This window comes from Pandoraea iniqua (assembly GCF_902459685.1).
GTDB lineage: Bacteria > Pseudomonadota > Gammaproteobacteria > Burkholderiales > Burkholderiaceae > Pandoraea > Pandoraea iniqua.
This window is the reverse complement of sequence record NZ_CABPSF010000001.1, coordinates 800,611-858,281: the sequence shown is the minus strand read 5'-3', so window position 1 is coordinate 858,281 and position 57,671 is coordinate 800,611. Positions and strand designations below refer to the sequence as shown.

Annotated in this window: 50 protein-coding genes (2 of these 50 only partly in view); 29 read left to right on the top strand and 21 right to left on the bottom strand. The window is 62.8% G+C overall.

Annotation, left to right across the window (positions count from 1 at the left end):
- Nucleotides 1–492 carry the 5' portion of a GlxA family transcriptional regulator gene (locus PIN31009_RS03810; RefSeq protein ID WP_150789345.1) on the bottom strand. It extends 474 nt beyond the left edge of the window, so 492 of the gene's 966 nt are visible here — the first part of the coding sequence; it begins with the start codon at nt 490–492; the stop codon falls past the left edge of the window.
- Nucleotides 493–621: 129 nt separating this feature from the next.
- Between PIN31009_RS03810 and PIN31009_RS03805 the strand changes: the two genes are divergently transcribed.
- On the top strand, nt 622–1,563 hold the full coding sequence (locus PIN31009_RS03805; protein WP_150789344.1) for a PLP-dependent cysteine synthase family protein: 942 nt from the start codon (nt 622–624) through the stop codon (nt 1,561–1,563).
- Between the two features lie 21 nt (nt 1,564–1,584).
- Here the strand turns inward: PIN31009_RS03805 and PIN31009_RS03800 are convergent, their stop codons facing one another.
- Nucleotides 1,585–2,556, bottom strand: coding sequence for a bifunctional helix-turn-helix transcriptional regulator/GNAT family N-acetyltransferase (locus PIN31009_RS03800; RefSeq protein ID WP_150789343.1), 972 nt, complete (start codon nt 2,554–2,556; stop codon nt 1,585–1,587).
- Nucleotides 2,557–2,794: 238 nt separating this feature from the next.
- Here PIN31009_RS03800 and PIN31009_RS03795 point away from each other — a divergent pair, with 238 nt between their 5' ends.
- Together PIN31009_RS03795 and PIN31009_RS03790 are read left to right on the top strand one after the other, a co-directional pair.
- Nucleotides 2,795–3,499 (top strand): response regulator, encoded by a 705-nt coding sequence (locus tag PIN31009_RS03795; protein WP_150683052.1) that lies wholly within the window; start codon nt 2,795–2,797, stop codon nt 3,497–3,499.
- A gap of 119 nt (nt 3,500–3,618) precedes the next feature.
- Nucleotides 3,619–4,734, top strand: a complete 1,116-nt coding sequence (locus PIN31009_RS03790; protein WP_150789342.1) for an ATP-binding protein — start codon at nt 3,619–3,621, stop codon at nt 4,732–4,734.
- Between the two features lie 27 nt (nt 4,735–4,761).
- Here the strand turns inward: PIN31009_RS03790 and PIN31009_RS03785 are convergent, their stop codons facing one another.
- Complete coding sequence (locus PIN31009_RS03785) at nt 4,762–5,556, bottom strand: SDR family NAD(P)-dependent oxidoreductase (RefSeq protein WP_150789341.1); 795 nt, start codon at nt 5,554–5,556, stop codon at nt 4,762–4,764.
- A 143-nt stretch (nt 5,557–5,699) separates the two neighbouring features.
- Between PIN31009_RS03785 and PIN31009_RS03780 the strand changes: the two genes are divergently transcribed.
- From PIN31009_RS03780 to PIN31009_RS03760, 5 genes are all read left to right on the top strand, one after another.
- Nucleotides 5,700–6,143, top strand: a complete 444-nt coding sequence (locus tag PIN31009_RS03780) for a MarR family winged helix-turn-helix transcriptional regulator (RefSeq protein ID WP_246185490.1) — start codon at nt 5,700–5,702, stop codon at nt 6,141–6,143.
- A 93-nt stretch (nt 6,144–6,236) separates the two neighbouring features.
- Entirely contained in the window at nt 6,237–7,577 is a 1,341-nt protein-coding gene (locus PIN31009_RS03775) for a serine hydrolase domain-containing protein (RefSeq protein WP_425495464.1), read from the top strand.
- A gap of 12 nt (nt 7,578–7,589) precedes the next feature.
- The gene (locus PIN31009_RS03770; RefSeq protein WP_150789339.1) at nt 7,590–8,222 is read left to right on the top strand and encodes a class I SAM-dependent methyltransferase; all 633 of its coding nucleotides are present in this window, start codon (nt 7,590–7,592) and stop codon (nt 8,220–8,222) included.
- A 51-nt stretch (nt 8,223–8,273) separates the two neighbouring features.
- Entirely contained in the window at nt 8,274–9,053 is a 780-nt protein-coding gene (locus PIN31009_RS03765; protein ID WP_150789338.1) for a hypothetical protein, read from the top strand.
- Nucleotides 9,050–10,063 carry a dienelactone hydrolase family protein gene (locus PIN31009_RS03760; protein ID WP_150789337.1) on the top strand — a complete coding sequence of 338 codons (1,014 nt, stop codon included), beginning with the start codon at nt 9,050–9,052 and terminating at the stop codon, nt 10,061–10,063. Before PIN31009_RS03765 ends, PIN31009_RS03760 begins: the two co-directional genes overlap by 4 nt.
- A gap of 34 nt (nt 10,064–10,097) precedes the next feature.
- On the opposite strand, the gene PIN31009_RS03755 is transcribed toward PIN31009_RS03760, so the two are convergent.
- The gene (locus tag PIN31009_RS03755; protein ID WP_150789336.1) at nt 10,098–10,928 is read right to left on the bottom strand and encodes an oxidoreductase; all 831 of its coding nucleotides are present in this window, start codon (nt 10,926–10,928) and stop codon (nt 10,098–10,100) included.
- Nucleotides 10,929–11,022: 94 nt separating this feature from the next.
- On the opposite strand from PIN31009_RS03755, the gene PIN31009_RS03750 reads away from it, so the two are divergent.
- On the top strand, nt 11,023–11,994 hold the full coding sequence (locus PIN31009_RS03750; RefSeq protein ID WP_150789335.1) for an AraC family transcriptional regulator: 972 nt from the start codon (nt 11,023–11,025) through the stop codon (nt 11,992–11,994).
- A 37-nt stretch (nt 11,995–12,031) separates the two neighbouring features.
- Here PIN31009_RS03750 and PIN31009_RS03745 read toward each other — a convergent pair whose 3' ends face one another.
- Nucleotides 12,032–13,873, bottom strand: a complete 1,842-nt coding sequence (locus PIN31009_RS03745) for a hypothetical protein (protein ID WP_150789334.1) — start codon at nt 13,871–13,873, stop codon at nt 12,032–12,034.
- Between the two features lie 69 nt (nt 13,874–13,942).
- Nucleotides 13,943–15,700, bottom strand: coding sequence for a molecular chaperone HscC (locus tag PIN31009_RS03740; protein WP_150789333.1), 1,758 nt, complete (start codon nt 15,698–15,700; stop codon nt 13,943–13,945).
- Nucleotides 15,701–15,862: 162 nt separating this feature from the next.
- Here PIN31009_RS03740 and PIN31009_RS03735 point away from each other — a divergent pair, with 162 nt between their 5' ends.
- From PIN31009_RS03735 to PIN31009_RS03725, 3 genes are read left to right on the top strand one after another with little or no spacing between them, the layout of a single operon-like run.
- Nucleotides 15,863–16,423 (top strand): helix-turn-helix domain-containing protein, encoded by a 561-nt coding sequence (locus PIN31009_RS03735; protein ID WP_150789332.1) that lies wholly within the window; start codon nt 15,863–15,865, stop codon nt 16,421–16,423.
- A complete protein-coding gene (locus PIN31009_RS03730; RefSeq protein WP_150789331.1) occupies nt 16,420–16,830 on the top strand; it encodes a VOC family protein in 411 nt (136 codons plus the stop codon). The genes PIN31009_RS03735 and PIN31009_RS03730 overlap by 4 nt, the downstream gene beginning before the upstream one ends.
- Nucleotides 16,831–16,879: 49 nt before the next feature.
- Nucleotides 16,880–17,440: an LbetaH domain-containing protein gene (locus PIN31009_RS03725; RefSeq protein WP_150789330.1), complete on the top strand. Its 561-nt coding sequence runs from the start codon at nt 16,880–16,882 to the stop codon at nt 17,438–17,440.
- 15 nt (nt 17,441–17,455) lie between these two features.
- Here the strand turns inward: PIN31009_RS03725 and chrA are convergent, their stop codons facing one another.
- The 5 genes from chrA to PIN31009_RS03700 all read right to left on the bottom strand — a co-directional run bounded on the left by chrA (nt 17,456) and on the right by PIN31009_RS03700 (nt 24,174).
- Complete coding sequence (gene chrA / locus PIN31009_RS03720) at nt 17,456–18,691, bottom strand: chromate efflux transporter (protein WP_150789329.1); 1,236 nt, start codon at nt 18,689–18,691, stop codon at nt 17,456–17,458.
- Between the two features lie 143 nt (nt 18,692–18,834).
- Nucleotides 18,835–21,147 (bottom strand): patatin-like phospholipase family protein, encoded by a 2,313-nt coding sequence (locus PIN31009_RS03715; RefSeq protein ID WP_150789328.1) that lies wholly within the window; start codon nt 21,145–21,147, stop codon nt 18,835–18,837.
- A 117-nt stretch (nt 21,148–21,264) separates the two neighbouring features.
- On the bottom strand, nt 21,265–21,975 hold the full coding sequence (locus tag PIN31009_RS03710) for a polysaccharide deacetylase family protein (protein WP_150789633.1): 711 nt from the start codon (nt 21,973–21,975) through the stop codon (nt 21,265–21,267).
- Between the two features lie 27 nt (nt 21,976–22,002).
- Nucleotides 22,003–23,139, bottom strand: a complete 1,137-nt coding sequence (locus PIN31009_RS03705; RefSeq protein ID WP_150789327.1) for a glycosyltransferase family 4 protein — start codon at nt 23,137–23,139, stop codon at nt 22,003–22,005.
- A 156-nt stretch (nt 23,140–23,295) separates the two neighbouring features.
- Nucleotides 23,296–24,174, bottom strand: a complete 879-nt coding sequence (locus tag PIN31009_RS03700) for an endo alpha-1,4 polygalactosaminidase (RefSeq protein ID WP_150789326.1) — start codon at nt 24,172–24,174, stop codon at nt 23,296–23,298.
- A 223-nt stretch (nt 24,175–24,397) separates the two neighbouring features.
- Between PIN31009_RS03700 and PIN31009_RS03695 the strand changes: the two genes are divergently transcribed.
- The 4 genes from PIN31009_RS03695 (at nt 24,398) to PIN31009_RS03680 (ending at nt 27,510) form a co-directional block, all read left to right on the top strand.
- Nucleotides 24,398–24,967, top strand: coding sequence for a TetR/AcrR family transcriptional regulator (locus PIN31009_RS03695; protein WP_150789325.1), 570 nt, complete (start codon nt 24,398–24,400; stop codon nt 24,965–24,967).
- Between the two features lie 128 nt (nt 24,968–25,095).
- The gene (locus PIN31009_RS03690) at nt 25,096–25,941 is read left to right on the top strand and encodes an SDR family NAD(P)-dependent oxidoreductase (RefSeq protein ID WP_150789324.1); all 846 of its coding nucleotides are present in this window, start codon (nt 25,096–25,098) and stop codon (nt 25,939–25,941) included.
- Nucleotides 25,942–25,961: 20 nt separating this feature from the next.
- The gene (locus tag PIN31009_RS03685) at nt 25,962–26,828 is read left to right on the top strand and encodes an SDR family NAD(P)-dependent oxidoreductase (RefSeq protein WP_150789323.1); all 867 of its coding nucleotides are present in this window, start codon (nt 25,962–25,964) and stop codon (nt 26,826–26,828) included.
- 4 nt (nt 26,829–26,832) lie between these two features.
- Nucleotides 26,833–27,510: a Rossmann-fold NAD(P)-binding domain-containing protein gene (locus PIN31009_RS03680; protein WP_150789322.1), complete on the top strand. Its 678-nt coding sequence runs from the start codon at nt 26,833–26,835 to the stop codon at nt 27,508–27,510.
- Nucleotides 27,511–27,579: 69 nt separating this feature from the next.
- On the opposite strand, the gene PIN31009_RS03675 is transcribed toward PIN31009_RS03680, so the two are convergent.
- The 3 genes from PIN31009_RS03675 to cuyB form a co-directional block, all read right to left on the bottom strand.
- Nucleotides 27,580–28,926, bottom strand: coding sequence for a dicarboxylate/amino acid:cation symporter (locus PIN31009_RS03675; RefSeq protein WP_150789321.1), 1,347 nt, complete (start codon nt 28,924–28,926; stop codon nt 27,580–27,582).
- A gap of 187 nt (nt 28,927–29,113) precedes the next feature.
- Nucleotides 29,114–30,145 carry a D-cysteate sulfo-lyase gene (cuyA, locus tag PIN31009_RS03670; RefSeq protein WP_150683031.1) on the bottom strand — a complete coding sequence of 344 codons (1,032 nt, stop codon included), beginning with the start codon at nt 30,143–30,145 and terminating at the stop codon, nt 29,114–29,116.
- Nucleotides 30,146–30,165: 20 nt separating this feature from the next.
- On the bottom strand, nt 30,166–30,903 hold the full coding sequence (gene cuyB / locus PIN31009_RS03665; RefSeq protein WP_150789320.1) for a cysteate racemase: 738 nt from the start codon (nt 30,901–30,903) through the stop codon (nt 30,166–30,168).
- 197 nt (nt 30,904–31,100) lie between these two features.
- Between cuyB and PIN31009_RS03660 the strand changes: the two genes are divergently transcribed.
- On the top strand, nt 31,101–32,060 hold the full coding sequence (locus tag PIN31009_RS03660) for a LysR family transcriptional regulator (protein WP_150789319.1): 960 nt from the start codon (nt 31,101–31,103) through the stop codon (nt 32,058–32,060).
- 114 nt (nt 32,061–32,174) lie between these two features.
- On the opposite strand, the gene PIN31009_RS03655 is transcribed toward PIN31009_RS03660, so the two are convergent.
- Together PIN31009_RS03655 and PIN31009_RS03650 are read right to left on the bottom strand one after the other, a co-directional pair.
- The gene (locus PIN31009_RS03655) at nt 32,175–32,693 is read right to left on the bottom strand and encodes a single-stranded DNA-binding protein (RefSeq protein ID WP_150789318.1); all 519 of its coding nucleotides are present in this window, start codon (nt 32,691–32,693) and stop codon (nt 32,175–32,177) included.
- A 30-nt stretch (nt 32,694–32,723) separates the two neighbouring features.
- Nucleotides 32,724–33,887, bottom strand: a complete 1,164-nt coding sequence (locus PIN31009_RS03650) for an MFS transporter (protein WP_150683028.1) — start codon at nt 33,885–33,887, stop codon at nt 32,724–32,726.
- A gap of 525 nt (nt 33,888–34,412) precedes the next feature.
- On the opposite strand from PIN31009_RS03650, the gene uvrA reads away from it, so the two are divergent.
- The 7 genes from uvrA (at nt 34,413) to PIN31009_RS03615 (ending at nt 43,992) form a co-directional block, all read left to right on the top strand.
- Nucleotides 34,413–37,277 (top strand): excinuclease ABC subunit UvrA, encoded by a 2,865-nt coding sequence (gene uvrA / locus PIN31009_RS03645; protein ID WP_150789317.1) that lies wholly within the window; start codon nt 34,413–34,415, stop codon nt 37,275–37,277.
- A 41-nt stretch (nt 37,278–37,318) separates the two neighbouring features.
- Nucleotides 37,319–38,347 (top strand): AI-2E family transporter, encoded by a 1,029-nt coding sequence (locus PIN31009_RS03640; RefSeq protein WP_087689812.1) that lies wholly within the window; start codon nt 37,319–37,321, stop codon nt 38,345–38,347.
- Nucleotides 38,348–38,653: 306 nt separating this feature from the next.
- A complete protein-coding gene (locus PIN31009_RS03635; RefSeq protein ID WP_174996927.1) occupies nt 38,654–40,651 on the top strand; it encodes an ATP-binding protein in 1,998 nt (665 codons plus the stop codon).
- A gap of 72 nt (nt 40,652–40,723) precedes the next feature.
- Nucleotides 40,724–41,398 carry a helix-turn-helix transcriptional regulator gene (locus tag PIN31009_RS03630; protein WP_150789315.1) on the top strand — a complete coding sequence of 225 codons (675 nt, stop codon included), beginning with the start codon at nt 40,724–40,726 and terminating at the stop codon, nt 41,396–41,398.
- Nucleotides 41,395–42,375, top strand: a complete 981-nt coding sequence (locus PIN31009_RS03625; RefSeq protein WP_150789314.1) for a threo-3-hydroxy-L-aspartate ammonia-lyase — start codon at nt 41,395–41,397, stop codon at nt 42,373–42,375. The genes PIN31009_RS03630 and PIN31009_RS03625 overlap by 4 nt, the downstream gene beginning before the upstream one ends.
- Nucleotides 42,372–42,770 carry a RidA family protein gene (locus tag PIN31009_RS03620; protein WP_058377180.1) on the top strand — a complete coding sequence of 133 codons (399 nt, stop codon included), beginning with the start codon at nt 42,372–42,374 and terminating at the stop codon, nt 42,768–42,770. Before PIN31009_RS03625 ends, PIN31009_RS03620 begins: the two co-directional genes overlap by 4 nt.
- Nucleotides 42,771–42,996: 226 nt before the next feature.
- Nucleotides 42,997–43,992, top strand: coding sequence for a hypothetical protein (locus PIN31009_RS03615; protein WP_150789313.1), 996 nt, complete (start codon nt 42,997–42,999; stop codon nt 43,990–43,992).
- Nucleotides 43,993–44,078: 86 nt separating this feature from the next.
- On the opposite strand, the gene PIN31009_RS03610 is transcribed toward PIN31009_RS03615, so the two are convergent.
- From PIN31009_RS03610 to PIN31009_RS03590, 5 genes are all read right to left on the bottom strand, one after another.
- The gene (locus PIN31009_RS03610; RefSeq protein WP_150789312.1) at nt 44,079–44,627 is read right to left on the bottom strand and encodes a phosphonate degradation HD-domain oxygenase; all 549 of its coding nucleotides are present in this window, start codon (nt 44,625–44,627) and stop codon (nt 44,079–44,081) included.
- Complete coding sequence (locus PIN31009_RS03605; protein ID WP_150683022.1) at nt 44,587–46,389, bottom strand: Na/Pi cotransporter family protein; 1,803 nt, start codon at nt 46,387–46,389, stop codon at nt 44,587–44,589. The genes PIN31009_RS03610 and PIN31009_RS03605 overlap by 41 nt, the downstream gene beginning before the upstream one ends.
- A gap of 327 nt (nt 46,390–46,716) precedes the next feature.
- Nucleotides 46,717–48,171: a phosphonoacetaldehyde dehydrogenase gene (phnY, locus tag PIN31009_RS03600; protein WP_150683021.1), complete on the bottom strand. Its 1,455-nt coding sequence runs from the start codon at nt 48,169–48,171 to the stop codon at nt 46,717–46,719.
- An 81-nt stretch (nt 48,172–48,252) separates the two neighbouring features.
- Nucleotides 48,253–49,506, bottom strand: a complete 1,254-nt coding sequence (gene phnA, locus PIN31009_RS03595; protein WP_150789311.1) for a phosphonoacetate hydrolase — start codon at nt 49,504–49,506, stop codon at nt 48,253–48,255.
- Nucleotides 49,507–49,551: 45 nt separating this feature from the next.
- Complete coding sequence (locus tag PIN31009_RS03590; protein ID WP_058377176.1) at nt 49,552–50,271, bottom strand: phosphonate utilization associated transcriptional regulator; 720 nt, start codon at nt 50,269–50,271, stop codon at nt 49,552–49,554.
- Between the two features lie 356 nt (nt 50,272–50,627).
- Here PIN31009_RS03590 and PIN31009_RS03585 point away from each other — a divergent pair, with 356 nt between their 5' ends.
- From PIN31009_RS03585 to PIN31009_RS03565, 5 genes are all read left to right on the top strand, one after another.
- Nucleotides 50,628–51,656: a putative 2-aminoethylphosphonate ABC transporter substrate-binding protein gene (locus tag PIN31009_RS03585; protein ID WP_425495463.1), complete on the top strand. Its 1,029-nt coding sequence runs from the start codon at nt 50,628–50,630 to the stop codon at nt 51,654–51,656.
- 178 nt (nt 51,657–51,834) lie between these two features.
- Nucleotides 51,835–52,917, top strand: a complete 1,083-nt coding sequence (locus PIN31009_RS03580) for a putative 2-aminoethylphosphonate ABC transporter ATP-binding protein (RefSeq protein WP_150683018.1) — start codon at nt 51,835–51,837, stop codon at nt 52,915–52,917.
- 7 nt (nt 52,918–52,924) lie between these two features.
- On the top strand, nt 52,925–54,754 hold the full coding sequence (locus tag PIN31009_RS03575) for a putative 2-aminoethylphosphonate ABC transporter permease subunit (protein ID WP_150789310.1): 1,830 nt from the start codon (nt 52,925–52,927) through the stop codon (nt 54,752–54,754).
- A 123-nt stretch (nt 54,755–54,877) separates the two neighbouring features.
- A complete protein-coding gene (locus PIN31009_RS03570; protein WP_150789309.1) occupies nt 54,878–56,011 on the top strand; it encodes a 2-aminoethylphosphonate--pyruvate transaminase in 1,134 nt (377 codons plus the stop codon).
- Between the two features lie 451 nt (nt 56,012–56,462).
- Nucleotides 56,463–57,671, top strand: the 5' portion of a protein-coding gene (locus PIN31009_RS03565; RefSeq protein ID WP_150789308.1) for an autotransporter-associated beta strand repeat-containing protein. Its footprint extends 7,551 nt past the window's final position; only the first 1,209 of its 8,760 coding nucleotides appear in the window; it begins with the start codon at nt 56,463–56,465; its stop codon lies off the right edge, out of view.

Here is a 57,671-nt window from a genome sequence, read left to right as displayed (position 1 = left end):
CCGGTCGGATGCCACCAGCATTCTCGAATCGTCGAGATCGACCGCCGGATAGCGCTGACGGAAGAACGGCGCGAGCGACCACGTTGTCGTTGCGGTGCGTTGATTCAGCAAACCGGTTTCCGCGAGCAGGAACGTGCCGATACACGCGGCGGCGATGCCGCAACTCCCCACGTCGTGCCAGCGCCGGATATGCCCGACAGCATCACGCACATCGGTGCGCGCCAACGCTTCGGCCAGCGGGTCGGGTTGCTTGGTGTTGAGCGCCGGCACGACGACCCAGTCCGCCTGATGCAGGGCGTTCGCCGACGCCACCGGCAACGAGAACCCCAGTGCCGTGCGAATGCTTCTGCGCACGCCCACGACGTGGACGTCGAACGGCGGCGTCGGAAAACCCTGCATGGCCGCAAGTTCGTTGGCGGTGGAGAACGTATCCATCAAGACGGTCAGCCCCGTGTCGAACACACCGTCAAGGGCAAGAATGGCAAGTTTCATGTCGCAAATGACTCGAATAATGTCATTCCCGACTATAGTTTGCGTCGCCATCCGGGTCTAGACTTTGTTGTGCAGCGGCCCTGACTGCCGCCCCTGAAAGACACGACACGAGACTAGCGAGTGCCTCCTATGAATGCTTCCCCGACGTCCATCCTCGACACCATCGGCAACACCCCGCTGTTGCCGCTTCGGCACGTCCTGCCCGCCAATGGCGCACGCATCCTGCTGAAGCTCGAAACGCAGAACCCGACCGGCAGCATGAAAGACCGCATGGCGCTGGCGATGATCGAGGCCCCGGAGTCCGATGGGCGCTTGCCGCCCGGCGGCGCCGTCGTGGAATACACCGGTGGCAGTACGGGCGTCTCGCTGGCGCTCATCTGCGCGGTGAAGAAGCACCCGCTGCATATTGTGACGTCCGACGCGTTTTCGAAAGAAAAACTCGATCACATGCGTTTGCTCGGGGCCAGGCTCACGCTGATTCCGAGCGACAACGGCAAGCAAACGGCACGGCTGACGAAGGACATGATTCGCGAAGCCCATCGCATTGCCGACGAAACGGGCGCGTATCTCACGGCCCAGATGGAGAACACCGATCAACTGCACGCGTACACGTTGATGGCCGACGAAATCTGGACGCAGACCGGTGGCCGCATCGATGGCTTCGTGCAGAGCGTGGGCACCGCCGCGTCGTTGCGCGGTATCGCCGAAACGCTGCGTCAGCGCGACCCGAATATCCGCATGGTGGCCGTGGAGCCGGCCGAGTCGGCGGTGCTGTCGGGTGGCCCGTCCGGCGCGCACAAGATCGATGGCATCGGTGCCGGATATGTGGTGCCGCTCTGGCGCGACGATATCGCCAACGACATCGAGCGCGTGACCACCGACGAGGCCAAGGCGATGGCGTTCCGGCTGGCCGCCGAAGAGGGGCTGTTCTGCGGCACGTCCACCGGCGCGAATGTGACGGCAGCGCTACGCCTTGCCGAACGGCTTGGCCCGGGCGCGACCGTCGTCACGATCATGTGCGATACGGGCATGAAGTATCTGAAGACGTTTGCCGAGCACCTCACGCCGTAACGACTCGAGGCGTGGCACGTCTTACTTGCCGCGCGTGCGTGTGAATCGCTGCTCGGTAACCTCGGTGCCCCACTGCGCGCCCGTCGACTCGGAGGCCAGTTCGAAACCGAACGCCTCGTAGAGATGGCGCGCAGCGTCCAGCCCCTTGAACGTCCACAGATAAGTCTCGCGAAAGCGCTCGTCGACGAACTGCATGGCGTGCGACATCAACTGCCGTCCGATGCCGGTGCCGCGCAGCGAGTCGTCGACGATGAACCAACGCAAATGCGCCACACCGGTCGCGAAATCGCCGTCGATGGCGAGCGACGCCAGCGTGCGGCCATTCTCGACGCAAAGCCACATGGCCTTGCCCTCGGCAGGCAACGCCCCGGAAAATTCCGCCAGTTCTGTGGCGACCTTTTTCTCGAAGAACGCGCCGAAGCCCCAGTGTTCCGCGTAAAACCGTGCGTGCAGGCTCGCGATATCGCCGATGCAGCCGGGCACGTAGCCCTGCTTCACCGACGGCCCCTCCGCATGCATGCCCGTAGACTTCGCCACATTGTCGACCGCCAGCGCGTCGGCATACAGCGCCAACGAGCGAATCAACGCCTGCTGATCGGCCGGCACCAGACGCCGCAGCGCATTGGAGACCTGATCGGTCGCAAACCGGTCGATCCGCTTGCGCAGCGCCTGCCCTTCCGGTGTCAGTTGCAGCGCGAATGTGCGCCCGTCGTCCTTCGACGCCACGCGGGTGACGAGCCCGCAAGCTTCCAGCTTGGCCAGTTGACGGCTGGTGTTCGACTTATCGAGCCGCAGCAGACCGCCCAGATCCTTCGCGCTGACGCCCGGGTTTGCGCCAATCTCGATGACCGCATGGACCGCCGAAGGCGCCAGATCGCTGTCGGCCAGCGTCGTGCGCATGAAACCCAGCTCGCGCACCAGCTTGCGCGAAAACTCGCGCAGTTCGAGGATCGTGGCTTCTCGCGAGCCAGCATTCAGGTCGGTGATATCCATGGCACGGGGCGGATTAGTTGCATTGGTTGCGCTTCGCAACAATATAGTTGCATAGTGCAACTTATGCAAGGCGAAAATCTTCCGGATCGCTAGCGCGATGCGGTAATTTGCACCGTCGCGTTTCATGGAGAATTGTCGCGTTTTGTCGACACGCCGTCGCAACGCGCGAGAAGCCACTAAACTGCTGGCCGAAGCTGTCGTCTCTCCCCCCGTCCGTTAGTCCGTTACCATCTCGAAAATGCCCACCCGGATTCTTCTCGTCGAAGACGACGCTCGTCTCTCAGCGCTGGTCGCCGGCTATCTGCAAAAGCATGGGTATCAGGTCGATACCGTGCTCGACGGGGCGCGCGCGGTGCAGGCGATCATCAAACGCCGCCCCGATCTGGTCATCCTCGACGTGAACCTGCCCGGCAAAGACGGCTTTCAGGTTTGCCGCGAGGCGCGCGAGCATTACGACGGCATCGTCATCATGGTGACCGCACGCGACGAGGAATTCGACGAAGTGCTCGGGCTGGAACTCGGCGCCGACGATTACGTGCACAAGCCGGTGCAGCCACGCGTGCTGCTCGCACGCATCAAGGCGCAACTGCGCCGCAACGTGCAACGGCCGTCATCGGCGGCGCAACCGGAATCGATCGTCTTCGGCAAATTCAGAATCGACCGGGGCAATCGCACGGTGACGCTGCCCAACGGCACCACCCCCGACCTGACCTCGGCAGAATTCGACCTGCTGTGGGCGCTGGCACGCTCGGCCGGTCAGGTCGTCACGCGAGACGATCTGGTGCGGCAACTGCGCGGTGTCGAATTCGACGGCGTCGACCGCTCGGTCGATGGTGGCATTTACAAGCTGCGCCGCAAGCTGGGCGACGACACCACACCGCCCCAGCGCATTCTGACCGTGCGCGGCAAGGGCTATCAGCTCAACAAATCGGATTGGGATTGAGCCGTGCGGACGTATGAAAGCGCCCGCTGGCGTTGGGTTGTCTGACACGACACAGCCAGACACTCGAACAAACTCAACGATCCTTGACGACATAACGCAACACCTCGCCGGGACAAACCATGCGTGGCCATCATTTCCAGCCTTATCGCTACTGCCGGCTCCGGTGGCAGCGCTTCCGGCGCTCGTGGACCGACACCCGCGCCGACCGGCGTCCCAGTTGGTCGCGTCTCTACGTGCGCACTTACACCCGCCTGCTGTGGTTGTGCCTGCTCGTGCTCGCGGTGCCCGCCGCGCTCCTGCTGATCAATCTGCCCGGTGAATGGCTTCACGAGCATTTGATGACCGTGCAGTTTCTGCTGCCGTTCGCCGTATCCACACTGGCGTTGCCCGCCATCGTCGCGTATCGCTGGATGCGTCCCGTCTGGGTCGATCTGGTGATGGTGCGCGAGCGTGCCATCGACTTCAGCGGCGGACGGTTTCACACCCGGGCGCGCGAGTCTTATAGCGTGATCATCGGGCCGCTGGCACGCACGCTGAACGCACTTGCCGAGCGCATGGAAAAGTTGATTGCCACGCAACGCGACCTGACCAACGGCATCTCGCACGAACTGCGCACGCCGTTGGCCCGGTTGCGCTTCGCACTGGAAATCTTGCGTGACCCCTCGTCGCCCGCAGATGCGTGCCGGCAAGCGTTGGAGAGCATCGATCAGGATGTGACGGAACTCGACGAACTGATCGACATGAGCCTGACGTTCGCGCGCCTCGAATACAGCTCGCTGCAATCGCACGTCGAAGCGACGTCGGTATCGAACTGGTTCACGGCGCAGGTGCGCGACGCCACCTTGCTCTACGCCGATCGCGAGATCACGCTCGACACCGATTGGGACCCCGCGTTGCAGGTCGTGATGGACAAGCGTCTGATGTCGTACGCGATGCGCAATCTGCTGCGCAATGCCAGCCGCTACGCCACCTCGCGGATTGTCGTGGGGCTGCACTTGCGCCACGGCAACGTGGAAATCTATGTGGAAGATGACGGCCCGGGCATTCCCGAGAGCGAACGCCAGCGAATCTTCGATGCCTTCGTTCGTCTGGACCGTAGAACGGGCGGCTACGGCCTCGGCCTCGCGATCACCGAACAGGTCTTGCGTGCCCACCACGGGCGCGTTGTCGCGACCGACCCGGTCACACTGGGCGGCGCGCGCTTCGAGATGAGCTGGCCGGCGGTGACGCGGTAGTAATCCATTAGTCCATTAGTCCGGTAGTCACGACGCACTAAATCCGCCGTCCGCCGCCAAGACGTGCCCGACGACAAACGACGCCTCGTCCGACGCTAGCCAGACAACTGCCTCGGCGACTTCCTCCGGCTGCCCCATCCGGCGCAACGGCAGGCCAGCGGCAACGGCGGACATGTCGGCGATACCGGACGCCAGCATCATGTCGGTCACGACACGCCCCGGTGCGACGGCGTTGATACGAACGCCGCGAGGCGCACATTCCATCGCCGCCGAACGCATCAGTGAAATCACGGCGGCCTTGGACGCCGAGTAAAGCGCCAGCCCCGGATTCGGATTGCGCATGCCGCTGACCGACGCGTTGATGACGATGCGGCCGCCACCCTGTTCAGCCATGACCGGCACTTGGTATTTGAGACACAGGAAAACCGATCGGACATTGGCGTCGAACACGCGCTCGTAGACCGCCGTGTCCTGCGCTTCGACCGGCGCACGGCGCTCCTGAAAACCCGCATTGTTGAACGCGACATCGAGACGGCCGAACTGGGCAAGCGTGGTCTGGACCAGATTCGCCACGTCTTCCTCGCGCGTCACGTCGGTTGGCACGTACAAGCCTTGTGCGCCCGCCGCGCGGCATTCGGCAGCCACGGCTTCACCCGCCGCCGAACGACGCCCAGCAATCACCACAGCCTCGGCACCTTCACGCGCCATCAGGAGCGCCGTCGCGCGGCCAATGCCGCTGCCGCCTCCGGTGACCAGCCCCACGCGACCCGCCATACGGCCACGGCGCGGCGTCGAATCTTCGGCTTGCGACGATGTTTCCATGGTGCCCCCTGAACGTTGCAACCTCTCACGCGAACCGTGTAGTGCCCGTGACAAAAACAATGGCCGGCGACACGAATTAGTTGTATCGTACAACATTGTTTTCATAAATCAATCGAGAATCAAAAATGCCGGATGTCGACACCTTGCTGATCGATGCCATTCGAGCGGCGTCACGAAAGATGGTGCGAGAGTTGGGTTTCATGCGCACGACGTTGGCCGGCACAGACTATTCGCCGTCAGCCGTTCACGCGATTATGGAAATCGGCGTACGCCACGCCATGACGGCGGCGGAGCTCGCTGAATTCCTCAATCTCGAAAAATCCAGCATCAGCCGGATGGTTCGCAAATTGATCGAAGCTGGGGAATTGAAGGAAACCGTCAGTCGTGGAGATGCGCGTGCCAAGCTGCTGACGTTGACGCCGCGCGGCAAGCGGACATTGGCGTCGATCAACGACTATGGCCGGCAGCAAGTCACCAGCGCGTTGACACAATTGAGCGACGACCAGCAACAAGCCGTGGCCGCGGGTTTGACGGCGTATGCCCGCGCGCTGGAGGCGCATCGGGTTGGCGCCCCCGATAACGCGTGACGGCATTCCCCCGGCAAGTTCTAAAGGGCTTCGGTGGCATACTGACGGACAGATTCGGTGTCCGCTCACTCCTTACCAAAGCTCAACTTGCCGATCAGAACAGAAACGCCATCCCGTCGTGCCATCGCGGCCCTTTTCGGCGCGTCGATACTTTGTGCCGCCGTCGTTGCGCCGGTCGCGCTGGCCGAGACCGCTGCCCCCTTGAGCGCGACCCAGTCCGATCCGCGCACGCTCGGCTGGATGACCGGGTCTCCGCCGCCTGACGACAAGGCCATCCGCTTTACCGATGGCGATTACTTCACGTTCCCCAAGTCGCGCTGGACCGTCTGCCATTTCCGCGAACTCATGCCGACCGTCGGCGTGTCGCGCGGCCCCGGCGCCGCCGTGCCATTGGCCCGGAAGATCGACGCAGGCATCGATGCCGTCACCTTCACACCGATTGGCCGCGACGTGAAAATGAGTTGGCGGCAGGCGTTCGATGCCAACTATACGGACGGCGTCATCGTGCTGCACAAGGGCCGCGTGGTGTATGAACGCTACGCCGGCTGCCTCGATGCCAATGGGCAGCACGGCGCGATGTCGGTGACGAAATCGCTGACCGGCTTGCTCGGCGAAATGCTCGTCGCAGAAGGCGTGATCGACGAGAACGCGCGCGTCGACACCATCGTTCCCGAACTTCGACAAAGCGCCTTTGGCGACGCCACGGTGCGTCAGGTCATGGACATGACGACCGGGCTGCAATACAGCGAGGACTATAGCGACCCCAATGCGGAAGTCTGGCGCCATGCCGACGCGGGAAGCCCCCTGCCCAAACCGCGCGGTTATACCGGGCCAAGAACCTATTGGGAATACCTTCAAACCGTGCGCAAACAGGGCGAGCACGGCACGGCCTTCGCTTACAAGACGGTCAACACCGATGCGCTGGGATGGATCATCGCGCGCAAGACCGGCAAGTCGGTTGCGCAGTTGCTATCCGAACGCATCTGGCAGCGCATGGGCGCAGAACAAGACGCTTATTACACCGTCGACTCGCTTGGCACGCCCTTCGCAGGTGGCGGCTTCAGCGCTGGATTGCGCGACATGGCGCGCATCGGTGAATTGATGCTGGAAGGCGGCACGATCAACGGCAAGCGGCTGGTGCCGAAGCAGGCCATCGATCACATTCGGGCGGGCGGCGACAAGGCCAAATTTTCGAAGGCCGGCTATGACCTGCTCAAGGGCTGGAGCTACAGCGGCATGTGGTGGGTATCGCACAATGCCCACGGCGCGTTCATGGCGCGCGGCGTCCACGGGCAGGCGATCTACGTCGACCCCGCGGCGCAAATGGTGATCGCGCGCTTCAGCTCACATCCGACCGCCAGCAATTCGGCCAACGATCCGACGTCACTGCCCGCGTATCAGGCCGTGGCGGACTACCTGATGACTCACCCGTAACACGCTCACTTCATGACACCCACGCCCCCCAAACTCGACACCATCAGTGCTGGTACGTTGCAGCACTACAACACCAACGCGGAAGACTTCCGCGAGGGCACGCGCGACCACGACGTTTCGCAAAACATGTCGGCGTTGTTGCGTCATATCAATGGCACACAGCCCTTCACGATTCTCGATTTCGGTTGCGGCCCGGGGCGCGATCTCAAGGCGTTCACTGCGATGGGGCATCGCGCGATCGGGCTTGAAGGGGCCGAGCGCTTTGTGGCGATGGCGCGGGAGGACTCGGGCTGCGAAGTCTGGCAGCAGGATTTTCTCCAACTGGATTTGCCCGCATCGCACTTTGACGGCATCTTCGCGAATGCCGTGCTGTTCCATGTGCCGAGTCAGGAATTGCCGCGCGTACTGCGAGAGTTGTACGCGACGCTCAAACCCGGTGGCGTGCTGTTCAGTTCCAATCCGCGAGGGACTAATCAGGAAGGCTGGCACCACGGGCGTTACGGCGCATTCCACGATCTGGAGACGTGGCGCCAGTTTGTCGAGCGTGCCGGCTTTATCGAACTCGAACACTATTACCGCCCCACCGGTCTGCCGCGCGAGCAGCAGCCGTGGCTGGCCAGCGTGTGGCGTAAGCCGGTTGGCTGATGGCGCGGCTGACCACACGTTGAACCTATACTGGGGCACTTGGAGAATTCAATGGCTGATCACGACAAGCTGCATCCGTTACGTCCCTTCCTGAAGAATTGGGTCTGGGAGCATGGTCGAATCGGCACCCGCTATCTCGATTGCACCGATGGCGAAGTCAAGTTCGACGAGGGCAAGAAGTCGCACTTCGCCTCCGAGGCCTACATCTACGTGCCGCTCGACAAGACGGTTGCCGACGATGCCACCGTCGAAGGGCCGCCGATTCAGGAAGCGGGACTTGCAAGGTTTCTGAAAGCAGCACAGTTGGGAAAGCCGGAAGACGCGGGCTCTGCCGCGGAAGTGCAGCGTGCCGTTGCGGATTGCCTCTCGCTGGGACTATTCAGCGCCTATCAAAAAACCGCGCGCGAAGCCTTCGTGCGGTATTCGGGAGAGGCGATGTTCGACGATGAAATCCGTGCGGCCATCGTAGAAGACATTCGTCGCGGCTACTCGGGCATGCGCGAGCAACTGGCGTTATACGACTTCACGGTGCTCTACGGCTTGCCCGCGTCGTTGCTCATCGGTGACGCGCCATTCATCGACTGGCGTCTGGCCATCAGCCCGGGCCTGCCGTTCGTATCGCTGCCACTCGGCCCTCACTGCCTGCTCGTGGGTGCAGCATCGGGACGCAAGAGCAAAACCGCCCCCGTGGTCTGGAAAGCGGCGGCCGCGATGGGTCCGTTGAAAGATCACAATCGCCTCATCGTGGAGCAGGCGAACCTTTGGCTGGTCGCGACAACGGACGACCCGCTCGTCGCCGTGCAGAGTCGCTTTGCGAAGGCCGAGGGATGATTCGTTTCGCCGCCGGGCGCCTTCTCTCGGCGCTCGCCGCCAGTGTGCTGGTGGCGTGCGCATCGACGGGCACCGGCAACTCGGCTGTCACGGCATCGCTGGCCGACGGGCGCAGCGGCGTCATCGCCTTCGCGTCGGTGACGCCCCGCAGTACCGGCGATTTTCTCGCGAACTACACCGGTAACAGCAAAGCCATCATTGAAGGCACGCTGACGCTGCCGGAGAACGCGCCGCCGGTCGTTCCCGCAGTGATCATCCTGCATGGCAGCAGCGGCGTGAATCCCGGGGAACGCGTGTGGGCCGCACGAATGAATGCGTTGGGGTATGCCAGCTTCATCGTGGACAGCTTCACTGGACGCGGCATCCGAAACACCGAGAAGGATCAGACACAGCTTTCGATGGCGGCCGATATTGCCGATGCTTATGCAGCCCTGCGCTTGCTGGCAACCGACCCGCGCATTGATAAGCATCGAATCGCCGTGATGGGATTTTCGCGGGGCGGGTTCGCATCGCTCTATTCCGCGCTCGCGCCGTTTCAACAGATTGCGGCGGATAACGATCTGCGTTTTGCCGCCCATGTGGCGTTCTATCCTTCCTGCGGCATTTCTTACGCATCGGCGCGGCTCGATGGCGCCCCCGTGATGATGCTGGTCGGCGGCAAGGACAACTACACGCCAGCCGCCCCCTGCGTGGCTTACGCGGACACGCTGCGCGCGAAGGGCGCGCAGGTGGTCGTCAAGGAATATCCGAACGCCTATCACGCGTTCGACCGGCCGACATCGATTCGCTCGGTACCGTTGGCGACAAGCGGGCGAGAATGCCGCGGTGTTTATGATCTCGACCGTCGCTCGTTCACGATGACTCACGACGGCCAGTCCCTGACGGGCGCTGCCGCCACAGCGGAGTCGAAACGCTGTCTGACGCGCGGCGTCACGATGGGCGGCGATCCCCAAGGACAGGCAGAGTCGCCGGCTGACGTGGCGGCATTTCTGAAGGCGGCGTTCCGCTGATCTGACCGACGACTCAGACGCACCGGCGTCGCCATCAACCGTCGGTCGACACCGTCAGTGACTCCCACGCGTCGAGCTCTGCTCTCATGGCGGACAATTTGTCCCGCACGAGTTTGAGGGCGTCGCTGCCGAGCAGCAGATGCGCCGGAGGATGTTCTGCTGCGATCGCAGCCAGCATCGCGCGCGCCGCTTTCACGGGATCGCCGAGTTGTTTGCCGTTCTTCTCTTCCCGCGCCGCGCGCACCGGATTGAACACTTCGTCGTAGTCGGCAATCGAGCGCGGCGTGCGCGTCATCGAGCGCCCTGCCCAATCGGTCCGGAATGAGCCGGGCGCCACCGCCGTCACCGCGATGCCGAAGGCCTTGACCTCTTTGCCGAGGCTTTCCGAAATCCCTTCCAGCGCGAATTTGCTGCCGCAGTAATAGGCGATGCCCGGCATCGTGATGTAGCCACCCATCGACGTGATGTTCAGAATGTGGCCCCGTCGGCGCGCGCGCATGAAGGGCAGTACCGCTTTCATCATGGCTACCGCGCCGAAGACATTCACGTCGAACTGACGGCGCATTTCCGACAGCGGCGACTCTTCCAGAACGCCTTCGTGGCCATAGCCCGCGTTGTTCACCAGCACGTCGACCGGCCCCACACTCGCCTCGATCTCCGACACGACGTCGTCGATACGGTCGAAGTCGGTGACGTCCAGTACCCGCCCGGCGGCCGACGGCGAGAGCGATTCGAAATCACGCTTCGCCTCCTCGCTTCTCACGGTCCCCACCACGGTATGTCCGGCCGACAGTGCCTCTTGTGCGAGCGCGCGGCCAAAGCCGCTGCTGACGCCGGTGATAAGCAAAATCTTGTTCGATGCCATGGTTGCCTCTCTCAAACGTTGCATGGAGAATGCATACTAGTCTCGACGCCAGAGGCGATTAAGCCGGATTTCGCTAATATTCTTGCCTAAAACTATGATCAAAAGCATTGCCGACCGGCGGCCTCCGGAAACGGCGCCGTCCACGCGAGCCCACACGGTTGCCTTGCTGCGCACGTTGGCCCCCTCAGAGGGCTACAACCTGACCGCGCTGCCAAGCGTTCGCATCCTGCGCTCAGATCGCGCGCTATCGCGCACGCCGGTGCTGTACGACCCCGGCATCGTGATCGTGTGTCAGGGGCGAAAGCGCGGGTATTTCGGCGATCAGTTGTACGTGTACGACGAGCACCACTATCTCGCCGTCTCGGTGCCCGTGCCTTTCACCATGGAAACCGACGCAACACCCGAGCGGCCGCTGCTCGCGCTGTATCTGCATCTTGATTTTGCGTTGGCGGCCGAGTTGATGGCGCAGATTGAACGCGAGGGCATGACGGCTCACGTCGATGCACCGCAGAGCATGATGTCGACGCCGATGGACGACGCCATGCAAGCGTCGGTGCTGCGCTTTCTCGAGGCCATGTCGCGACCGCTTGACGCCGCGATATTGGGCCCGGGTCTGTTGCGTGAAATCTATTTCCGGGTGCTGACGGGCGCGCAAGGCGGTGCGATGCGAGAGGCGCTGGCGATGCGCGGACAGTTCGGCAAGATCGGCCGATCGCTACAGCGCATTCACGCCGGATATGCCGAACCGCTCGACGTGACACAACTGGCCGACGCCGCGGGCATGAGCGTGCCGAGCTTTCATAGCCACTTCAAGGCGATTACGCAGGTGTCGCCGATGCAGTACGTGAAGTCGACACGTCTGCATCAGGCGAGATTGCTGATGGTGCGTCAGGGCATGAGCGCTGAAGTGGCGAGCCACGCCGTGGGTTACACGAGCGCGTCGCAATTCAGCCGCGAGTTCAAGCGGCTATTCGGCCTGACACCGGCGGCCGAGTCGAGGCGCATGCGTGAAAGCTTTGCTATCCCCGTCCCGTTCGCCGGTGCCGCTTATGTGTCGTCGCACTGATGCTGCACCGATGCCGCGCTGACGTTGTACAGATCGATCAACGCGTCGGCGTCCGGTGCGGAAGCGGGCTCGCCATCCATCGGCGCCAGAGTTCGAGCACCAATGTCGTCGTCGCTAAAATCAACACGCCGAAGACTGCGGCGTAGTACGGGGGCAGTGTTTTCGTCACCACCGCGATGATCGTCACGGGGAATATCCAGAGCAAGTAGACCACCAGCCAATGCGACACGTAGCCGACAAAGAAGATACTGGCTTGCACATTGACGACGACGCACCAGAGCCAGAAGCCGACCATAAGCCACGTGGGCATTGACCATCCCATCATGTAGCCGGCATCGAGACCGATGCAGCCCACAGCGAGAGTGGCCAACAGCGCCCACACAATGGCATTCGGGTGTTTTTCACGCAGCCAGTCCTGAACGACGGGAAATAGCCGAATCGCACCGAAGGCAATCGTCATGCAGTTCACGATGTCGGATGACCCGACCTGTCCCACAAGACCAGCCCAGAAGGCCGTCGTCGCGGACACGTAGAAAGCCATCACCCACACGATATCAATCGGTTTGCGCACGATCAGCGACGCGGACACAAGGACTGCCCAGATCGCGCCAATGTAAGAAAGCACGGTGAGGAGCGTCGAAATCGTACTCCCTCCGATGATCGACAGCACACCCGTGAATGTTGCCAGCCCGTACCATCCGTAGACCACCCACGGCCGGCGTCCGAAGCCAGCCGTCCAGACCTCGGTGACCTTCCGGACACCCTGCTGGACGCGCAGGCCCAACAGATACGTCGCGCCTATGACGAGCGCCACCAGAACGGTGGCCGTCAACAGACACCCCCCGACAACGATAACGAACCCCAAGCCTTCGTGCGCCCGCAGGTACTCGATCAGGGGGTTGCCGGTATCGGTCGCCAGACGAATGCCGCCGAACGTCGCGAGCGCAATCACGATCGCAACGATGTACGCAACCGCGGCTTGCGTCACACGCGGACGGAACACTGCCGCACGCCACGCATCCAGCAACTCGGGCTCGAACGCCATGTCTCGCAGCACACGCAGCTCGCTATCCAGACGAGTCAGCACTTTGCGCATGTCCGTGAGAATGCCGTTATCGATGGGCCTCCAGACGGGCCCGGGCCGCTTGCCGTCGAGCAGTTGTGCCGTCGCCGGCGAGCGGTTACGGCCTTTGACGAACCGCGCAAACTCGTTGTCGGCAGACGTACGCCACAGCGCCTCATTGGCCAGATCGGCACCGAAGCGGCTGGCGGAGCGGAAGTCATCCGCCCACCGGTAATCGTCGGCAAGCACCATGCGAATGGCCGGCGCGCTGTTCGGGTGCGCCGTGAAGCACATGGCGTGATATTCAAATGCGTCGGCGAATTCCAGTTGAACAAACGCCGGCGATAACTTCATCCGTGCCAGCGAGTCGATCACACGCAGATCGTTGCCCGAGGCCAAATCGCCGATCGTGTCACGGTTGTATTGCCATACGTCGTCAGGCAGGCTGCGCAGCCATTCTTGAAAAGCCGTGAAGGCCTGCTGGACGATGTCGGCGGCATCGCTGTTGCCTGCGCTGGAAGCATCTTCCGAGCGTTCCGTGCGTTCGGCGTGAGCGGCATTGCCGACACTTTCGCCGGAGACCGTATGTTCCACGTGCGCTGCAACGGGTGGTTCGTCCTCAATCGGCGCTTGAGCACGCGCCCACGCCAAAGCGGATTCATAACAGGCACGCAGGCGCTGAAAGCCTTCCGCGTCGTCCTCCGGACGCACTTGTTTCAGCCGCACGGCATAGGCACGTCGAATCTGCGCGGCGTCGGTCGTCTGCGCGATCTGCAAGACCCGCCACCACTCGGAGAAAGCGATTGGATGATTCATGTCGTTGATGAGCGTCGAATGGTCACGCGCCGCGCCTCATTGCCGGCGCGACACATCAGCAATGCCGGGCTATTGCCACACGTCGTGATCGATACGGTCGAGGAAGCCGGCGATCTGCGGGCGAAGCTCACGAATGCGCGCCTCGTCCTGCGTCTCGAGCGTCGACTGAAACTGCGTCAGCGCATTGTCGATGGCCGCACGCATATCGCCGCGCGCCTGTAGATACAGCCGCTCACCGCGCGAAATCAGCGCCTGATTCTCCGCCTGATCGCGCGGATGCACCTTGATGCGCGAGAGCGCGGCCAGCCGTTCGCGAATCTCGTCGGCGCTCAGCACGCCGGGGTTCTCTTCGATCACAAGGCGATGGGTCTCGCCTGTAGCGAGTAGCTTGACCTCAACTTCCAGAATGCCGTTGACGTCGTAAGTGAAGCGCACTTCGACCTGACCATTCACACGTGTCGACTGCCTCGGCAACGGGACACGGATCTTACCGAGCAGAATGTTGTGATCCACGTGCCGCGATTCGCCCTGAAACACGCGCAATTCAATTTCGCGCTGACCGTCGCGCAACGGCGCCATCGTCTTCGCGTAGCTCACCGGCACGGTCGTATTGCGCTCGATCAGGGGAATGTAATGACCATACGAGAACTGCCCGGGCTGGACTTCAATGGCACTGTCGATCCCCATCGAGTAGGGCGCGACGTCTGTCATCACGATTTCGGAGAGTGCTGCGTCTCTTGCCTTGAGCCCGCCCTGAACCGCCGCGCCCAGCGCGACGACGGTGTCCGGATCGAGGTCGACATTCGGAAAGCGGCCGAACATCAGGCTGACCAGCCGGCGCACCATCGGCATGCGTGTCGCGCCACCGGCCAACACGATCGCGGCCAGCGCCGACGGGCGAATGCGGGCATCGCGCAGGGCGGTCTCCACCGGGCCCCGCAGGCGTGCAAGCAGGTATTCGCACGACTCCGCGAAAGCTTCCTGCGTCACAGTCCATTGATACGCCGTGCCTTGCCACTCGCACTGCATGGGCACACTGGCGTTGTCCGTCAGGCCGCGTTTGACCCGCTCGGCCTGCGGACGCAATGCGGTAAGCAACGCCTCGGGCCACATCTCCAGCGACTTTTCGTAACGCGCGGGTCGCGCAGCGTTCAGATCGTTAATCAGTCCGCTGGCATCGCCGAACGCGAACAGCAGTGCATCGACAAAATCTTCGCCCCCGAGCAGGTTGTCGCCCGCCGTGGCGCGCACTTCCATCACGCCGTCGAACAACTCCAGCACCGATACGTCGAATGTGCCGCCGCCAAGATCGAATACCAGAAAACTCGTCTCGTTCTTCTCGTGCAAACCGTACGCCAACGCGGCGGCCGTCGGTTCATTGAGCAGCCCCGCCACTTGCAACCCGGCAAGTTCGGCCGCCGCACGGGTGGCCTTGCGTTGCGCGTCGTTGAAGTAAGCGGGCACGGTAATCACCGCCTCAGTGACCGGGTGACCGAGGAACGCCTCGGCATCCGCCTTCAGCGACTTCAGCACGAAGGCCGACAATTCTTCCGGACGGAATGTGCGCGCGCCAAGCGGCGTGGTGCGCGACGTGCCCATATAGCGCTTGAAAACTGACGCGGTGACGCTCGGATGCGACTCCAGCCGGTCACGCGCCGCGGCGCCGACGACGATGCTTTGATCATCTAACAGACTCACACACGACGGTGTAAGCACACTCCCCAATGCGTTGGGGATGAGTTCGGCGCGGCCATCGCGCCAAACCGCAACGAGACTGTTAGTCGTGCCAAGATCGACCCCGATAATGCAGCGTGCTTCTTGATCCATTTTGCTTTTGATTTTTAGAGGACTTCAGTTGGCCGAGAGTATGCCACAGCACTATTGACCGTCTGCCGGGCGAGAGTGTGAGAATGCCGCTCACGTGCGCGGCAAGGCCGGTACGTCCGTTGCGACTAAACTACGCCAACACTCTCTGCGCCCGTAGATCACATGGCCCCTCGCAAAATCGACCGCTCCCGCTCGACTGACGCCTCCGAACCACCGGGCGATGGCGAGCCTTCGCCGGCACCGCAAGCCCAGCAAGACCCCGCGCTCCTGCGCCGTCTGCTGCGGGCCAAAGACCGCATGGATGCCGCGTCGCACGAGGCGTGGCCGGTCGAGCGATTGGCGGCGGTCAGTGGCGCGTCTAAAGCCCATTTCGCCCGTGCCTTCAAACTTGCCTTCGGCCTTCCGCCGCATCGCTACCTGCTGACGCGGCGCATCGAGCAAGCCAATACCCTGCTGCGCGACACCGAACTCAGCATCACCGACATCGCCTACGCGACCGGCTGGGAAAGCCTCGGCACGTTTGGCCGGATCTTTCGCGATATCACGGGCATGAGCCCGGGCGCCATGCGCAAGCAGGCGCAGGCCAATATGCCGCCACTGGAGCGCGTCCCCGCGTGCGTCCTGAAAGCCGCTCAGCGTCCCGATCTCAACATCGCAGTTTTGGAGAAGCGCCGCCAAATTGCCGACGGTACAGTCGGCCCATCAACCAAGGAGGTCTCATGAACCAAGGCATCAGTGTGGTGGGCTTGTACGTCGACGATCAGGACGAGGCGCTGGCGTTCTACGTCGGGAAACTCGGCTTTCGCGTGCACACGGACGTGCGCAACGGCGCTTACCGCTGGCTCACCGTCCAGCATCCGGACCAGCCCTCGTTCCAGCTCGGCTTATTCACCCCCGGGCCGCCCATCCATGACGAAGCGACAGCCCAGACGCTGCGGGCAATGGTCGCCAAGGGTGCCATGCCGCCGCTCGTCCTGCATGTGTCGGACTGCCGCGAGAGCTACACCCGGCTCAAGGCCAGCGGCGTCGAGTTCACGCAGGAACCGGTGGAACGCTATGGCAGCGTCGATGCAGGCTTTCGTGACCCGGCCGGTAATGGCTGGAAAATGATTCAGGCACCGCAAAGCTAAGGCTAAAGCCAAGACCCATCGCAAGCCGCTTTTCCGAGGAATTTGACGAATGCCCGCAGACGACCGCACCAGAATCATCCATGCCAAAACGGCGGAGTCCGCCGCCATGGTGGCAAACGTCAGGCGCGCCATGGCGATCACCGCCAAGCTCAACCGCCTGACGTTCGATGACGCGGATCAGGTGCGCGCGTTGTTCAGCGAACTCATCGGCCGCGACGTCGACGACAACTTTCTGTTGATCCCCCCGTTCTACACGGCGGGGGGCAACGAAACCCGTGTCGGGCGCAATGTCTTCGTCAATCAAAACTGCACGTTCCACGATCTCGGTGGCCTCGACATCGGCGACGACGTGATGATCGGCCCGAACGTGAGCCTCATCACGACGAGCCACCCGCTCGATCCCGCGCAGCGCCGCTCGACCACGATCGGCAAGCCCATCGTGATCGGCAGAGGCGTATGGATCGCCACCGGCGCCATCGTCGTCGGTGGTGTGACCATCGGCGAAAACGCCGTTGTTGCAGCTGGCGCGGTGGTCACCAAGGATGTTCCAGCGAATTCGCTCGTCGGCGGCAATCCGGCTCGGGTAATCCGGTCGATTCACGACGATTGAAACCCTTCGCCCGCGTCAGTGCAACGTCGCTTGGGCGATACCGGCGAGTGCGCAAAACGCAACGACGGCCAGTGGCGGAAACTTCCAGCGCGTGAGAAGGAAAAAGCCGATAACGGCGATGGCAAAGTCGAGTGTCGAATGCACTGCACTGGTCCAGACCGGGGAATACAACGCGCTCGCCAGTAACCCGACAACCGCCGCATTCACGCCGGCAAGAAGTGCCGTCATCGATGGGCGGCCGCGCAGCAATTGCCAGTAAGGGAGTGCTGCGAGAACCAGCAGCAAGCCGGGCAGGAAGATACCGACGGTGGCCAGCAGTGCGCCGGTCCAGTGCGAAGGCGCGCCGGCCAGCATCCAGCCAAGAAACGCCGCGAACGAAAACAACGGGCCGGGAACGGCCTGAGCGGCACCATAGCCTGCCAGAAAATCGTTGGGCGAGATCCAGCCCGTCGCGACGGTTTGTTGTTGCAACAGCGGCAGCACCACGTGCCCGCCGCCAAACACTAACGCCCCTGATCGGTAAAAGGCGTCGAATACCTTGAATGACCGCCCGGCATCGGACCCCGCTAACGCCGGGAGCCCGAACAACAGGGCACAGAAGCAGATCAATGCCACGACGCCTACCGCGCGTGAAACACCAAACACGTGGGGCCGCACCAACGGTCCATGCAAATCTGAAGATGACGCCGTCTTGCAGAACACGAGTCCCAGCACTGCACCCAGTACGATAACGATGAGTTGCGCATAAACGGTCGTCAGCACGCTGAGCACTACCACGGTGATAAGTGCGACGGCAGCACGGCGACGATCCGGGCATAGCCGCCTCGCCATATCCCAAACGGCTTGCGCAACCACAGCGACGGCAACTAGCTTCAGTCCATGAATCAACCCGCTACCGGCCGGACCGCCAAGGTCGGGAGCCACGGCAGCGAACGCAAGCAGCAGCAGAACAGAGGGCAACGTGAAGCCGAGCCACGCCGCGAGCCCCCCAAGCCAACCGGCTCGCAGCAAGCCGATCGAAAATCCCAGTTGGCTGCTCGCCGGCCCCGGCAGGAACTGACACAGCCCGAGCAAGTCGGTAAAAGTCTCGTCGTCGAGCCAGCGCCTGCGCTCGACGAACTCGCGACGGAAGTACCCCAGATGCGCGATGGGGCCGCCGAAAGACGTCAGCCCCAGCCGGAGAAACACGCCAAGAACCTCGAACGCAGCGCCCACCCGAGTCGAGTGCGTCGATGAAGTACCCGTTTCCATAAACTGTCGATTTCCCGATGTCAGCCGCGCATTCCACCCACGCGAATAACCTGCCAACCTGCGACGCCACGAACGCTGACGTCATGAACGCTCAATGATGACCCGAGTTTGCAACAGCGCCGTGTCCGTCGCACCGGACTCGCTCAATACGTCCGCCCCAACTGGAAGTAGAAGTTGTTACGCCCGCCCGGCGCGAACGCGACCCCGAGGTAGATCGGACCGAACGACGTCGTCAGCGCCGTGAACGCCGTGATGCTTCTGCGCAGCGTGCCGCTGCCGAAGCTCGCATCGCCACCCCACACGTTGCCCGCTTCCAGACTCAGCCCCACGAACAGCCGCCGAATCGGCGACGCCGAGAATGTCGCGAGCTGATTCATGTACGTCACCTGACTGTAGAACATCGAATTACCCGCCAACTGATCGGCCGCGTAGGCCGACAGATGCTGGAACCCGCCCAACGTGAAGCCGAACGGATTGGTCGGGTTCACCCCGCCAAAGTTGTTGCCCGCCTCCACACTGGCATTGACGCTGTGCCGTCCATAACTCGCCGCCACCAGCGTCTTGCCGTACACCTCGGTGTAGCTGTCGTCGCCAGCGAACAACGAGCGCTCCGCACGCAACTCAACGAAGTAGCCCTTGCGAACGAATTGCGGATCGTCCAGTTGATCGATCACCAGCCGCGCGCGCGCACTCAGTTGCCGGCCGTAGATATCCGGGAACAGCAGTTGGCGCGGTGACCCGTCGTCCTCGATGGGCAGGTTGTACTGGGGTGAAGCGCTGCCGTGGGCATAGGCAATACCGAGGCGGAAGTCACCAAAATGCGACAGCGGGAAACCGAAATCGACGCCAGCGCGCTCGGTGGTCAGGCGGTATCGCGTGAGCTTGATATCGCCCGATTCGTCGTAGACGTTCGCATGCCGGCGTTGCAGATCGACATACGGTGCAATGTACGGCCCCCACGCATTGGCGAGCGGCTGCCGAAGCTCCATGTGCAGATCGGCCTGATCGCTGCCCAGCGTCGCGTCCACGCGCGCTTCAAGGCCGGTGTCGGTCAGCCACGGGCGGCGGTAGCCAACGTGCATCCGGAAGTTGCCCTCCTCTTTGGTCGTCGCCGAGAGTCCCAAACCGAACAGCAGGAAGTTCGGCCCCCAGCGCTTTTCCTGCGCGGTGATGACCAGCTTGTGCTCGCCGTTCTCATCGACGATCTGCTGCGTCACCGTCTCGAAGTCGTCCTCGTTGGTCAACGCTTGCAGGTCCTTGTTGATACGGGCCGGGTCGTAGATATCGCCCTCCTTCACATGAATCACCGCCCGGATCTTCGACGGCGGCACGACCCCGCGCGACTGAATTTCGATCTTTGCAATGCGTACGGTCTGTGGGGCAGGCGTTTCGTGACGCCCCCGCCACGCGGCATAGTCTGCCGGTGACAAGGCGAGTTGCTTCAATTGCGGTAGCGCGGCACGTGTGGCGGCTTCGCCCGCGTCGATGGCGCGGGCGGCATCCTGAAAATCGGTGAAGGTGAGCCGGCCCAGATCCGGTTGAATCAGCACGTCGCCGTTGTGCAACTGGTCTCGCTGGCGGGCGACGTTCTGGCGAATCAGAATGCCGATCATCTGCTGCATCACGTCCGCCGGTGACGACAGCGCGTCGAGCGGGCGCAGCGGCGAACCGATATCGACGGCAATCACGATATCCGCGCCCATTTCCCGCACGGTTTCGATTGGCAGATTGCTGGTAATGCCCCCGTCGATCAGCGTGCGGCCATCGACGTCGGTCGGCGAGAACAGCCCCGGCAGCGCCATGCTCGCGCGAATGGCCTGCGGCAGCGACCCATGGTCGAGCACCACCATCTGGCCGGTGCGCAGGTCGGTGGCGATCGCCCGAAACGGGATGGGCAGGCTGTCGAACGTGACCTTGCCCGTGATGGTCGGCGTCCACTCCTGAAGCAAGGCTTGCAGACGATTGCCGTGCACCAGCCCCGCAGGCAACTGAAAACCGTTGTTGCCGTAGCCCAGCGAGAAGCTGTCGACGTAGTAACGCTCGTCTTCGCGCAAGGACTGCGGCAGGTCGCTGCGGTCCACGACGTCGAATGCCACGTCGGCCAGATTCACGTTCTCGAGCCGGCGGCGCATGTCCTTCGTGTCCAGACCGCTTGCATACAGCCCGCCGACGACCGCACCCATGCTGGCCGCCGCGATGCAGTCGACCGGGATGTGATTCTGTTCGAGCACCTCCAGCACGCCGAGATGGGCATAGCCTCTGGCGCCGCCGCCCGACAGCACAAGACCGATCGACGGGCGGCGCGCGTCACCGCCTTCGGCGCGGCAGGCTTTGGCCTCGGCCACACGGGGCAAGGCGAGCGAGACGGCGGCCATAACGATGGCGGCCAGCCAACCGGCGCCGATACGACCGATCCTGCCGCTATCGTGTCGGGAAGGTGTGCTGTGACGGCTCATCGATGACAAGGTTTCCTGAAAACCGCAAGGTTACCTTGTTCCCCTTCCACCGAAGGGTCGATGAAACGTCAGATATCCTGTGAATTCCCTCCCGCTGCTCGCGGGCCTGCTGGATCGTTAGCTGGTCAGGCACTTGTAGAGCAGCCGGTACGGCCCTACGCCGCCAGCCACGCCAATGCGGGCGAGCATGAACGGATCGTCGTCCGGTGCTGCCCGTCCGCGCCGCGTGGTGGTGGCGTTGCCGTAGCCCGCCCTTTCCACCAGATCGCGCACCTGACGATTCACATTGCCGTAGGGATAGCAAAACGATTCCACGCGCGCGTTACAGATATCTTCCAACTGGCGCTTGGCCGCAACGATCTGCTGCGCGGCCTCCTGCAAAGACACATCCGGCAGCGACACGTGATCCAGCGTGTGCGAACCCACTTCATGACCGTGCCGCATCCACGTGAGCAGCTCTTTCCGGTACATCAGCCGCGTGCGCTCGGTCGCGAGATGGGCGTCCCAATCGTTCTCGCCGCCCAGACGGCCGGCGACGAAGTAGCACGTTGCCGTGAAGCCGAGTTCATTCAGTACGGGCATGGCGTTGGTCAGCACGTTGCTGAATCCGTCGTCGAACGTGATGCCGAATACACGGCGACGGGGCTCCCCCCTCGCACCCCTCGCGTCGCTCGCACCATTCATGTGCTGCTGCAACTCGCGCATGCTCAGCCCTTGATAGCCGAGCCGCTTGAGCAACGTCATCTGACGGCGGAACATGCCGGGGTCGACACTGAGACCCCGCAACGGGTCGGCCGGTGCCGGCAGCGGCCGGATCTGGTGGTACATCAGGATCGGAACTGACACGCCGCGACCTCAGGCCAATTGCTTCGACGCAATGAGCTGGACGGACAGCGCATCCATGTACACCCCTTGCGTGGCCGCGACAAAGCTCTCGAAGCAGAACTCCGAGCGCGCCTTCATGGCGGCCATGTGGCCCATCAAACGCACGCGCCCAGGGTCGGCCACGATGTCGCGAAGTACCTGCGCGATGGCGCCGGCGTTGCGCGGCGGGACGATCCAGCCATCCACACCGTTCGAGACGTTCTCCGGCAAGCCACCCACGTTCGTCACGAGCATCGGGCAGCCCATCGCCATGGCCTCGCGGCAGGCGTACGACAGGCTCTCGTAATACGACAGGACGAACGACACGTCGGTCACGGCCAGCAAGTCCTGCACGCTGTCGAGTGAGCCGGTAAATACGATTTGCTCGTCCAGCCCGCAGCGCGACACCATGGCACGCTGCGCAGCACTCGGATCGGTGCCCGCCAGCCAAATGCGGAAGCGGCTGCGAAGATCGACGGGCAGCAGCATCAGCGCCGCCACCAGATCGGCCCATCCCTTCGATTCACCGGTACCTGCAGCGCTGCCAAGGATGATGGCGTCGGATGAATCCACGCCGAGCCATGCGGTTCGGCGCGTGCGGATCTCGTCCCAGTTCAAGGCCTCGTGACCGACGGCACGCACGCCGTGCTTGATGACGACCACGTTCTTGTAGGGCGATTTACGCTCGAGCATCTCGCGCACGTGGTCGCTGACGGCAATCGTCAGACGGGTGGCAAACTTCGCGCGAAACCAGTTGCCCAGCGAGTGGGCGCCGTAAGTGTTGTGCTTCGTGAAGACGACTTCGGGCCGGTTGCGCAAGCCGACCAGCGCCAGCATGACTTGCCGGTGATCGGCCGATCCGTTCACGTGGATGATGTCGAACTGCCCGGCTTCGATGAGCTTTCGCAGTTTCAGGGTTTCGCGCAGCCACATGCGCCAGCGCAGCTTGAAGTGAATCTCGACCGTCTCGACGCCGGGGGCATCCTTGAATTTTGTCGCCAGATGACTGCCGGGCGGCGACGCGACCGTCACCTGATGGCTCCGGCTCATGGCAACGGCGAGGTCACGAATGTAAGTATCCTGCCCGCCGCCGCTGCCGACGTGGAAGTTGGTGTAGAGAATCTTCATCGGGTTTGGCGCTGACGCGACTGCGAGGTAATGTCATCGCAAATGTTACGTAGCCCGATGTCCAGATAGTGTGGAGTCCTGATGAGAATTATTTTTGTTTGTCGACGAAGATTCTCGACATAACTTTCGGCGCATTACCGCGCCGGCGTGCCGCGCTCAATCGCAGCTGAATCGGAAGCTGTCGTCCAGCTCACGCGGTAGCACCAGCGTGCGCAGATTCGCTGCGAGCGCCGCAGCACACAACTCGCGGCGCCCCGCCTCGGTGCGATAGCTCGCGCGATATTCCGCGTTCAACACCGGCTTGTTCTTTACAGTGAAGGCACGATAGCCGCGACACTCGTTCTGCTCGTGACACTCCTCGTTCACCGCGAAGTCGAACAGCGGTTCGAGCGCCGCCAACTGATTGACGTCGTTCTTCAGACCGATGGCCAGATTGCGCGCATGCGCTTCGCGCGAGAGAAAGCCATTGAAGGCGAGTTGATCCTGCGCGGTGAGCGGAAAACCGGTGTCGTTGGCGTAGCCGTCGACGTTGTCCGGCTCTACGCCATCGCAGCCTTTTGCCACGGCGCGGTCGAGGCGTTGCTTCATGATCGAACGGACGTTGTCGGATCTCACATCGAGCCAGTTCTCGCCAGCCCAGCCGCGCATCGCCCGGCCCATCTCCCACGCTTTGAATTGACTGAAATCGGTGCGCCAGTTTTCAGAGCTGCCCGCCGAAAAGTAGCAAACGACCTTGCGGCCATCGCGCTTGAGTTGGGCGATGACGGCCGCATCGGTATCGAACAGGTCGATGTCGTAGACGTCCACGTTGTAGGTGGTGTTGATCTTCCCCCGGAGTTGCCACTGCCACGTGTCGGTCACCGATGGCTGCCAGCGCGACGCGGCGACGCCACCTGCCCGGATGGCGGCCTCGTTCGACGCGAGAATCTGCCCGCCGCGTGCGGCCGACATCTCCAGCGCGCTTGCCTGTTGCGATATCACCGCAACGATCGCGGCAAGAAGACCCAACCCCACGCGTACGCTAATCTTCGCCATCGTCATTCCATCCAATTCAAGGCCTTTCCTCATCGACGCCGAGAGGTTATGCCCACGCCCCGGGCAAGACAATTGACGCGCCGTCGGCTTTTGTCGCGTTTTGTCGCGGAGGCTCGCGTTTCGTCGATGCCACGGGGGTATGAGGGTTCTGGGCGAAGGATTTGCATTTCACCGCAAGTTACGTATAATTGAGCGCGCACTCACTCTATTTAACGCAATTGCCATGGCTCGCCCGTTAAGCCCCGAGAAACGTAACGCCCTGCTCCAGTCGGCAACGCTCGCCGTGGCTGAACACGGCGTCATGGCGACCACGTCGGCGATTGCGAAGGGTGCAGGTGTCGCCGAAGGCACGTTGTTCACCTATTTCGAGAGCAAGGAAGTCCTGTTCCGGGAGCTGTATCTGCAACTCAAGCAGGATCTCGCGCGGGCCCTGATGCCGGATTACCCCCACGCGGCGGACTACCAGCAGCGCATGGCGCATGTATTCGACCGCTATGTCAGTTGGGGCCTCGCCAACCCGGCCGGACGGTACGCCGTTGCACGGCTGTCGGCCTCGGGCGTGATTCTGCAAGCGACCCGGCTTCAAGGCATGGAACCGTTTCTTGCGGTCTCGCAAATGATGGAAGACGGCGTACGGGAAGGCCTGCTGGTCGATGCGCCGATTTCGTTTCTCTCGTCGGTGATCGAGCACATTGCCGATACCACCATCGAGCACGTGAATCAGCAGCCCGAAGCGGGCACGCAGTACCGGCAGTTGGGATTGCGCATGTTGTGGCGTGCCATCACGTCGTAAGCCGTTAGTTTCAGCAGGTCGTCCAAGTCGTTTCAGCTAAGTCAGTTCGTTTCAGGCAGTTGTGCTTTCATAGTTTTGTCTTTTAATTGAGTGCCTACGCACGCATTTATATCAAGGAGTCTTACACCATGTCTCAACAACAATGGTTCATCACCGGCGCCTCGGGTGGCTTGGGTCTCGCGCTCACGCAAGCCGTGCTCGCAAAAGGCCACCGCGTTGTGGCCGCTGTGCGGCGCCCCGACGCCATGCAATCGCTGGCCGCAAAGTATCCCGATCTGCTGAGCGTCGAAGCGCTCGACGTCACCGACGTTGCACAAGTGAAGGCCGTCGCCGCGCGTCACACCGACATCGATGTGCTGGTGAACAATGCGGGCGGCGCCGTCATCGGTGCAATGGAAGAGATGAGTCAGTCGGATATCGACCATCAGCTCACGTTGAATCTGATCGCGCCGATTCACGTGACCCGCGCCTTCCTTCCCGCGTTGCGCGCCAAGCAGCGCGGCACGCTGATCTACGTCACCAGTGTCGGCGGCCGCGCCTCGTTCCCGAGCGGCTCGATGTATCACGCCGCGAAATTCGGCCTCGAAGGCTTCGCCGAATCCGTGAGTCAGGAAGTCGCCGAGTTCGGCATCAAGACGGTCATCATCGAACCCGGCTCCATCAAGACCGATTTCGTTGCGAACATCCGTTGGACCGACGCCCTGCCCGATTATCAGAACAGCGTCGTCGGCAAGCTGCGCGAGCAAATCAAGGAAGTCGGCGACGAGCAGGCATCGGGCAATCCGGAAAAAATGGCGGCCGCCATTTACGACGTCAGCCAGATGGCAACACCGCCGTTGCGTACCGTGCTGGGTGGCGACGCGTACGCCGTGCTTGAAGCGAGCTACACGCGCAGTCTCGCCGCGCTGCAAGCTCAGAAGGCACTCGCTGAATCCGTTATGTTCGCCGGCAAGACCGGTTTCAATCCGCAGTAAATCTGGAAGGGATCACTATCATGCCCAAAGTCTGGTTAATTACCGGTGCAGCGCGCGGGTTGGGTCGTTCGATCCTCGAAGCGGCGCTTGAAGCGGGTGGCAAGGTATTGGCGACGGCGCGAAATCCGGCGCAGCTTGCCGATTTGAAGGCGCAATACAGCGTGCACGGCGACAATCTCGCGACGTTCTCTCTCGACGTGACGAACGGCGCGCAGGCAAGCGATGCGGTGGCAGAAGCGGTACGCCGTTTCGGGCGGCTCGATGTGCTCGTCAATAATGCGGGATACGGGCATATCGAACCGTTCGAGTACACCGCTGACGACGATTTTCGTGCGCAGATCGAAACCAACTTCTTCGGTGTCGTGAATCTCACGCGCGCGGCGATTCCCGTCATGCGAAGCCACGGCGGCGGCAGCATTTTTCAAGTATCGTCGGCGGGTGGCCGTATCAGTACCCCGGGGCTCGCGGCCTATCAGGCAGCCAAGTGGGCCGTCGGCGGGTTCAGCGATGTGGTGGGCAAAGAAGTCGCCCCGTTCGGCATTCGGCTCTGCACGCTGGAACCCGGCGGGATGCGAACCGGCTGGGGCCACGAGGCACGCGAAACGTTGCACGATCTGCCGGCGGATTACCAACCGTCGATGGGTGAGTTCAAGGCGCTGATCGACGCTTATGTCGGGCACGAAGTCGGTGACCCGCAGCGCATCGCGACACTGATTGCGCAACTCGCCGCGCGCAAGCACCTGCCGGCGCGTCTGGTGCTGGGCTCCGATGCGTGGCAGGTGATTGAAGCCGAAGAGCAGGCGCGTCACGCGTCGATGCAAACCTGGAAACCCGTCACGCTGGCCGCCGATTTCGACGCGGCAGCCCCGGTGTGGCCTACGGAGTAACGTCATGCGAATTGTCCTGTTCGGCGCGAGTGGCATGGTGGGTCAAGGCGCGTTGCTCGCCTGCCTGAAGGCCTCGGACGTCACCGAGATCATCGTCGTCGGCAGGCAGGCGCTGCGGGGCTACGACGACCCGCGCATCAAGGTCGTCGTGGTGCCCGATCTGAAGACCTTCGACGCGAGCGACGCCGTGTTTGCGAACGTCGATGCGTGCTTCTTCTGCATCGGCGTCACGTCGTTCCGGATGTCGGAAGCGGACTATCGCGTCGTGACGTACGACCTGACGCTGCACATCGCCCAGCAATTGGTCGCCCGCAGCCCGGGCATGGCGATGGTGTATGTGTCCGGCGCCGGGGCCGACAGCAGCGAGCGCGGCAAGACGATGTGGGCGCGTGTGCGAGGGCAAACGGAAAACGCGTTGCAGCGTCTGCCCTTCGGCCGTGTCGCGATTTTCCGCCCGGCTGCCATCGTTCCTGAAGATGGCATCCAGTCGCGCACCACCAGCTATCGATGGCTGTATCTCGTGCTCAAACCGGTGTTGGCGCTGGTGCGCAGTTTCTCGCCGTCGAGTGTGTTGACCACCCGCGTGATGGGCGACGCCATGCTCAATGTCGTGCGGCGCGGTGTCCCGGCGGCCATTCTCGCGCCGGCAGATATCTATCGGTTGTCGCTCGGTCAGACGTAAGCCGATCAGGGCGCGCAGTGCAGGCTGACGCGCCCTGATGGCTCTTACGGATCGAACGGATCGAATGACTCAGGCCGCGCGCTCCGCACCGATAGAAAGCTCACCCTGTGTCTCCACGAAGGGTGTCCCGTCGTCCTGCGGGTGAAGCCCCAGCGCGGCATCCAGCGACCACGCCTTGCCGGTCCACGGCCGCAGCGCCCCCTCCCACTTGGCAATCACCGCCGTCGCAACCGCATTGCCCACCACGTTGGTCATCGTGCGCCCCATGTCGGCAAACTGATCGATCGCCAGCAGCAGCACCATTCCCTCGACAGGCAATCCGAACAGCGGCAGCGTCGCGGCAATAACCACCATTGCGGCGCGCGGCACGCCGGCAATGCCCTTGCTCGTGAGCATCATCACGAAGAGCATCGAGAATTGTTGCTCCCACGACAACGGGATGTTGTAGACCTGCGCGATAAAGATCGATGCGAACGCCTGAAACATCATCGAACCATCGAGATTGAACGAGTACGCCAGCGGCAAGATGAAAGAACTGATGCGCGGGCTGACACCAAACCGTGTGAGCTGCTCGATCGTCTTGGCATACGCCGCTTCGCCGCTGGCCGTGCTAAAGGCAATGATCATCGGCTCACGTATCAGTTTGAGCAGCGAGAACACCGACTTGCCGATGAAGCAATAGCCCGCCGTCAGAATGAGCCCCCACAGCAGCAACATGCCGAAATAGATCGCGCCGATGAACTTGGCGTAAATCAGCAACACGCCAAGCCCCTGCACTGCGACCACCGCCGCGATGGCGGAGAACACCCCCAGCGGCGCGACATACATCACATAGCCGGTGATCTTGAGCATGATGGCAAACAGCTCCTCGATGCCCTGAACCACCTGCCCGGCCAGCTTCCCCCGCAGTGCGCCGATCGCCGTGCCGAAGAACACCGAGAACACGAGAATCGGCAGCACTTCGTTCTGTGCCATCGCCTGAAAAATACTCGCGGGCACGATATGCGCCACGAAGGAATGAATATTGAACGCCGAGGTGTTCAACCCCGTGGCTGTGTTCGCGGCAGGCACGCCCACATGCATCGAATGGCCGATCTGAAACACGTTGCTCAGCACCAGCCCAAGCGTCAGCGAGATGACCGAGGCGCAGAAGAACCACGTGAGTGCCTTGAGCCCCACCCGCCCGACGGCGCGTGCGTCGCCCATGCCTGCCAGACCGACGACGATGCCGCTGAAAACAAGCGGCGCAATGATCATCTTGATCAGGCGAAGAAAGATCTCCGTCATCAGCGAGAAGTAGCTCGCCGCGTTCTTGATAGCCTCCGGCCCCGATGCGAACTGATGGACGCATTGACCGGCAATGACCCCGGCGATCATGCCGGTAAGGATCATCAGCCCCAGTCGGTTGAATTTCATTCCAGTCTCCTCGACGAGGCGCAGGCAAATGCGACAGGCGCACGCGTCCCGGCACCTTGGGCCAGCGCCCCGGCGCATTGCGTTTCGTCTTTGTGTGATGTGGGAAGTACCGGCGCGCTCTCCGCGCGCCGCGCGCCACCCCGGAAAATCGCTGCCCCGGATGCGCGCGGCGGCGCGGCAAGCGGGATCAGCGCTGTCGTGTGTCGGACGACGGCGAGAGGACCGTGTCGAAGGTGTCCATGTAGCCGAACAGCGCCGCACTGCCACCGGTGTGAACGAACACGATCGTTTCGTCCGCGCCGAAGTGCCCCTTGCGAATCAAGTCGATCAGCCCCGCCATGCCCTTGCCGGAGTACACCGGATCGAACAGCAGGCCCTCGGTTCGCGCGGCGAGCGAGACGGCTTCGACCATGCCCGGGGTCGGCAGGCCATAACCGGCGCCCACGTAGTCGCAGTTGGCCATCACGCGCTCACGCCTCACGGCGTCGCCCATGCCGAGCAATTCCGCCGTTTCGCACGCCAGCTTGTGAACATTGCTTTCCTGCACCTCGCGCGGGGCGCGCACGCCGATACCCAGAACGTCGATCCCGCTGCGCATGCCTTCAAAGCCGGCGACGAGCCCGGCCTGCGTGCCGGCGCTGCCGGTGGCGTGCACGACGCGATCGATACGGATCTGCTGCTCATTGGCCTGCGCGACGATCTCCAGCGCGCAGTTGACGTAGCCGAGCGCGCCGATGCTGTTCGAACCGCCGCCCGGAATGATGTACGGCACACCACCTTGCGCACGCACCTCTTCGGCAACGGCGGTCATCGCGGCGTTCATGTCGGTGCCGCCGGCATAGGTGCGCGTCGGTGCGCCGAACAGCCGGTCGAGGAATACGTTGCCGGAGTTGCGATAGTCGTGCGCCTCATTGCCCGTGCGGTCTTCCAGCAGGATGATGCAGCGCATGCCGAGGCGGGCAGCCGCCGCGGCCGTCTGGCGCGCGTGATTCGACTGCGTGGCGCCTTGCGTGATGACCGTGTCGGCTCCTTTGACGAGGGCATCGGCCATCAGGAATTCCAGCTTGCGGGTCTTGTTGCCGCCCGTGGCCAGCCCGGTGCAATCGTCGCGTTTGATGTACAGACGCGGACCGCCGAGGTGTTCGCTCAGGCGCGACATCGGTTCAAGCGGCGTGTTCAGATGGCCCAGACGGACGCGGGGAAATTTGGAGAGGTGCATAGCGATTCTCTGGTGATGAATCAGTAGGTGGCGGGAAAGAGTTCGTTGCCGCGCGCGTATTGCACGCAACGTTGTGCGAGGTTCTCGGTGGCATCGATCAGCGGACGGCCGGTATCGCCCGCGTGCAGCACGAGCGGCACTTCCGTGCAGGCGGCGATGAGCACGTCGGCACCCGCGGCGACCAACGCGTCGGCGAGCGTCTTCATGCCGATGCGTGCGTCGTCCGAGGGGCCGGCTGTCTTGATCCGGTAAAGCAGCGCAGCGAATTCCGCCAGCAAGGGGTCCGGCAGAACCACCGCCTGCCGGCCGCGCCGTGTGAGCGCGCGCTGATAGATGCCTGCGCTCAGGCAACCGGGGGCGGCGAGCAACCCCACGCGCACGGCATTCGGTTGCGTTCGGACGCAGGCGTCGCACGCTTCGTCGATCATGCTCACGAACGGAATCGAGATCGCTGCACGGATCGCACCGGCAAAGGCGTGCGCCGTGTTGCACGCCATCACGAGAAAGTCGGCGCCACTGCGCTGCAAACCCCGTGCGGTCTCGGCCAGTGCCATCGCGGGAGACTCGCCATTGCCCAGAATGGCGCGGTTTCTGTCGGGAATCTTCGGGTTGGAATCCACCAGCACGCGCAGGTGATCCTGCTCGGTGTCGACCGGCGTCGCCAACGTAATCTTCGCGAGAAGATCGGCGGTCGCCATCGGACCCATGCCCCCGATAACGCCGACGACCCACGTTCGTGCGGCATGTGTTTCGCTCATTGCTTCCTCTGCATACGTGTTGATGCAAACGATTCTAAGCAGCGAAAAAATGAGATTCCAATGACGAATCGAACGCCAACTATGCGAGACCGGAATAGTTTTTCGCGTGCGCCAGCGAGTCGAAAATTTCCAGTTGACAATCACCGGGGCGCGCGGCAAATCTCGGGGAATTCGAATGGAACGCCTGAGGCACCCCAATGGAGTTGAGACTGCTCGAGGACTTTCTCGCGGTCGCGCGACTGCGAAATTTTTCGCAGGCCTGCGTGGCGCGGCACATGACGCAATCGGCCTTGAGCCGCCGGATCAAGGCGCTGGAGTTGTGGTACGGCGTGCCGCTCATCGACCGCACGTCGTATCCCGTCATGCTGACGAGTGCAGGTGCGGCATTCCTGCCGCTGGCCGAACAGATCGTCGCTGACCTGTACCGGAGCCGCCGCGAAGCCATCGCATCGCGCGAGGCCGCAGGTGGCACGCTCAAGTTCGCGATGCCGCACTCGCTCGCGATCTACTTCTTTCCCAACTGGTGGCGCGAGCAGAGACACGACGCCGCTCAACGCGCGTCGGTGGTGGCCGCCGATCTCGACGAGTGCGTGGATTTGCTGCTGAGCGGCGCTTGCCAATTCGCGCTGTGTTACTGCCATCCGCGCATTCCCAACCTGCTAGCAAAGTCGTCGCTGCGGGGGATGCAGGTCGGACAAACGACCCTCGTGCCAGTGTCGGCTCTGACGGCCGACGGTGCGCCGCGTTATCCCCTGCCGCCGAAAGACGGGGACGCCTTGCCATTGCTGGCCTATTCGAGCGACTCGTTTCTGGGAAAAGTGACGGCAGCGTTGCATGCAGAACTGGAAACGCGCTTCCCGCTGGCGTTGCGCTACGAGAGTGCGCTCGTCGAAGCCCTCAAGGTGGAGGCCCTGCTCGGGGAAGGCGTCGCGTGGCTGCCCGAAGGCATGATCGAGACCGAACTACGCGCGGGAACCCTCGGTATCGTGGGCGAGCCCGATAGCGCAGCACGTCTCGAAATCTGGCTTTTCGCGTCGAACACGTTTGTGCCTCACGGCCGCGGCGATGAGCCCTCGTTCCTGCGCGAGCTTCGGCGTTCGGGGGGTGTGGATGGTGTGGGCGGCTCGGCGGACATGGGTGTCGACGACACCGCATAAGGTCCCAGATCGGGGTGCCGCCTCATAAAGCCCGTGAACTGAGCGCAGATAACAAAAAACCCCGAGGGCTTAAAGCCATCGGGGTTTTGTTCAAGCGTACTACGTGGGGAAGCTTTAGAACGGGATATCGTCGTCCATGTCGTCGAAGCCGCCCGACTGCTTGGCCGGGGCTTGTTGGCGAGCACCGCCGCCACCGCCACCACCTGCACCGCCGCCGCGCGAGTAACCGCCGCCACCGCCGCCGCCTTCGTCACCACCGCCACGCGAATAGCCACCGCCACCGCCGCCACCCTCGCCACCACGGCCACCCAGCATTTGCATCTGGTCAGCCACGATATCCGTGCTGTAACGGTCCGTGCCGTCCTGCGCTTGGTACTTGCGCGTGCGGATCTTGCCCTCGATGTACACCGACGAGCCCTTCTTCAGGTACTCATTGACGATTTCCGCCAGACGGCCGAAGAACGACACGCGATGCCATTCGGTCATCTCCTTGAATTCGCCAGACTGCTTGTCCTTATAGCGGTCGGTCGTCGCAAGACGAATGTTCGCTACAGCATCGCCGCTAGGCAGGTAGCGGACTTCGGGATCGGCGCCCAGATTGCCGACCAGGATGACTTTGTTGACTGATGCCATGAAACTTTCTCCGGAATTGCTGAAATCCGCTCAGGATTGACGAGGCGCAGGAGGCCTCATCGGTGCGGCGATTATAAGCCACACGAAAGCACCCGCTGCACAAGTCAGGAATATTGCGTTCTGACCGTAGTGGGTCATAAGAAAACCCCCTAGTGCGCCGCCACAGAACAGTCCCAGCGCCTGCGTCGTATTGTAGACGCCCACCGCCGCGCCCTTGCGCTGCCCCGGCGCCAGCTTCGACACCAGCGACGGCTGCGAGGCTTCCAGCACGTTGAAGCCGAGGAAATAAACGAACAGCACGACCGCAATCACGGCCACCGTCGGCGGCAATCCGCCCAGCGCCAACTGCGCAATCGCGACCAGCGCAATCGCCGACAGCAGCACCATTTTCATCTTGCCGCGCTTTTCCGCCGCAATGATCGCCGGCACCATCGCCACGAACGACAGCCCCATCACCGGCAGATAAATCTCCCAGTGTTGTGCGACCGGCAGGCCTGCCGCCACGAGCATGCGCGGCATCGCCACGAACAGTGCCGTCTGCGTCGCATGCAACACGAAAACGCCGAAGTTCAGGCGCAGCAGCTCCGGGTTGTGCAGCACTTCGGAAAACGGTGCGGGGCCAGCCTTGGCGTGCACCGGCGGCGTGGGCACCACCCACAGCACGACGAAGATCGCGACCACCGCCAGAATGCCGATGGCGGAGAACAGCCCGCTCATGCCCAGCCAGTGATACAGGAACGGCGCGCACACGATGGCCACGGCGAACGACACGCCGATGCTGCCACCGATCATCGCCATCGCCTTGGTCCGGTTGGCGTCGCTCGTCAGGTCGGCCACGCAGGCCATCACGGCCGACGAAATCGCGCCCGCGCCCTGCACTGCCCGCCCGATGATGATCCACGTCAGGTCATGGGCCAGCGCGGCAATCAGCGAGCCGATCGCGAACACGATCAGGCCGAAAATGATGACCGGCTTGCGCCCCAGCCGGTCAGACGCCCAGCCGTACGGGATGTACAGCAGCGACTGCGTCAGGCCGTAGATGCCGATGGCCAGCCCGACGAGAAAGGTGTTGTTGCCGCCGGGAATCGTCTGCGCAAAGACAGAGAACACCGGCATGATCAGGAACAGGCCAAGCATGCGCAGCGCGAAAATGCTCGCCAGCGATGCACTCGCGCGCACTTCTAGCGGAGTCATGCGGCCACCACGGCCGCTCGTCGTGGCAGGGGATGCGGAAGTCACGGAATCGGTAGACATTACGTCCTGAGAGATGAAAAAGCTCGTCCAGCCTCGGGTTGATCTGATGAATTGCCTGCTCGACTGCTCGATCACGGCGCTGCGAAACCACCCGTGCACGGCCCTCTCGGGGGCCATCTGCCCGATGTCGGGCGGCATGTCGCACGGTATGTCGCGCTGCGGCGGGGCGTGCCTCTGGTAATCGGGCCGTTCGTCCCCATCTGTCCCCACGTTGGCAACCCGCCCGCACTGTGCGATCAGCAGGTTCTGCCCCAGAAATCAAACTTAGGTATATTAGCAGGTTTAGCCGCCCGGATTTCCCCCCTGCGGTCCGCCCGACCGCTCCCGCCGCCTGTTGTGCCGATGCCCGGCTTCGCCGTGCCGGCGTGGCCTGACGACCCGGGAAACCAGGGCTCTTGGGGGCCGGAACCCGCTCCCGCGACAATTCGCCGCGCGGGTTCATCGGCGACGACTCCGGAACCGTCAATGGAAACCATTCGTATTCGTGGGGCTCGTACCCACAACCTCAAGAACGTCAATCTCGACCTGCCCCGTCATCAGCTTGTGGTGATCACCGGCCTGTCCGGTTCGGGTAAGTCGTCGCTCGCCTTCGACACGCTCTACGCCGAAGGTCAGCGCCGCTACGTCGAGAGCCTGTCGGCTTACGCCAGGCAGTTCCTGCAATTGATGGAAAAACCGGACGTCGATCTGATCGAAGGCCTCTCGCCGGCGATCTCTATCGAACAGAAGGCCACCTCGCACAACCCGCGCTCGACCGTCGGCACGGTCACGGAGATTCACGACTACCTGCGCCTGCTCTACGCCCGCGTAGGCACCCCGCACTGCCCCGATCACGGCCTGCCGCTCCAGTCGCAGAATGTTGCGCAGATGGTCGATGCCGTGCTCGCGCTGCCCGAAGACACCAAGCTGATGATCCTCGCGCCGATCGTCGTCGACCGCAAAGGCGAACACGCCGATCTGTTCGAGTCGATGCAGGCACAGGGCTTCGTGCGTTTTCGTATCCGCTCGGGCGGCGGCGCGGCCAACGAAGGCACTGCCCGCGTCTATGACATCGAGGCGCTGCCCAAGCTCAAAAAGACGGAGAAGCACTCGGTCGACGTGGTGATCGATCGCGTGAAGGTGCGCCCGGACCTCAAGCAACGCCTCGCCGAATCGTTCGAGACGGCACTGCGTCTGGCCGATGGCCGCGCTATCGCCCTCGAGATGGACACCGGCAAAGAGCACGTCTTCAGCTCGAAGTTCGCCTGCCCCGTGTGCTCGTACTCGTTGCAGGAACTCGAACCGCGCCTGTTCTCGTTCAACAACCCGATGGGCGCCTGCCCGACGTGCGACGGGTTGGGACAGATGACGTTCTTCGATCCGAAGCGCGTGGTCGGTTTCCCCGCTCTGTCACTCGCTTCGGGCGCGATCAAGGGCTGGGATCGCCGCAACCAGTTTTACTTCCAGATGCTGCAAAGCCTCGCTGCGTTCTACGATTTCGACGTGGATACGCCGTTCGAGGAATTGCCGGAAGACACGCAGAAGATCGTGCTGTACGGCTCGGGCGAGCAGACCATTCCGTTCACCTACGTCAACGAGAAAGGCCGCACGTCGGTGCGCGAGCATGAGTTCGAGGGCATCATCCCGAACCTCGAGCGCCGCTATCGCGAGACCGACTCGGTCGCCGTGCGTGAAGAACTCGCCAAGTACCAGAACAACCGCGCCTGCCCCGATTGCGAAGGCAGCCGGCTGCGCCGCGAGGCCCGTTTCGTCAAAGTAGGCGAAGGCCCGCAGGCGCGCGCGATCTATGAGATCGGCAATCTGCCGCTGCGCGAAACGCTCGGTTATTTCCACGAACTCGTGCTGCACGGCTCGAAGCGCGAGATCGCCGACAAGATCGTGAAGGAAATCGTCGCACGGCTGTCGTTCCTGAATAACGTCGGCCTCGACTACCTCTCGCTGGAACGCAGCGCGGACACGCTCTCGGGCGGCGAAGCACAGCGCATCCGGCTGGCGTCGCAGATCGGCTCGGGCCTCACCGGCGTGATGTACGTGCTCGACGAGCCGTCGATCGGCTTGCATCAACGCGACAACGATCGTCTGATCGGCACGCTCAAGCATCTGCGCGACCTCGGCAACTCGGTGATCGTGGTGGAACACGACGAGGACATGATTCTCGCGAGCGACTACGTCGTCGACATGGGGCTGGGTGCCGGTGTGCACGGCGGCACGGTGATTGCGCAGGGCAGCCCGCAGCAGATCGAAAACTCGCCGGAGTCGCTCACCGGGCAATATCTGTCGGGCGCACGCCGCATCGAAGTGCCTCACGAGCGCCGCGCGCCGGGCGAAGACCGTCTGCGCATCATCGACGCCACCGGCAACAACCTGAAGCACGTGAGTCTCGACCTGCCGGTCGGTTTGCTGACCTGTGTGACGGGGGTGTCGGGCTCGGGCAAGTCCACGCTGATCAACGACACGCTCTATCACGCCGTCGCGCGGCATCTTTACGGCTCGCAGGCCGAACCTGCGCCGTATGAGCAGATCGAGGGGCTGGAACACTTCGACAAGGTCATCAACGTCGATCAGTCGCCCATCGGCCGCACGCCGCGCTCGAACCCGGCGACGTACACGGGCCTGTTCACACCGATTCGCGAACTCTTCGCCGGTGTGCCGGCCGCCAAGGAACGCGGCTACGACCCGGGGCGTTTTTCGTTCAACGTGAAGGGTGGCCGTTGCGAAGCCTGTCAGGGCGACGGCGTCATCAAGGTCGAAATGCACTTCCTGCCCGACGTGTACGTGCCGTGCGACGTGTGCCATGGCAAGCGCTACAACCGCGAAACGCTCGAAGTGCAGTACAAAGGGCGCAATATCTCGGAAGTGCTCGACATGACGGTCGAACAGGCGCATGAGTTCTTCAAACCCGTGCCTGTGGTCGCGCGCAAGCTCAAGACGTTGCTGGACGTGGGCCTCGGCTACATTCGCCTCGGCCAGTCGGCCACCACGCTCTCAGGCGGTGAGGCGCAGCGTGTGAAGCTGTCGCTGGAACTCTCCAAGCGCGATACCGGCCGAACGTTGTATATCCTTGATGAACCGACGACCGGTCTGCACTTCCACGATATCGAGCTGTTGCTCACCGTCATCCACCGGCTGCGCGATCAGGGCAACACCGTGGTCATCATCGAGCACAATCTCGACGTGATCAAAACGGCCGACTGGGTGATCGATCTCGGACCGGAAGGCGGAGCAGGCGGCGGGCAGATCATCGCGCAGGGCACGCCTGAGGACGTGGCGGCCAGCAAGGCGAGCTTCACCGGCAAGTATCTCGCGCCGCTGCTCAAACGCAGCGCGTGAGCGCAAGTTCAGCGCAGGGATTTTGACAAGGACGTCAACGCATGGAACCGCGTTCTGGCTGGAAAACGGATCGAGCCTTCTGGGTCGAACTGACAAGCTACATTTTCGCCGCTGCGGCACTGTGGATGATTCTGAGCATTCACCTGCTCTCGGCTGTGCTTGCGGGCATGATCGTCTTCCAACTCGTGCACGTGCTCGGGCCGCGCCTGCAACTGCGTATTTCGAGCGAGCGCGCACGGCTGGTTGCCGTCGCGCTGCTCTCGGCGATTATCGTGGCGCTGATGACGGCGTTGATCTTCGGTGTCGTGACGTTCTTTCGCAGCGACGCCGGGCATCTGCAACACATCAACGGCCGCATGATGGAAGCGGTGGAACAGGCGCGCACGCAGTTGCCGTCGTGGATTACCGACCGGCTGCCCGCCGATAGCGACGACATTCATCAGGCGGTGACGGGCTTTCTGAAAGATCACACGCAGGAGATGTCGCTGGTCGGCAAGGAAGCGCTCAACGCGATGGTGCATATCATCGTGGGGCTGGTGCTGGGCGCGCTCGTGGCGCTCTCGTCGATTCAACCGGTGCAGCACATGCAACCGCTCGCGGCCGCGCTCTCGCGACGCGTCACGCGCTTCGGCGATGCGTTCCGGCGCATCGTTTTCGCGCAGTTGAAGATCTCGGCGATCAACACGGTCTTCACGGCGATCTTCTTGCTGGGCGTGCTGCCACTGTTCGACATTCACGTGCCGCTGCGCAAGTCGATGATCGTGGTGACGTTCGTCGTCGGCCTGCTGCCGGTGGTGGGCAACCTGATCTCGAACACGTTTATCGTGGTGCTCAGCCTGTCGGTGTCGCTTTACGTGGCGATCGCGTCGCTGGTGTTCCTGATCGTGATTCACAAGCTCGAATACTTCCTCAACGCGCGCATCGTCGGCACGCAGATTCAATCGCGCGCATGGGAGCTGCTGCTCGCCATGATCGTGATGGAAGCCGCCTTCGGCCTGCCCGGGCTGGTCGCCGCACCGATCTATTACGGCTATCTCAAGAGCGAGCTGGCAGAGAAGCAGTTGGTCTGATGCCGGCCCCCGGATACTTCGCCCATGCGTGTCACTTTCGATCGATACGGATGGGCGTGTTCGATGGTCATGTTCTGAAAATGCCCAGCACTCCAGCCGCACTTTCAAGCACCTCGTGATTCAGGTCAATTTGCCGGAAACACCCCGAAAATGGGGTTTCTACCCACGCTTTTGCTCGGCAATTCCGCGCGTCTTCCACGCGCCCGCCGCCGACCGTCGATGACGATCACCACCGCACCCGCCATAGAATCTCCCCGAACCAATTGGTGAAGTGATCGCGAGTCGATCGTTATGAAGGGGGCGCGCATGGCAGATCAGTACCCGGTCGAGGTGCAACCGGATTTCCTCGAGAAGATCACTCGGGCAAGGCCCATTCAGGCACTCGCCGAACTCCTGTGGAATGCCTTCGATGCCGATGCGTCGACGGTGGACATCTCGTTCGAATACAACGATCTCGAGACACTGCGTGCCGTTGCCGTCACGGATGACGGCCACGGCATTCCTCGGGCAGAGGCGCCGACCTATTTTCGACGTCTCGGCGGTTCGTGGAAGAAACCCGGCGCACAGACCGCTTCGGGACGCTTTCTGCATGGTCAGGAAGGGCGTGGGCGGTTCAAGGCATTTGCCATCGGCGCGTCTGCTGAATGGGCCGTCGTCTACGAGCGCGATGGCAGGCTGTGGTCGTACCGCATCCGGATGACGTCGCACGACATTCGTCATGTGAACATCAGCGACGAGGTGGATGTCACCGGCAAGGCAAAGCCCGGCGTCACGCTCACCATCGGTGAGCCGCTCAAGGATTACCGCACGTTCACCTCCGAGGCAGGCCGGCAGGAATTGACGGAGATCTTCGCGCTATTCCTTGCCGACTACGAGGGCAGAGCGGCCATTATTCTCGATGGAAAATCCATCGACGCCGGCATGGCAATCGCCAGCCGCAAGACATTCACTCTCGCAGACATCCGCATCGGTGGCCTTGAGCACTGGGTTCGTTTGCATGTCGTCGAATGGAAGAGCGCGGCCAACAGGGCGCTCTATCTCTGTAACGACCAACGTTTCCCCTTGGTTCAGGTCGACCGGCGATTCCACATCGGCCCATTTCAGTTCTCCGCCTACCTGTGCTCTCCTTTTCTTGGCATGGCGCAGACGGACGGCACCGTTGAACTGGCGGAAATGCAACCACCGATCGTTGCCGCAATCGACGAAGCGCAGCAGCTCATCAAGGATTATTTCCGCACGCGCGCGGCAGAAGAAGCCCGAACCGTGGTCGAAGCATGGAAGGATGAACAGGTCTATCCGTTTGCGGGCGACGCGGTTACACCGGTCGAACGCGTCGAACGGCAGGTCTTCGACATCGTCGCAGTCAACGTCGCCCGGCACCTGCCCGACTTCGGCACAACCCAAATCAGAAACAAAGCGTTCCAGCTTCGCATGCTTCGGCAAGCGATCGAGAAAAGCCCCGACGAACTACAAGTCATCCTCGATGAGGTGCTGAAGTTGCCCAAGCGTCAACGTGACGAGTTGGCCCGCCTGTTACGGGACACGTCACTTTCCTCGATCATCGGCGCGGCCCGGATCGTGTCAGACCGGCTGAAATTCCTGACAGGGCTTGAAGCCGTGTTGTTCGACGCGGCACCGAGAAAACGTTTGAAGGAACGGTCGCAACTGCACCGGATCATTGCGCAGAACTGCTGGCTGTTCGGCGAAGAATTCAGTCTTGCCGTGGACGACGAATCGCTCACCCAAGTGTTGATTGCTCACCGGAAGATGCTCGATCCCGACGTCGTCATCGACGCACCGGTCAAGCACATCTCTCAAACCCGCGGCATCGTCGATCTGATGCTGTCGAAAGCGACAAAGCAACATCGCGTGAATCAATTAACGCATCTTGTCGTGGAGCTAAAAGCGCCCAAGGTGGCTATCTCAGCCCCTGAGGTCATGCAGATCGAGAGTTATGCCTTTTCGGTAATGAACGACCCTCGGTTCAAACAAGTCGGTACCACTTGGCTGTTTTGGATTATCAGCGATGACTTGGCCGCCTACACTGAACATCGCGTGCAAGACGAGGCTGGATTGATTCATACGAAGGACAACCTGTCGATCTACGCCAAGACATGGGCACAGGTGCTCGACGAGAATCGCGCCCGGCTGAAGTTCTTTCAGGACAAACTCGAAGTGCAAGTAGACAAAGCCTCTTCGCTCAAGTATTTGCAAGACCGCTACGCCAGCTATCTCGACGGTGTCTTTGAGGAGGCTATCGATGGCGAAGACGCCGCATCTGACATAGAGACAACCTCGCCCTGACGGCGAACAACCCGGCAAATCCTGTTTTCGCCGAATTTGACATTTCGTCACCGAGTGACATAATGTCAAATCATGAAATCCACTAAATCCCCCGGTACGGGCAAGCGCGACGAGAACGCATTGCTATTGCGTGAAGGTCGCAAGATCGTCGAGGCGCTCGGCCAGACGTTTGCGCCGCTTGTCGAAGTGGTGCTGCACGACCTGACCGACCCCGATCACGCCATCGTGGCGATCGCCAACAATCTGTCAGGCCGTCAGCCCGGCGACGCCGTCACCGAGATGGGGCTCGCACGCATTGCCGACCCCGCATTCCCCGAAGTCATCGCCAATTACGCGAACCGTTTCCCCGACGGGCGCCCGGCCAAAAGCACCTCCATCGGCTTGAAGAACAGCGGCGGCGAGTACGTCGCCGCCATCTGCCTGAACATGGATATCTCGATGCTCGCGGCGGCCGCCGCCAGCGTGCAGCAACTGGTGAACATTCAGACCGCGTCGCCGGCGCCCGTGCGCGAGACGCTCGCCACGCGCCGGCTCGACGACATCGGCCCGCTCATCACCGACTTTGCCGCGCAGCGCAACACCACGCCGCAAGGGCTCACGCTGGCCCAGCGCCGCGACGCCATCCGCATGATCGAAGCGCGCGGGCTGCTCGATCTGCGCCATGCCCACGCGGAAATCGCGCGCGCATTGGGCGTGGCCCGCTCGACCGTCTACACCTACCTCTCCGACCCGAAAGGCACATCATGACTGCTCCTCAACTGGCGATCACGTACGGCGATGTCGCGGCCGCCCATGACCGGATTCGCGAAGCCGCACACCACACCCCAGTACTCACCTCGCGCACGGCCGATGCAATGACCGGCGCGCAACTGTTCTTCAAGGCCGAGAACTTCCAGCGCATGGGCGCGTTCAAGTTCCGTGGCGCCTACAACGCCATTTCGCAGTTCACGGCAGAACAGAAGCGCGGTGGTGTGCTGGCCTTCTCGTCGGGCAACCACGCGCAGGCGATTGCCCTCGCCGCGCGTGAGCTGGGCGTGGCAGCGGTCATCCTGATGCCGCAAGACGCCCCACAAATGAAGATCGACGCCACGCGCGGTTATGGCGCGGAAGTCGTGCTCTTCGACCGTTACAAGGAAGACCGCGAAGCGCTCGCCACGCGTCTGGCGACCGAGCGCGGTATGACACTGATTCCGCCGTACGATCATCCGCACGTGATGGCCGGCCAAGGCACCGCCGCCAAGGAATTGATCGAAGACGTCGGCACGCTCGACATCCTCGTCGTGTGTCTCGGCGGTGGCGGCCTGCTGTCGGGCTGTGCCGTCGCAGCCCGTGCGCTCAATCCGAACATTGCCATCTACGGTGTGGAACCGGAGGCCGGTAACGACGGGCAGCAGAGCTTTCGCAGCGGCAAGATCGTGCACATCGAGACGCCGCGCACGATTGCCGATGGCGCGCAGACGCAGCATCTGGGGAACTACACGTTCCCGGTGATTCGCTCGCTGGTCGACGACATCCTGACCGTGACCGACGACGAACTTGTGCAAACGATGAAATTCTTCGCGAGCCGCATGAAGATCGTGGTCGAGCCGACCGGCTGCCTCGCCGCCGCCGCTGTGCTGCAAGGCAAGCTGGATGTGAAAGGCAAGCGCGTGGGCATCATTCTGTCCGGCGGCAACATCGATCTGGCAAGGTTCGCCAAACTTACCCTCGGGGAGGCTGTATGAGTGCGCTGGAACGCGGTATCGAAGAAGTGAATGTCCCCACGCTGCAACCGCCGCGTGGTCACTATTCACATGGCGTTTGCGCCAACGGCTTTGTGTTCGTCTCGGGACAGCTGCCGATCACGCCGGAAGGCGAGCGGCTCGTCGGCGCACCGTTTGCCGTGCAGGCGAAGCAGGCACTCGATAACGTCGCCGCCATTCTCACCGCCTGCGGCACCCGTATCGAACGGCTGGTGCAAGTGCGCGTGTACATCACGAATGTCGACGACTGGGGACCGTTCAACGAGGTCTATACGGCATGGGCCGGTGACGCAAAGCCTGCGCGCGCCGTCGTGCCGGTGCCGGCACTCAGCCATGGCGTGGCCGTCGAGATCGAAGCGACGGCACTCGCAGGGTAATCGTCGTGTGTCCGTGCGCGGCGAAGGTGTGAGTATCGCCCCGCCTGCATCGCGAATGTGCCTCGCCCCGGGCGGCACATTCGCGATAGGTCATTGCGATATGGCGGAGTGATCGCTGAATGATCGCTGAATGATGCTGTGTGAAACCTGAGTGTTGCGTCCAATGTCGGCCGGCGAATGCGTAGCGCAGTTACACTGCTCGTCACTTTCACCGATCTGGCCGCACATGACGACCCCCGACCTTCCGACGTCCTCCGCTTCATCCCCTTCCCCGTCAGCATCCGTGCCGCCCTCGCGCGACGCGATGGACCCGGCGCTGCCGCAGCAACGCGTCGACGACGAACCGCTTCGGCTGGTAACGAGCTTCAATGACGTGTTCGTGGTGGTCGCGGCGTGGTTGCTGTCGTTCGGCACCGGGTGGCTGACGACCTCGCTGCCGGCGACGTTGCAGATGCTGATTTCCGCCGCCATCACGTGGGGCCTGTCCGAGATTTTCGTGCGACGCCGCCGCATGGCGCTGCCCGCGCTGTGTTTCAGCTTCGGTTTTATCAGCGCAGTGGCGATGATCGGCTTCGGCAATGCGTCGCTCGTGACGCATGACATCAGTGGCGTGCGGCAATCGATGAGCTGGTTCACGCTCGGTGGCACGGCCATTTTCACCGCTGCCGGTGCCGCGCTCTACTGGTGGCGCTTTCGGGTGCCGGTCGCGATTGCGTTCGGTGTCGCCGGCATCGTCGCCACCACGTGGTTCCACATCCTCGTGCTCCGGGAGAACTTCATTGAGTGGATCTTGGTGGCCAGCGTGATCGTGGGGCTCGCAATTTTCGCGTGGGCGCTGCGCTGGGATGCGCAGGACCCGCAACGCGTGACGATTCGCTCGGATGTCGCGTTCTGGCTGCATCTGGTCGCGGCGTGCATGGTCACGCACCCGATCTTCTGGACGCTGATGCCGGAGCATCCGATCGCGGCCATTGCGGTGTTTCTGGTGCTGACGGTGGTGTCGCTCGTGATCGACCGTCGCGCGCTCATGCTCTCGTCGCTGCTGTACGTGATCAGCGCGATCATGAAGGTGCTGGTGACCGCTTCCGATGCGAATGGCTTGCCGGTGGTCGCCGTCGTCGTGGGCGCCGCCCTGTTGTTGCTGTCGGTGTTCTGGCAGCCGTCGCGCGCGTTGGCCCTGCGTTGTGTGCCTGCCGGCTGGCGGGCGAAACTGCCGCGCTGATCGCAGCAGTCGTCCACTCTTCAAGCTCGCTTCACTGCATGCCGCGCCTGACCCTCCGGCGCGGCATCGCCTCCCTCGCCCAAGCGTCACTGAATCGTGACGCGCTCCAGCACCTTCATGAAGTGATCGAGCGACGGCGTCTCCATGCCGGCGACTTTCGCACGGTCGTCCCAGCGGCGCAGCCGCATGGCGGCTTCCGCATGGTCGCGCGCGAGAAACGTCTTGGCCTCGTCGTCGTTGAACACGCCGCCCTGCAACGCAAGACTGCGCACCGAATCGACAGAGAGTTGGCTGAAGTACTCGGGATCGACGGCGCACAGGCAACGCTTGGCGTCGACGTGCAACCGAATCGGCTCGAGCACGGCATCGCTAAACAGCGGCCGCAGGAAAGGCAGGGCGTAGTACTGATGCAGATCGTCGATGCCGCGCTCGGTGGGCGTCTCGCCCTGAAGATTGAGCAAATGGCCGAGATCGTGGAGAAAGCTGGCGGCGACGAGCGCCTCGTCGGCGCCCTCGCTCTGCGCTAACGCGCCGCTTTGCAGCGCGTGCTCCAACTGGGTGACAGGCTCGCCGCTGTAAGCCAGCGAACCGAATTTATCGAACAGGGTGCGGATGTCCGGCAGGCTCAGGGCCATCGTGTGAACTCTCGTTGTCGTCGCGTGAATCCGATGGGGCGGCCGCCGTCGCGACATCGGCAAACGCCGCCAGCTTCGACACCTTCGTTTCCTTCGGCGTCTTGGTTTCCTTCACTTCCTTCGGCTTGTCGCGCATGCGGCTCTTGCGCAGCGCTCCGGCGTCATCGAGCACGGTGTACGCCGTGGAGCAGAACAGCGAATTCAAGCGCTTCATGTCGCTGATGATGTCCAGGTGCAGCGAACTCGTCTCGATACTCTGCACCGACTGACCCGCCAGACGATTCAAGTGAGTGTACGAATACGCCCGCTCCAGATCGCGGAAGCTTTCCTTCTCGGTCATCAGGCGCTGTGCGCTCTTGAGGTCGCCGTTCAGGAACACCGACAAGCCAAGTTGCAGGTTGGTCACGAGCCGCGCATGCATGTCGCAAATCTCCTGCAAGCCTGCCTCGGAGAACGACAGCTTGTGCGAAATCTTCTTCTCTTCGACCTCGGTCACCATGCGCTCGATGATGTCGCCGGCATGTTCCAGATTGATCGTGAGCGAGATGATGTCGGTCCAGCGGCGGCTGTCCGGCTCGCTCAGGTTCTCGCGCGACACCCGCGTGAGATACATCTTCACCGCCGTGTAGAGATGGTCGACGTCGTCGTCCATCCGCCGCGTCTCGCGCGCCCGCACCACATCGTTGCTGCGGATGACTTCGAGCAGCCCGTTGAGCATCTGCTCGACGATGTCGCCCATGCGCAACGTCTCGCGCGTGGCGTTGGCCAAGGCCACCGACGGCATCGACAGCGCACTCTCGTCCAGATGGCGGGGCCGCGCGCTGGTATCCGCTTCGGGCTTCTCGGCCAGCAGCCGCACGCAAAGGCGCGCCATCGGCTCGGTGAACGCGAGGAAGACCACGCAGCGAATCAAGTTGTAGATGACGTGGAAGTTCACGACCGCCTGCGCCGGCTGGTCCGACAACCAGCTCACCAGCAGCGGTGCGTAGTCGACGAACGGCAGCACGATCAGGCAGCCGATCAGCTTGAAGATGAGACTGCCGAACACCACACGGCGCCCGGCCGCGTTCTGGCCTGCCGAGGTCAGCATGGCCAGCATGCCGCTGCCCAGATTGGCACCGATCACGAGGCACAGCGCGACCTTCAACGAGATCACACCCGACGACGCCAGCGTGGCGGTCAGCAGCACGGCCGCCAGACTCGAATACGAGATCATCGCGAACAGCGCGCCGATCAGGGTGTCGAGCATCACGTCGCCAGTGAGCGAGCCGAACAGCACCTTCACACCCGCGGCCTGCGTCATGGGCGTGGTCGCGCCGACGATCAGTTGCAACGCAAGAATGATGAGACCAAGACCGATCGACACGCGCCCGAGCTGCCCTGCGCGCGTCTGTTTGCGTGAAAGGAAAAAGATGACGCCGAAGAAGATAAGCAGCGGCGAGAGCCAGTGCAGATCGAACGTCAGGATCCGCGCCATGATGGCCGTGCCGACGTCGGCCCCGAGCATGATCGAGAGCGCGGGTGCCAATGCAATCAGCCCCTGCGCCCCGAATGACGAGACGATAAGCGCGGTCGCGTTGCTGCTCTGCACCAGACCGGTCACGAGCACGCCGGCCGCGAAGGCCAGAAAGCGATTCGAAATGCTGTGGGACAGAATGCGCCGCAGATCGGCGCCGTAGACGCGCAGGACCCCGGTACGCACGATATGCGTACCCCAGATCAGCATCGCTACGCCGGAGAGAAGGTTGAGCAGTGTCAGCATGCCAGTGTTCCGTGATCTTGTTGTCGACGGGACGGGCAGCGCCCTGCGCCGCCGGCATGACGCGACCACTGGTTTGCCATACAGGCATCCCGCGTCAGATCAAAACTGGCGTCGGGATGCGTATGAAGTTCACGCGTCATGCGTATCCCCAATCGGTACACCGTACACCAAAATGACGGGCGCAACAATCGTGTCATGAATTTGTCACAATTTTTGCGCCGACTCTGCTAAGCCTTGTTGCGTAAGGGTGACAGCGGGAGCGCCACCGGCAGGATTGACCCCGCCGACACGCCCCGCACCACCCCGAACGTCACTTCACGCCCCGCCTCATGCCCCCCACGGCAACGTGAAGGTTTTGGTGTTGGTGAAGCTCTTCATCGCTTCCTGCACCCCTTCTTTATAGCCCAGACCCGAATCCTTGATGCCGCCGAACGGCGTCAGCTCGATGCGGTAGCCCGGCACTTCCCAGACGTTGACCGTGCCGACCTGCAACTCGTCGGTGAAGCGCGTGACGTAGTCGAGGCGGTTGGTACAGACGCCCGACGACAGGCCGAACGCCGTGCCGTTGGAAATCGCAATGGCCTCGTCGATGCTGCCGAACGTGATGATGGGCGACACCGGCCCGAAGGTTTCTTCGCGCACCACCGTCATCTTCGGGTCGACGCGGTCGATCACCGTCGGCGAGTACAGCGCGCCTTCGCGTTTGTTGCCCACGAGCAACCGGGCGCCCTGCGCCACCGCTTCGTTCACGCGCGCTTCGAACAGTCGTGCGGCGCCTTCGTCGATGACGGTACCCATGTCGTTGTTGCCGTCGCTGGGGTCACCGTATTTCCATGCGCGCGTTTTCTCCACGACCATTTCGGTGAACTGCGCCGCGATGTCGCGATGCACGAGCATGCGTTTGACGGCGGTACAGCGCTGACCCGAATTCTTGTACGAGCCTTGCACGGCGAGATCGGACGCGCGATCGAGGTCGGCATCTTCCATCACGATCAGCGGGTCGTTGCCGCCCAGCTCCAGCACGATGCGGCGATAACCGGCCTTCGACGCAATGTACTTGCCGATCGACACGCCACCGGTGAAGGTGATCATGTCGATGTTCTCGTTGGTCAGCATCTCGTCGGCAATCTCCATCGGATCGCCCGTGATCACTTGCAGCATTTCCGGCGGCAAGCCCGCTTCATACAGCGTATCGGCGAGATAGAAGGCCGAGAGCGGCACCTTCTCCGACGGCTTGAGCACCATGCGGTTGTTGGTGGCCACCGACGGCGCGACCTTGTGCGCCACCTGATTCATCGGATGATTAAACGGCGTGATGGCCGAAATCGCGCCCAGCAGCGGCTCGCGCTGCGTCACCACGCGGCGCTTCTTGCCGTGCGGCGTGAGATCGCACGAGAAGGCCTGACCGTCGTCTTTCAGCGCTTCGCCTGCGGCAAAGCCGAGCACGTCGGCGACGCGGCCGATTTCGTACACCGCGTCTTTCTTACAGAGCCCCGACTCCATCGTGATGATGGCGGCGGCTTCGGCCGTGCGCTCACGCAGCAGCGCGGCGGCCTTGTCGAGAATGTTGGCGCGCTCGAAGCGGGTGAGCTTCGAGCGGTACTGCTTGGCAATCGAGAAGGCGCGGCGCACGTCGTCGAGCGATGCCTTGGGCACCGTGCCGACCAGATCGCCCGTGTACGGGTTGAAGACTTCGATGATCCGTTCGCGGGTCACTTTCTCTCCGCCGATGCGCAGGGCTTCGGCGCGAAACTCGGGATGCAGCTTGTGCGGCGCGTTCATGGGGTTCTCCACAGCTTATTCAAACTGGTCGGGGTGCCGGCGTAGTTCAGCTTCGGGTCAGACGTGGTTTCAGACGTGGTTTCAGACGTGGTTAAGCGCGACGTCGAGAATGTCGAAGTTGCGCAGTCGCGCCTTGCCCGGAATGCCTTCGGTCTTGCGATTGAACAGCAGCGGCACGGTCTGTTCGGAGATACCGCCATGCGAGCGCAGCGGCACCGTCAGCCCGGTCAGATCGTGACGGCTGGCGCTCGTGCCGAGCACCACCGACTGATCGCTCACGACCACGAGATCGCCCACACGATCGGGCGGCAGTTCGAAACGCGCGCACGCTTCGGCGTTGGTCAGCACCACTTCGAGACCCGGCAACGCGGCGATGCGCTTGCGGATGGCGTCACGGTCGATATCGCGCGGCAGGTAGATGGTGGCGAACGAACCCAGCGCACCGTGGTGAACGACATACGGATCGGTGATCGGCAAAATCACGCGCGCCCCGCCTTCAGCCACGCCCTTGCCGAGCCAGTCGTCGAGCAAGTCCTGCAAATAGATCACGTTGGGCTGGCCGGTCTTCGGATCGTGCTTGGCGTTCATGCCGTGATCGGCGGTCAGGCCGATGACGGCGCCGAGTTCGTCCATGCGGCGCAGGTACTTGTCCATCATCGCGTAGAAGGCGTTGGCGCCTTCGGTGCCCGGGGCCCACTTGTGCTGCACGTAGTCGGTGGTCGACAGGTACATCAGATCGACGTGGCGCGTTTCCAGCAAGCGCACACCCGCTGCGAACACGAACTCGGAAAGTTCTGCGCTGTAGACATCCGGCACGGGCATGCCCACGAGACCCAACACGTCTTCGATGCCGTTCTCGGCGAGCGTGACCTGATCGGCCTTCTCCGACGAGAAGCAGATGCCCGTCATCCGGTGACCGAGCAGCTTGCGCAGTTTGTCTTTGGCGGTGACGACTGCGACCTTGGCACCAGCGTCCGCCGCGGCTGCCAGCACCGTTCCGGCGCGCAGGTAGGCGGGGTCGTTCATCATGACTTCGGCACCCTTGCCGCCGTCGGCGGTCGGGTCGTAGAAGTAGTTGCCGCAGATGCCATGCACGGCCGGGGGGGCGCCGGTCACGATGGACAGATTGTTCGGGTTGGTGAACGACGGCACCACGCAGTCACCCTGAAACACCGCGCCATCGGCGAGCAGGTGCTTGAGGTACGGCGCGACACCCGCCTTGGCGGCCGCTTCGAGATATTCGAACTGGCAACCGTCGACACACACGATGACGGTGGGCTGTTGCGGCAGCCGGTACTGGCGGCCATTCACTTGGATCTGCACGGGCTGGTTCACGTCGGTCTCCTCAAGGGCAATTTGTTCGATCGCATCAATGTTCAATTAGCCGGCCTTCGCCTGCGTCGGCGCCGCGCCGGGCGCACGCGCCAGCGCTTCGCGAATGCGCGCCTGGCCGCGCGACAAGTGTTCGCGAATGACCTGCGCGGCACGCGCCGGATCGCGTGAGGCGATGGCGCTCACGATGTCGCGGTGCTCTCGTTCCGACTTCGGCGGAGCCGAGGTATCGGCCGTCAGCGCTTCATGGCGGAACAGACTCAACTCCTTCACCAGCCGGCGGTAGGTCTCGAGCAACTTACGGTTGCCGACCATCTCGACGAGCGTGTCGTGGAACGCAAGGTTCAACTGGTAGTACGCCTCGCTGTCGCCCGCTTCCACCGCCTGATGCATCGCCTCGACCGACTCGCGCAGCCGCGTGAGTTGCTCCGACGTGATGACCTCGGCCAGCGTGCGGCCCACGTACTCGTCGAGCACGCCACGCAGCGTGTAAATCTCTTCGGCCTCTTCGAGCGAGATCACCCGCACGAACACGCCGCGATTCTTTTCGGTGCGCAGCAGCCCGGCTTCTTCAAGCGCGCGAAACGCCTCGCGCACCGGGCCACGCGACACGCCAAGACGCCCCGCCACCTCAATCTCGTTGAGCTTGGTCCCGGGCGTGAGCGTGCCGGCCATGATCTGGCGCTCGATCTCGTGCTGCACGAGGGTGGTGAGCGACTGGCTTTGCAGCAGCTCGATGGCCGTGGCCGACGTGGGCTTAGGGGTCATACCGTCTTCCTTATCTCTGAACTCTGATGCGAACATTCAGCAATCACGCGAGGCAATTTGTGGCATTGCGTGATTATTTTTGTTGCTTGACATTCAAGCACAGCACTTTGTAGATTGTCAACAAAACACATCCGACATCGCAGGCAAATTTGGCAATACGGTCGGGGTGAGTTGGTGAAGGCAGCGACAAAACTCTATCTGAATCAATGATTTCCATACTATTGGAGGTATTTGACGAGCAGATGACAAATGCAAAGAGTTTCAAGAAAAAGACATAATTTGCCAATAATATGCAACACATCGCCTCATAGAAGGCGCTTTTGCCCGACCCACAGGAGCCATTCATGAACCAACCGATGCGCCGCGCCCTGCGTGCTGCTGCCGCCCTAGCCGCCGGCCTCGTCTGTGCCGCACAGGCCGGCCACGCCCTCGCCAAGACCACGTTGACTGTCTACACGGCGTGGGAGGTCGAAGTCATGCGGCCGTACGCCGAAGCCTTCCAGAAAGCGAACCCCGATATCGACATCAAGTACGTGCGCGATTCCACCGGTGTGGTCACCGCCAAGGTGCTCGCCGAGAAAGCCAACCCGCAGGCGGACGTGATTGCGGGGCTCGCCGCATCGAGTCTGGAACTGATCAAGCAGGAAGGCCTGCTCACGCCGTATTCGCCCAAGGGCTTCGACCAGCTCACGCGGGCCTATAGCGACAAGGCCACGCCGCCGTCGTGGATCGGGCTCGACGTGTGGGGCGCGACGGTGTGCTTCAACACGGTGGAAGCGGCTAAGCGCAACCTGCCGAAGCCCACGTCGTGGGAAGACCTGGCCAAGCCCATCTACAAGGGCATGATCGTGATGCCGAACCCGGCCACCTCGGGCACCGGTTTTCTCGATGTGACGGCGTGGCTCCAGATGTTCGGCAAAGAGGGCGGCTGGAAGTACATGGACGCGCTCGACAAGAACATCGTCAAGTACACGCACTCGGGCTCGAAGCCCTGTCGTGACGCGGGTGCAGGCGAGTATCCGATCGGCATCTCGTTCGAATTCAACGCGCATCGCACCAAGGCCGCCGGCGCCCCGATCGATCTGGTGTTTCCGAAGGAAGGGCTGGGTTACGACATCGAAGCCGCGGGCATCGTGAAGACCACCAAGAAGATGGACGCTGCAAAGCGCTACATGGACTGGCTGGCCAGCAAGGAAGCCAACGAGATGTACGCGAAGGACTGGGCCATCGTGGCGTATCCGGGCGTGGCGAAGAAGTTCGACACGATTCCCGCCAACTACCCCGACATGCTCGTGAAGAACGATTTCACGGAGATCGCCAAGAGTCGCGAATCGGTCCTCGCTGAGTGGCAAAAGCGTTACGGCGCGAAGTCGGAGAAGAAGTGACGAGCGTGGCATCGACCGCGCAGTGCTGAGGTGCGGTGGGGTCGCGTTGAAGTCGCGGTGGATGGGTAGTGCCGGGGCCGTGTGTGGCGCCCGGCACCACCACCCGCCAAGCGCTCCGCCCGCCGCCTTGCAACACAAGCAGTAATGGACGTAACGGACATCGCAGGAGGTCCCCCGAATGAGCGACGACACGTATCTGAGCCTCGCCGGCATCCACAAACGGTTCGACAACACCGTAGTGCTGGGTGACATCAATCTCACCGTGCGGCGCGGCGAGATGCTCTGTTTTCTCGGCCCGTCAGGGTGTGGCAAGACAACCTTGCTGCGCATCATCGCCGGGCTCGAAGCGCAGACCCACGGCAAGGTCTCGCAGAACGGCCGCGACATTTCCACCTTGCCGCCCATGCAGCGCGACTACGGCATCGTGTTCCAGTCGTACGCGCTGTTTCCGAATCTGAGCGTGGCGCAAAACGTCGCCTACGGCCTGACCAACCGCCGTGTGCCGCGCGCCGAGCGCGACAAGCGCGTCGCCGAGTTGCTCGAGATGGTCGGCTTGCCCGACGCGGGTAAAAAATTCCCCGGACAACTCTCCGGCGGGCAACAACAACGCATCGCCATCGCCCGTGCGTTGGCCACGTCGCCGGGCCTGTTGCTGCTGGACGAGCCGCTCTCGGCACTCGACGCCCGTGTGCGGGTGCGCTTGCGCAGCGAAATCCGTGCGTTGCAACAGCGGCTGGGCATCACCACGATTCTCGTCACGCATGATCAGGAAGAGGCCTTGTCGATGGCTGACCGCATCGTGGTGATGAATCATGGCGTGATCGAGCAGGTCGGCACGCCCGGCGAGATCTATCAGCATCCGGCCACGCCGTTCGTCGCCGATTTCGTCGGCAAAACCAACATCCTGCCCGCACGCCTCGGTGACGCCGGACGCGTGCAAGTCGGCCGTTACGAACTGACCTGCGGCACGCTCAACGGCTGCCGTACCGGTGAAGACATTCGCGTGTTCTTCCGCCCCGAGGACGTGCGGGTGCGCGATCTCGACGACCTCGACGACGAAGCGAACGTCTTCGACGGTGCCGTGGAGAAGATTGAATTTCTCGGTGCCTTCTCACGCGTGACCCTACGCATGCAGGCATGCGAGCACGCGCTCTATGCCGACCTCTCGCCTGCCGACATGCAGGCCCTGCAACCGGCCGCCGGCAGCGCCCTGCGCTTTGCCGTGCCGCGCGCCGCCGTGCGCGTCTTCCGTCAGGGGTGATGCCACGATGAGCTCCTTACCGTCGACACTGACTGCGACTTCGCCGGGGCAAGCGGCCGCGCCGCTCTCCGCCCAGACTTCTCATGCCGCCCATACAGCACATGCTGGGCCTGCGGGCAGCGCACCGCCCTCGACGTTACGCCCGGCGCGTCTCGCATCGCACTGGACGGACCGGCTGGCGCAGGCACTGTTGCTGGTGGCCGCCGCCGCAGGCGTGCTCTTTCTGCTCGCGCCGATGGCCGCCATTCTCATCAAGAGCGTGCAGGACAACGACGGCCACTTCGTCGGCTTGCGGCACTTCCGCGAGTACTTCCACTCGCCCGCGCTGTTCGGCTCGATCTGGAACAGTGTGTGGATCTCGGTCGTGACCACCGGCATCACGGTGCCGCTGGCGTTCATCTTTGCCTACGCGCTCACGCGTAGCTGCATTCGCGGCAAGACGCTGCTGCGCAATATCGCGCTCATCCCGATTCTCGGGCCCACGCTGCTGCCGGCCATCTCGTTCATCTTCTGGTTCGGCAATCAGGGCGTGTTGCGGCCGTTCATGGGAGATATCGATATCTACGGGCCGCTGGGCATCGTGATGTCGCTCGTGAACGCCACGTTCCCGCATGCGCTGATGATCATGATCACGGCGCTCTCGCTCACCGACGCGCGGCTCTACGAAGCGGCCGATGCGCTCGGCACGCCGGTGCTGCGACGGTTCTTCACGATCACGCTGCCCGGGGCGAAATACGGCGTGATCAGCGCCGCGATGATCGTCTTCACTTACGCGATCTCGGACTTCGGCATTCCCAAGGTGATCGGCGGTGACTTCAACGTGCTCGCCACCGACATCTACAAACTCGTGATCGGACAGCAGGACTTCTCAAAGGGCGCCGTCGTCGGGCTGGTGCTGCTCGTGCCCGTGGGCATCACGTATCTGGTCGACTCGGTCGTGCAGCGCAAGCAGCAGGCGCTGCTCTCGGCGCGCGCGGTGCCCTACGTGCCCAAGCCCTCACGTGGTTTCGACTGGACGATGGCAGTGCTTTGCTGGGGCATGGCGGCCATCATGCTCGCCATTCTCGGCATGGCGGTCTACGCCTCGTTCGTGAAATTCTGGCCGTACAACTTCAGCCTCTCGCTCGGCCACTATCGCTTCGGACTGGTCGAAAGCGGCGCCGTCGATGCCTACATCAACAGCGTGCAGATGGCGTTCTGGTGCGCGATCTGGGGCACGGCGGTGATCTTCGTCATTGCCTATCTGCTGGAGAAAACCAAGGGCCTTACGTGGGTGCGCGGGTTCATCCGCATGATGGCCGTGCTGCCGATGGGCGTGCCCGGTCTCGTGCTCGGTCTGGGCTACATCTTCTTCTTCGTGCCGGAAGGCAACCCGTTGCATAGCTTGTACGGTTCGCTGGCGATTCTCGTGATCGTCAACGTCGTGCATTACTACTCGTCGAGCCATCTCACGGCAGTGACGGCGCTCAAGCAGATCGATCCGGAATTCGAATACGTGTCGGCCTCGTTGAAGGTGCCCTTCTATCGCACGTTCTGGCGAGTGTCCGCGCCGATCTGCCTGCCGTCGATCATCGACATCAGCCGCTATCTGTTCGTCAACGCGATGACCACCGTGTCTGCCGTGGTCTTCCTGTATTCGGCCGACACCTCGCTCGCGTCGGTCGCCATCGTCAACATGGACGAAACCGGCTCGATCGGGCCCGCCGCGGCCATGGCCACGCTGGTGGTGCTCACGTCAATGCTCGCGTGCCTGCTCTATCACGGCATTCAACTCGTGGTGGAACGCTACACGCAGGCTTGGCGGCGTCCGACGGCGCTTTCTCGCAAAGGTCATTGAAAGGTGATTGAAAGGTGGCGCCCCCATGTTCTGTGTCCGCAGGCTGGCGTGCGCCGGTGCTTCCCGAGTTGCTTCTCTCTTGTTTGATTCTCGTTTGATTCCCCCGCTCAATAGGAGGCGGTCATGATTCTCGGTCAGGAACCGATTCTGCTTACCCCCGGCCCGCTCACCACGTCGCCGGCGACCCGACAGGCCATGCTGCGCGACTGGGGCTCGTGGGACACCCAGTTCAACCAGATCACCGCCTCGCTGTGCCGCGATCTCGTCGATATCGTGCACGGGGGCAACGACTATGCGTGCGTGCCGTTGCAAGGCTCGGGCACGTTCTCGGTCGAAGCGGCCATCGGCACGCTCACGCCGCGCAATGCGCGCATTCTGGTGCCCGATAACGGCGCCTATTGCCAGCGCATTCTGAAGATCTGCCGCTATCTCGGCCGCGATGCCGTCGCGCTGCCCATTGCCGAAGATCAGGCCGCGAGCGCCGCAGCCATCGACGAAGCGCTCACGCGCGATCCGTCGATCACGCACGTGGCGCAGGTGCATCTTGAGACCGGCGCCGGTGTGCTCAATCCGCTCGCCGATATCGCCCGCGTGTGCCAGAAGCATGGCAAGGGGCTCATCGTCGACGCGATGAGTTCGTTCGGGGCCGTGGAAATCGACGTGCGTACGATGCCGTTCGACGCGCTGATCGCCGCCAGCGGCAAGTGCCTCGAAGGCGTGCCGGGCATGGGCTTCGTGATCGTGAAGAAGACCGTGCTCGAGGCGTCCGCCGGTAACAGCCACTCGCTGGCGATGGATCTGCACGACCAGTACGCGTATATGCAGAAAACCACGCAATGGCGCTTCACGCCGCCGACTCACGTTGTCGCGGCCCTGCGCGCCGCCGTCGATCAGTTCCTCGCCGAAGGCGGGCAGCCGGTGCGCGGCGAGCGGTATCGCCGCAACTGCCGCGCGCTCGTCGACGGCATGGCGTCGCTCGGCTTCCGGCCGTTTTTGTCGGCCGACGTGCAGGCGCCCGTGATCGTCACGTTCCACGCGCCGACCGACAGCAAGTACGACTTCAAGGCGTTTTATGCGGCGGTGCGCGAGCGCGGTTACATCCTGTATCCGGGCAAGCTCACCCAACTGGAGACGTTCCGTGTGGGCTGCATCGGCGCCATCGACGACAACGAGATGCGTAACGTCGTGACCGCGATTGCCCAGACGCTGACGTCGCTCGATATCCGGCAAGTCGCACCGCTGACGAAGGCCGCGTAGCGACCCGGCTCACATCACCTACGCTTCACGCGTGACACCGACGAGCGCCGCCACCCCGCGTGCGGCGTTCGTCAGTCCAATCTGCAGGCCTACGCATGTGCCTCGCACAGCGGGAATCCTCCGAATCTAGCCCCCGCCTCCGACGCCCGAACGGCGTCGTCTCCTTCGCCGCACCGTATTGATTCGTCAGCGTTTCCCGGCACCGCCGCCCTGCCGTGCCGCGACTTGTCACGTCATCACAGCCGCGCGCTATCCCCTGCCGCTTCCTAGAATGCCCCGCACACAAACCGCGCATTAAGGCTTCGACCGGCCGGTGTTTGCGCCTTCTCTCAGGCGCGCATCGCCGTCGTGGCTCCCCCCGAATGTCGCCTGCCATGGGTGTCGCGCTTTCCGGCTTTCCGCGCGCATACCGCCCGTCCCCACACCGCACGCCTTTTGGAATCGGAACGCGATGAACAAGCACCTCTATCGTTTGGTCTGGCGGCATTGCCGCGTCGATGTCGTCCCCGCACCGGAGACGGCCTGCCAACGCACCGGGGCGGCACCGGCATCGCGTACCCGAGCGGCCGGCCGACGTAGCGCGGCAGCCCCCGGTGCGCCGGCGTCGGCGCTCACCCGGCTGTGTCTTGCCTGCGTCGCGTTGGTGAGTGCGGCCGTCGCCGCCCCTGCGTGGGCCACCTGCACGGTCGCCGGCAGCGTCGTCACGTGCAGCGGCGCCGCCAACCCGCTGGCACCGTCGTTTTCGAATGCCACCAACAATCTCCAAGTGAACGTGAACAGCGGGGCCGGTGTCGGCGTGCTGCTCGGCATCGGCGGCACGGCGATGACACTCACGGGCAACAACGTCACGCTCATCAACGGCGGCACGATCGATCCCTCGGTACTCGGCAGCCTCAGCCTGCTCGCCAGCGGGACGGTCATCGGTAACGGTAATGTCGGCGGCAGCACCCAGACCGTGACGAACAACGCGATCATGCGCGGCACCGTCGGCTTACTCGGGGTCAATCTGCCCGGACTGACCGGACTAGCGCTCACGGTGCAGAACGCTGCCGGTGGCAACACGGTCATCAACAACAGCGGCACGCTCGGTGCGTCGCCGATTCTCGGCGTATCGCTCACGGGCACCGGCAGTGCACCGGTCGTCGCTGCGTATGGAGGCGGTGCCGTCAATTTCACCAACACGGGGACGGTGCTCGGCCGCATCGCCTTTCAGGCCAACGGTGTGCCCGGCGGGGGTAATACGTTCACCAACGACGGCACGATCAGCGGCAGCGTCTCGCTCGGTGCCGGTGGTGCGAATACGTTTACCGCGGTCACCGGATCGACGTTGAACGACGGCGGAAGCATCGGGCTCGCGGCACTTCCCGTGACTGGGTTCAATCTCGGCTTTGCCGCCACCGGTACGGTCGACGGCGGTGCAGGCGGCAACAACACGCTGATGCTGAGCAACTCGGCAAACAACAACACGACGATCGGCAACGGCACGCTCAACGGCGCGAGTTACGTGAATTTCTCGCAGGCCACCGTCAACGGCGGCACGTGGACCTTGAACGGGCCGCTTGCCGTCACGGCCACTACGCTGAACGGCGGGCTCGCCATTTTCAACGACCCGGGCAGCTTCGGCACCGGTTCGCTGGTGGTCAACGGCGGCGGCATGCAA

Bases quoted from the DNA above. Each gene is read 5' to 3' on its own strand.
- PIN31009_RS03790 (WP_150789342.1), top strand. From the start codon at position 3,619: ATGCGTGGCCATCATTTCCAGCCTTATCGCTACTGCCGGCTCCGGTGG.
- PIN31009_RS03755 (WP_150789336.1), bottom strand. From the start codon at position 10,928: ATGGCATCGAACAAGATTTTGCTTATCACCGGCGTCAGCAGCGGCTTT.
- PIN31009_RS03805 (WP_150789344.1), top strand. From the start codon at position 622: ATGAATGCTTCCCCGACGTCCATCCTCGACACCATCGGCAACACCCCG.
- PIN31009_RS03570 (WP_150789309.1), top strand. From the start codon at position 54,878: ATGATTCTCGGTCAGGAACCGATTCTGCTTACCCCCGGCCCGCTCACC.
- PIN31009_RS03685 (WP_150789323.1), top strand. From the start codon at position 25,962: ATGCCCAAAGTCTGGTTAATTACCGGTGCAGCGCGCGGGTTGGGTCGT.
- PIN31009_RS03590 (WP_058377176.1), bottom strand. From the start codon at position 50,271: ATGACCCCTAAGCCCACGTCGGCCACGGCCATCGAGCTGCTGCAAAGC.
- PIN31009_RS03610 (WP_150789312.1), bottom strand. From the start codon at position 44,627: ATGGCCCTGAGCCTGCCGGACATCCGCACCCTGTTCGATAAATTCGGT.
- PIN31009_RS03745 (WP_150789334.1), bottom strand. From the start codon at position 13,873: ATGAATCATCCAATCGCTTTCTCCGAGTGGTGGCGGGTCTTGCAGATC.
- PIN31009_RS03580 (WP_150683018.1), top strand. From the start codon at position 51,835: ATGAGCGACGACACGTATCTGAGCCTCGCCGGCATCCACAAACGGTTC.
- PIN31009_RS03635 (WP_174996927.1), top strand. From the start codon at position 38,654: ATGGCAGATCAGTACCCGGTCGAGGTGCAACCGGATTTCCTCGAGAAG.
- PIN31009_RS03615 (WP_150789313.1), top strand. From the start codon at position 42,997: ATGACGACCCCCGACCTTCCGACGTCCTCCGCTTCATCCCCTTCCCCG.
- PIN31009_RS03770 (WP_150789339.1), top strand. From the start codon at position 7,590: ATGACACCCACGCCCCCCAAACTCGACACCATCAGTGCTGGTACGTTG.
- uvrA (WP_150789317.1), top strand. From the start codon at position 34,413: ATGGAAACCATTCGTATTCGTGGGGCTCGTACCCACAACCTCAAGAAC.
- PIN31009_RS03785 (WP_150789341.1), bottom strand. From the start codon at position 5,556: ATGGAAACATCGTCGCAAGCCGAAGATTCGACGCCGCGCCGTGGCCGT.
- PIN31009_RS03800 (WP_150789343.1), bottom strand. From the start codon at position 2,556: ATGGATATCACCGACCTGAATGCTGGCTCGCGAGAAGCCACGATCCTC.
- cuyA (WP_150683031.1), bottom strand. From the start codon at position 30,145: ATGCACCTCTCCAAATTTCCCCGCGTCCGTCTGGGCCATCTGAACACG.
- chrA (WP_150789329.1), bottom strand. From the start codon at position 18,691: ATGGAAACGGGTACTTCATCGACGCACTCGACTCGGGTGGGCGCTGCG.
- PIN31009_RS03740 (WP_150789333.1), bottom strand. From the start codon at position 15,700: ATGGATCAAGAAGCACGCTGCATTATCGGGGTCGATCTTGGCACGACT.
- PIN31009_RS03765 (WP_150789338.1), top strand. From the start codon at position 8,274: ATGGCTGATCACGACAAGCTGCATCCGTTACGTCCCTTCCTGAAGAAT.
- PIN31009_RS03585 (WP_425495463.1), top strand. From the start codon at position 50,628: ATGCGCCGCGCCCTGCGTGCTGCTGCCGCCCTAGCCGCCGGCCTCGTC.
- PIN31009_RS03725 (WP_150789330.1), top strand. From the start codon at position 16,880: ATGCCCGCAGACGACCGCACCAGAATCATCCATGCCAAAACGGCGGAG.
- PIN31009_RS03715 (WP_150789328.1), bottom strand. From the start codon at position 21,147: ATGAGCCGTCACAGCACACCTTCCCGACACGATAGCGGCAGGATCGGT.
- PIN31009_RS03675 (WP_150789321.1), bottom strand. From the start codon at position 28,926: ATGAAATTCAACCGACTGGGGCTGATGATCCTTACCGGCATGATCGCC.
- PIN31009_RS03660 (WP_150789319.1), top strand. From the start codon at position 31,101: ATGGAGTTGAGACTGCTCGAGGACTTTCTCGCGGTCGCGCGACTGCGA.
- PIN31009_RS03640 (WP_087689812.1), top strand. From the start codon at position 37,319: ATGGAACCGCGTTCTGGCTGGAAAACGGATCGAGCCTTCTGGGTCGAA.
- PIN31009_RS03710 (WP_150789633.1), bottom strand. From the start codon at position 21,975: ATGTACCACCAGATCCGGCCGCTGCCGGCACCGGCCGACCCGTTGCGG.
- PIN31009_RS03620 (WP_058377180.1), top strand. From the start codon at position 42,372: ATGAGTGCGCTGGAACGCGGTATCGAAGAAGTGAATGTCCCCACGCTG.
- PIN31009_RS03795 (WP_150683052.1), top strand. From the start codon at position 2,795: ATGCCCACCCGGATTCTTCTCGTCGAAGACGACGCTCGTCTCTCAGCG.
- PIN31009_RS03605 (WP_150683022.1), bottom strand. From the start codon at position 46,389: ATGCTGACACTGCTCAACCTTCTCTCCGGCGTAGCGATGCTGATCTGG.
- PIN31009_RS03760 (WP_150789337.1), top strand. From the start codon at position 9,050: ATGATTCGTTTCGCCGCCGGGCGCCTTCTCTCGGCGCTCGCCGCCAGT.
- PIN31009_RS03700 (WP_150789326.1), bottom strand. From the start codon at position 24,174: ATGGCGAAGATTAGCGTACGCGTGGGGTTGGGTCTTCTTGCCGCGATC.
- PIN31009_RS03630 (WP_150789315.1), top strand. From the start codon at position 40,724: ATGAAATCCACTAAATCCCCCGGTACGGGCAAGCGCGACGAGAACGCA.
- phnY (WP_150683021.1), bottom strand. From the start codon at position 48,171: ATGAACGCGCCGCACAAGCTGCATCCCGAGTTTCGCGCCGAAGCCCTG.
- PIN31009_RS03690 (WP_150789324.1), top strand. From the start codon at position 25,096: ATGTCTCAACAACAATGGTTCATCACCGGCGCCTCGGGTGGCTTGGGT.
- PIN31009_RS03735 (WP_150789332.1), top strand. From the start codon at position 15,863: ATGGCCCCTCGCAAAATCGACCGCTCCCGCTCGACTGACGCCTCCGAA.
- PIN31009_RS03575 (WP_150789310.1), top strand. From the start codon at position 52,925: ATGAGCTCCTTACCGTCGACACTGACTGCGACTTCGCCGGGGCAAGCG.
- PIN31009_RS03750 (WP_150789335.1), top strand. From the start codon at position 11,023: ATGATCAAAAGCATTGCCGACCGGCGGCCTCCGGAAACGGCGCCGTCC.
- PIN31009_RS03705 (WP_150789327.1), bottom strand. From the start codon at position 23,139: ATGAAGATTCTCTACACCAACTTCCACGTCGGCAGCGGCGGCGGGCAG.
- PIN31009_RS03625 (WP_150789314.1), top strand. From the start codon at position 41,395: ATGACTGCTCCTCAACTGGCGATCACGTACGGCGATGTCGCGGCCGCC.
- PIN31009_RS03655 (WP_150789318.1), bottom strand. From the start codon at position 32,693: ATGGCATCAGTCAACAAAGTCATCCTGGTCGGCAATCTGGGCGCCGAT.
- PIN31009_RS03680 (WP_150789322.1), top strand. From the start codon at position 26,833: ATGCGAATTGTCCTGTTCGGCGCGAGTGGCATGGTGGGTCAAGGCGCG.
- PIN31009_RS03730 (WP_150789331.1), top strand. From the start codon at position 16,420: ATGAACCAAGGCATCAGTGTGGTGGGCTTGTACGTCGACGATCAGGAC.
- PIN31009_RS03650 (WP_150683028.1), bottom strand. From the start codon at position 33,887: ATGACTCCGCTAGAAGTGCGCGCGAGTGCATCGCTGGCGAGCATTTTC.
- cuyB (WP_150789320.1), bottom strand. From the start codon at position 30,903: ATGAGCGAAACACATGCCGCACGAACGTGGGTCGTCGGCGTTATCGGG.
- PIN31009_RS03695 (WP_150789325.1), top strand. From the start codon at position 24,398: ATGGCTCGCCCGTTAAGCCCCGAGAAACGTAACGCCCTGCTCCAGTCG.